Annotated in this window: 60 protein-coding genes, 2 tRNA genes and 1 riboswitch (1 of these 63 only partly in view); of the genes, 37 read left to right on the top strand and 25 right to left on the bottom strand. The window is 68.7% G+C overall.

Translation table 11 applies throughout. The annotated features are described in order from the left end of the window. From ABT294_RS39000 to ABT294_RS38990, 3 genes are all read left to right on the top strand, one after another. Positions 1-438, top strand: the 3' portion of a protein-coding gene (locus ABT294_RS39000; RefSeq protein ID WP_350811461.1) for an FHA domain-containing protein. The gene continues 255 nt to the left of window position 1, outside the view; only the last 438 of its 693 coding nucleotides appear in the window; its start codon lies off the left edge, out of view; its stop codon occupies positions 436-438. A 136-nt stretch (positions 439-574) separates the two neighbouring features. After that, on the top strand, positions 575-928 hold the full coding sequence (locus ABT294_RS38995) for a hypothetical protein (protein WP_350811460.1): 354 nt from the start codon (positions 575-577) through the stop codon (positions 926-928). 828 nt (positions 929-1,756) lie between these two features. Further along, on the top strand, positions 1,757-2,152 hold the full coding sequence (locus ABT294_RS38990; protein ID WP_350811459.1) for a VOC family protein: 396 nt from the start codon (positions 1,757-1,759) through the stop codon (positions 2,150-2,152). A 263-nt stretch (positions 2,153-2,415) separates the two neighbouring features. Here the strand turns inward: ABT294_RS38990 and ABT294_RS38985 are convergent, their stop codons facing one another. Continuing rightward, positions 2,416-4,164, bottom strand: a complete 1,749-nt coding sequence (locus tag ABT294_RS38985) for a serine/threonine-protein kinase (RefSeq protein WP_502912203.1) — start codon at positions 4,162-4,164, stop codon at positions 2,416-2,418. A 91-nt stretch (positions 4,165-4,255) separates the two neighbouring features. On the opposite strand from ABT294_RS38985, the gene ABT294_RS38980 reads away from it, so the two are divergent. Together ABT294_RS38980 and ABT294_RS38975 are read left to right on the top strand one after the other, a co-directional pair. Next, a complete protein-coding gene (locus tag ABT294_RS38980; RefSeq protein ID WP_350811457.1) occupies positions 4,256-4,546 on the top strand; it encodes a hypothetical protein in 291 nt (96 codons plus the stop codon). Between the two features lie 6 nt (positions 4,547-4,552). Beyond that, positions 4,553-4,915, top strand: a complete 363-nt coding sequence (locus tag ABT294_RS38975) for a DUF5130 family protein (RefSeq protein ID WP_350811456.1) — start codon at positions 4,553-4,555, stop codon at positions 4,913-4,915. A 129-nt stretch (positions 4,916-5,044) separates the two neighbouring features. Here the strand turns inward: ABT294_RS38975 and ABT294_RS38970 are convergent, their stop codons facing one another. Continuing rightward, positions 5,045-6,037: a hypothetical protein gene (locus ABT294_RS38970; protein ID WP_350811455.1), complete on the bottom strand. Its 993-nt coding sequence runs from the start codon at positions 6,035-6,037 to the stop codon at positions 5,045-5,047. A gap of 91 nt (positions 6,038-6,128) precedes the next feature. Here ABT294_RS38970 and ABT294_RS38965 point away from each other — a divergent pair, with 91 nt between their 5' ends. Further along, positions 6,129-6,260 (top strand): hypothetical protein, encoded by a 132-nt coding sequence (locus ABT294_RS38965; protein WP_350811454.1) that lies wholly within the window; start codon positions 6,129-6,131, stop codon positions 6,258-6,260. Positions 6,261-6,398: 138 nt separating this feature from the next. On the opposite strand, the gene ABT294_RS38960 is transcribed toward ABT294_RS38965, so the two are convergent. Continuing rightward, complete coding sequence (locus ABT294_RS38960; RefSeq protein ID WP_350811453.1) at positions 6,399-7,673, bottom strand: serine/threonine-protein kinase; 1,275 nt, start codon at positions 7,671-7,673, stop codon at positions 6,399-6,401. A 278-nt stretch (positions 7,674-7,951) separates the two neighbouring features. Next, positions 7,952-10,513 (bottom strand): aminopeptidase N, encoded by a 2,562-nt coding sequence (gene pepN / locus ABT294_RS38955; protein ID WP_350811452.1) that lies wholly within the window; start codon positions 10,511-10,513, stop codon positions 7,952-7,954. Positions 10,514-10,604: 91 nt separating this feature from the next. Between pepN and ABT294_RS38950 the strand changes: the two genes are divergently transcribed. Both ABT294_RS38950 and ABT294_RS38945 read left to right on the top strand, forming a co-directional pair. Beyond that, on the top strand, positions 10,605-11,225 hold the full coding sequence (locus ABT294_RS38950; protein WP_350811451.1) for a mycothiol-dependent nitroreductase Rv2466c family protein: 621 nt from the start codon (positions 10,605-10,607) through the stop codon (positions 11,223-11,225). Positions 11,226-11,365: 140 nt separating this feature from the next. Further along, entirely contained in the window at positions 11,366-12,769 is a 1,404-nt protein-coding gene (locus ABT294_RS38945) for an aldehyde dehydrogenase family protein (protein WP_350811450.1), read from the top strand. Positions 12,770-12,784: 15 nt separating this feature from the next. Here ABT294_RS38945 and ABT294_RS38940 read toward each other — a convergent pair whose 3' ends face one another. Then, a complete protein-coding gene (locus ABT294_RS38940; protein ID WP_350811449.1) occupies positions 12,785-13,513 on the bottom strand; it encodes an SDR family oxidoreductase in 729 nt (242 codons plus the stop codon). A 9-nt stretch (positions 13,514-13,522) separates the two neighbouring features. Further along, entirely contained in the window at positions 13,523-14,008 is a 486-nt protein-coding gene (def, locus tag ABT294_RS38935; protein ID WP_350811448.1) for a peptide deformylase, read from the bottom strand. 104 nt (positions 14,009-14,112) lie between these two features. On the opposite strand from def, the gene ABT294_RS38930 reads away from it, so the two are divergent. After that, a complete protein-coding gene (locus tag ABT294_RS38930; protein WP_350811447.1) occupies positions 14,113-14,580 on the top strand; it encodes a ribose-5-phosphate isomerase in 468 nt (155 codons plus the stop codon). Here the strand turns inward: ABT294_RS38930 and ABT294_RS38925 are convergent. Both ABT294_RS38925 and ABT294_RS38920 read right to left on the bottom strand, forming a co-directional pair. Then, positions 14,577-14,723, bottom strand: a complete 147-nt coding sequence (locus ABT294_RS38925) for a hypothetical protein (protein WP_350811446.1) — start codon at positions 14,721-14,723, stop codon at positions 14,577-14,579. The two genes, ABT294_RS38930 and ABT294_RS38925, sit on opposite strands and share 4 nt — an antisense overlap. 15 nt (positions 14,724-14,738) lie before the next feature. Further along, entirely contained in the window at positions 14,739-15,968 is a 1,230-nt protein-coding gene (locus ABT294_RS38920; RefSeq protein WP_350811445.1) for a GNAT family N-acetyltransferase, read from the bottom strand. A gap of 118 nt (positions 15,969-16,086) precedes the next feature. On the opposite strand from ABT294_RS38920, the gene ABT294_RS38915 reads away from it, so the two are divergent. Further along, on the top strand, positions 16,087-17,202 hold the full coding sequence (locus ABT294_RS38915) for a PP2C family protein-serine/threonine phosphatase (RefSeq protein WP_350811444.1): 1,116 nt from the start codon (positions 16,087-16,089) through the stop codon (positions 17,200-17,202). Positions 17,203-17,433: 231 nt separating this feature from the next. Here the strand turns inward: ABT294_RS38915 and ABT294_RS38910 are convergent, their stop codons facing one another. After that, positions 17,434-18,090: a LuxR C-terminal-related transcriptional regulator gene (locus ABT294_RS38910; RefSeq protein WP_350811443.1), complete on the bottom strand. Its 657-nt coding sequence runs from the start codon at positions 18,088-18,090 to the stop codon at positions 17,434-17,436. Between the two features lie 103 nt (positions 18,091-18,193). On the opposite strand from ABT294_RS38910, the gene ABT294_RS38905 reads away from it, so the two are divergent. From ABT294_RS38905 to ABT294_RS38895, 3 genes are all read left to right on the top strand, one after another. Beyond that, complete coding sequence (locus ABT294_RS38905; protein WP_350811442.1) at positions 18,194-19,498, top strand: M50 family metallopeptidase; 1,305 nt, start codon at positions 18,194-18,196, stop codon at positions 19,496-19,498. 58 nt (positions 19,499-19,556) lie between these two features. Continuing rightward, the gene (locus ABT294_RS38900) at positions 19,557-20,276 is read left to right on the top strand and encodes a phosphotransferase (protein WP_350811441.1); all 720 of its coding nucleotides are present in this window, start codon (positions 19,557-19,559) and stop codon (positions 20,274-20,276) included. A gap of 267 nt (positions 20,277-20,543) precedes the next feature. Next, on the top strand, positions 20,544-21,308 hold the full coding sequence (locus tag ABT294_RS38895) for a sulfite exporter TauE/SafE family protein (protein ID WP_350811440.1): 765 nt from the start codon (positions 20,544-20,546) through the stop codon (positions 21,306-21,308). Positions 21,309-21,329: 21 nt separating this feature from the next. Here ABT294_RS38895 and ABT294_RS38890 read toward each other — a convergent pair whose 3' ends face one another. Beyond that, positions 21,330-22,043, bottom strand: coding sequence for a TetR family transcriptional regulator (locus ABT294_RS38890; RefSeq protein ID WP_350811439.1), 714 nt, complete (start codon positions 22,041-22,043; stop codon positions 21,330-21,332). 77 nt (positions 22,044-22,120) lie between these two features. Here ABT294_RS38890 and ABT294_RS38885 point away from each other — a divergent pair, with 77 nt between their 5' ends. Beyond that, on the top strand, positions 22,121-23,050 hold the full coding sequence (locus tag ABT294_RS38885; RefSeq protein WP_350811438.1) for a zinc-binding dehydrogenase: 930 nt from the start codon (positions 22,121-22,123) through the stop codon (positions 23,048-23,050). A 13-nt stretch (positions 23,051-23,063) separates the two neighbouring features. On the opposite strand, the gene ABT294_RS38880 is transcribed toward ABT294_RS38885, so the two are convergent. Then, entirely contained in the window at positions 23,064-23,474 is a 411-nt protein-coding gene (locus ABT294_RS38880; RefSeq protein ID WP_350811437.1) for a DoxX family protein, read from the bottom strand. Positions 23,475-23,548: 74 nt separating this feature from the next. Between ABT294_RS38880 and ABT294_RS38875 the strand changes: the two genes are divergently transcribed. Further along, positions 23,549-24,430, top strand: coding sequence for a sigma-70 family RNA polymerase sigma factor (locus tag ABT294_RS38875; RefSeq protein WP_350811436.1), 882 nt, complete (start codon positions 23,549-23,551; stop codon positions 24,428-24,430). Between the two features lie 250 nt (positions 24,431-24,680). On the opposite strand, the gene ABT294_RS38870 is transcribed toward ABT294_RS38875, so the two are convergent. The 4 genes from ABT294_RS38870 to ABT294_RS38855 all read right to left on the bottom strand — a co-directional run bounded on the left by ABT294_RS38870 (position 24,681) and on the right by ABT294_RS38855 (position 28,536). Continuing rightward, positions 24,681-25,226: a hypothetical protein gene (locus ABT294_RS38870; protein ID WP_350811435.1), complete on the bottom strand. Its 546-nt coding sequence runs from the start codon at positions 25,224-25,226 to the stop codon at positions 24,681-24,683. 308 nt (positions 25,227-25,534) lie between these two features. Then, the gene (locus tag ABT294_RS38865; RefSeq protein ID WP_350811434.1) at positions 25,535-26,479 is read right to left on the bottom strand and encodes a coiled-coil domain-containing protein; all 945 of its coding nucleotides are present in this window, start codon (positions 26,477-26,479) and stop codon (positions 25,535-25,537) included. Between the two features lie 5 nt (positions 26,480-26,484). Continuing rightward, positions 26,485-26,623, bottom strand: a riboswitch (cyclic di-AMP (ydaO/yuaA leader). 66 nt (positions 26,624-26,689) lie between these two features. Beyond that, complete coding sequence (gene galT, locus ABT294_RS38860) at positions 26,690-27,760, bottom strand: galactose-1-phosphate uridylyltransferase (protein ID WP_350811433.1); 1,071 nt, start codon at positions 27,758-27,760, stop codon at positions 26,690-26,692. Further along, positions 27,757-28,536 (bottom strand): DeoR/GlpR family DNA-binding transcription regulator, encoded by a 780-nt coding sequence (locus ABT294_RS38855; protein WP_350811432.1) that lies wholly within the window; start codon positions 28,534-28,536, stop codon positions 27,757-27,759. Before ABT294_RS38855 ends, galT begins: the two co-directional genes overlap by 4 nt. A 101-nt stretch (positions 28,537-28,637) precedes the next feature. On the opposite strand from ABT294_RS38855, the gene ABT294_RS50920 reads away from it, so the two are divergent. Beyond that, positions 28,638-28,754: a 50S ribosomal protein bL37 gene (locus ABT294_RS50920; protein ID WP_502912202.1), complete on the top strand. Its 117-nt coding sequence runs from the start codon at positions 28,638-28,640 to the stop codon at positions 28,752-28,754. A gap of 8 nt (positions 28,755-28,762) precedes the next feature. Here the strand turns inward: ABT294_RS50920 and ABT294_RS38850 are convergent, their stop codons facing one another. After that, entirely contained in the window at positions 28,763-30,073 is a 1,311-nt protein-coding gene (locus ABT294_RS38850; RefSeq protein ID WP_350811431.1) for a TrpB-like pyridoxal phosphate-dependent enzyme, read from the bottom strand. Positions 30,074-30,173: 100 nt separating this feature from the next. Here ABT294_RS38850 and ABT294_RS38845 point away from each other — a divergent pair, with 100 nt between their 5' ends. Next, on the top strand, positions 30,174-30,791 hold the full coding sequence (locus ABT294_RS38845; protein ID WP_350811430.1) for an HAD family hydrolase: 618 nt from the start codon (positions 30,174-30,176) through the stop codon (positions 30,789-30,791). On the opposite strand, the gene ABT294_RS38840 is transcribed toward ABT294_RS38845, so the two are convergent. From ABT294_RS38840 to ABT294_RS38830, 3 genes are all read right to left on the bottom strand, one after another. Next, positions 30,781-31,407, bottom strand: a complete 627-nt coding sequence (locus ABT294_RS38840) for a nucleoside/nucleotide kinase family protein (RefSeq protein ID WP_350811429.1) — start codon at positions 31,405-31,407, stop codon at positions 30,781-30,783. The two genes, ABT294_RS38845 and ABT294_RS38840, sit on opposite strands and share 11 nt — an antisense overlap. Before the next feature lie 73 nt (positions 31,408-31,480). After that, a complete protein-coding gene (locus ABT294_RS38835) occupies positions 31,481-31,717 on the bottom strand; it encodes a hypothetical protein (RefSeq protein ID WP_350811428.1) in 237 nt (78 codons plus the stop codon). Between the two features lie 71 nt (positions 31,718-31,788). Then, complete coding sequence (locus ABT294_RS38830) at positions 31,789-32,025, bottom strand: hypothetical protein (RefSeq protein WP_350811427.1); 237 nt, start codon at positions 32,023-32,025, stop codon at positions 31,789-31,791. Between the two features lie 454 nt (positions 32,026-32,479). Here ABT294_RS38830 and ABT294_RS38825 point away from each other — a divergent pair, with 454 nt between their 5' ends. Beyond that, complete coding sequence (locus ABT294_RS38825) at positions 32,480-32,707, top strand: bacteriocin immunity protein (RefSeq protein WP_350811426.1); 228 nt, start codon at positions 32,480-32,482, stop codon at positions 32,705-32,707. 258 nt (positions 32,708-32,965) lie between these two features. Here ABT294_RS38825 and ABT294_RS38820 read toward each other — a convergent pair whose 3' ends face one another. Then, positions 32,966-33,193, bottom strand: a complete 228-nt coding sequence (locus ABT294_RS38820) for a hypothetical protein (protein WP_350811425.1) — start codon at positions 33,191-33,193, stop codon at positions 32,966-32,968. A gap of 323 nt (positions 33,194-33,516) precedes the next feature. On the opposite strand from ABT294_RS38820, the gene ABT294_RS38815 reads away from it, so the two are divergent. Next, on the top strand, positions 33,517-34,245 hold the full coding sequence (locus ABT294_RS38815) for an alpha/beta hydrolase (protein WP_350811424.1): 729 nt from the start codon (positions 33,517-33,519) through the stop codon (positions 34,243-34,245). Between the two features lie 164 nt (positions 34,246-34,409). Here ABT294_RS38815 and ABT294_RS38810 read toward each other — a convergent pair whose 3' ends face one another. Together ABT294_RS38810 and ABT294_RS38805 are read right to left on the bottom strand one after the other, a co-directional pair. Beyond that, complete coding sequence (locus ABT294_RS38810; RefSeq protein WP_350811423.1) at positions 34,410-34,889, bottom strand: NUDIX domain-containing protein; 480 nt, start codon at positions 34,887-34,889, stop codon at positions 34,410-34,412. Positions 34,890-34,921: 32 nt separating this feature from the next. Further along, positions 34,922-36,145: a helix-turn-helix domain-containing protein gene (locus ABT294_RS38805; protein ID WP_350811422.1), complete on the bottom strand. Its 1,224-nt coding sequence runs from the start codon at positions 36,143-36,145 to the stop codon at positions 34,922-34,924. Between the two features lie 284 nt (positions 36,146-36,429). Between ABT294_RS38805 and ABT294_RS38800 the strand changes: the two genes are divergently transcribed. The 10 genes from ABT294_RS38800 to ABT294_RS38755 all read left to right on the top strand — a co-directional run bounded on the left by ABT294_RS38800 (position 36,430) and on the right by ABT294_RS38755 (position 43,568). Beyond that, on the top strand, positions 36,430-36,735 hold the full coding sequence (locus tag ABT294_RS38800) for a hypothetical protein (protein ID WP_350811421.1): 306 nt from the start codon (positions 36,430-36,432) through the stop codon (positions 36,733-36,735). A 253-nt stretch (positions 36,736-36,988) separates the two neighbouring features. Continuing rightward, positions 36,989-37,723 (top strand): GntR family transcriptional regulator, encoded by a 735-nt coding sequence (locus ABT294_RS38795; protein ID WP_350811420.1) that lies wholly within the window; start codon positions 36,989-36,991, stop codon positions 37,721-37,723. A 125-nt stretch (positions 37,724-37,848) separates the two neighbouring features. Further along, positions 37,849-38,262, top strand: a complete 414-nt coding sequence (locus tag ABT294_RS38790; protein ID WP_350811419.1) for a plasmid replication, integration and excision activator — start codon at positions 37,849-37,851, stop codon at positions 38,260-38,262. After that, complete coding sequence (locus ABT294_RS38785) at positions 38,262-38,537, top strand: hypothetical protein (RefSeq protein ID WP_350811418.1); 276 nt, start codon at positions 38,262-38,264, stop codon at positions 38,535-38,537. Before ABT294_RS38790 ends, ABT294_RS38785 begins: the two co-directional genes overlap by 1 nt. Next, a complete protein-coding gene (locus ABT294_RS38780; protein ID WP_350811417.1) occupies positions 38,534-38,848 on the top strand; it encodes a hypothetical protein in 315 nt (104 codons plus the stop codon). The genes ABT294_RS38785 and ABT294_RS38780 overlap by 4 nt, the downstream gene beginning before the upstream one ends. Positions 38,849-38,934: 86 nt before the next feature. Next, entirely contained in the window at positions 38,935-40,359 is a 1,425-nt protein-coding gene (locus ABT294_RS38775) for an FtsK/SpoIIIE domain-containing protein (protein ID WP_350811416.1), read from the top strand. Beyond that, positions 40,356-40,511: a hypothetical protein gene (locus ABT294_RS38770; protein WP_350811415.1), complete on the top strand. Its 156-nt coding sequence runs from the start codon at positions 40,356-40,358 to the stop codon at positions 40,509-40,511. Before ABT294_RS38775 ends, ABT294_RS38770 begins: the two co-directional genes overlap by 4 nt. Further along, positions 40,508-42,121 carry a replication initiator gene (locus ABT294_RS38765; protein WP_350811414.1) on the top strand — a complete coding sequence of 538 codons (1,614 nt, stop codon included), beginning with the start codon at positions 40,508-40,510 and terminating at the stop codon, positions 42,119-42,121. Before ABT294_RS38770 ends, ABT294_RS38765 begins: the two co-directional genes overlap by 4 nt. Beyond that, positions 42,118-42,372: an excisionase family DNA-binding protein gene (locus ABT294_RS38760; RefSeq protein WP_350811413.1), complete on the top strand. Its 255-nt coding sequence runs from the start codon at positions 42,118-42,120 to the stop codon at positions 42,370-42,372. The genes ABT294_RS38765 and ABT294_RS38760 overlap by 4 nt, the downstream gene beginning before the upstream one ends. Further along, the gene (locus ABT294_RS38755) at positions 42,372-43,568 is read left to right on the top strand and encodes a tyrosine-type recombinase/integrase (RefSeq protein WP_350811412.1); all 1,197 of its coding nucleotides are present in this window, start codon (positions 42,372-42,374) and stop codon (positions 43,566-43,568) included. Before ABT294_RS38760 ends, ABT294_RS38755 begins: the two co-directional genes overlap by 1 nt. A 53-nt stretch (positions 43,569-43,621) precedes the next feature. On the opposite strand, the gene ABT294_RS38750 is transcribed toward ABT294_RS38755, so the two are convergent. Further along, positions 43,622-43,692, bottom strand: a tRNA-Gly gene (locus ABT294_RS38750). Between the two features lie 89 nt (positions 43,693-43,781). Here ABT294_RS38750 and ABT294_RS38745 point away from each other — a divergent pair. After that, positions 43,782-43,855 (top strand) — tRNA-Pro (locus ABT294_RS38745). 71 nt (positions 43,856-43,926) lie between these two features. On the opposite strand, the gene ABT294_RS38740 is transcribed toward ABT294_RS38745, so the two are convergent. Together ABT294_RS38740 and ABT294_RS38735 are read right to left on the bottom strand one after the other, a co-directional pair. Beyond that, positions 43,927-44,760, bottom strand: coding sequence for a M48 family metalloprotease (locus tag ABT294_RS38740; RefSeq protein WP_350811551.1), 834 nt, complete (start codon positions 44,758-44,760; stop codon positions 43,927-43,929). A gap of 147 nt (positions 44,761-44,907) precedes the next feature. Continuing rightward, entirely contained in the window at positions 44,908-45,333 is a 426-nt protein-coding gene (locus ABT294_RS38735; protein ID WP_350811411.1) for an ATP-binding protein, read from the bottom strand. 283 nt (positions 45,334-45,616) lie between these two features. On the opposite strand from ABT294_RS38735, the gene ABT294_RS38730 reads away from it, so the two are divergent. The 7 genes from ABT294_RS38730 to ABT294_RS38700 all read left to right on the top strand — a co-directional run bounded on the left by ABT294_RS38730 (position 45,617) and on the right by ABT294_RS38700 (position 55,117). Beyond that, complete coding sequence (locus tag ABT294_RS38730; RefSeq protein WP_350811410.1) at positions 45,617-46,483, top strand: Sco1979 family transcriptional regulator; 867 nt, start codon at positions 45,617-45,619, stop codon at positions 46,481-46,483. A gap of 149 nt (positions 46,484-46,632) precedes the next feature. Continuing rightward, complete coding sequence (tig, locus tag ABT294_RS38725) at positions 46,633-48,003, top strand: trigger factor (protein WP_350811408.1); 1,371 nt, start codon at positions 46,633-46,635, stop codon at positions 48,001-48,003. Positions 48,004-48,072: 69 nt separating this feature from the next. After that, positions 48,073-49,629, top strand: a complete 1,557-nt coding sequence (locus tag ABT294_RS38720; RefSeq protein ID WP_350811407.1) for a Na+/H+ antiporter — start codon at positions 48,073-48,075, stop codon at positions 49,627-49,629. A 112-nt stretch (positions 49,630-49,741) separates the two neighbouring features. Further along, complete coding sequence (locus ABT294_RS38715) at positions 49,742-50,374, top strand: ClpP family protease (protein WP_350811406.1); 633 nt, start codon at positions 49,742-49,744, stop codon at positions 50,372-50,374. A gap of 11 nt (positions 50,375-50,385) precedes the next feature. Further along, complete coding sequence (locus tag ABT294_RS38710; RefSeq protein ID WP_350811405.1) at positions 50,386-51,009, top strand: ATP-dependent Clp protease proteolytic subunit; 624 nt, start codon at positions 50,386-50,388, stop codon at positions 51,007-51,009. Positions 51,010-51,183: 174 nt separating this feature from the next. Continuing rightward, positions 51,184-52,467, top strand: a complete 1,284-nt coding sequence (gene clpX / locus ABT294_RS38705) for an ATP-dependent Clp protease ATP-binding subunit ClpX (protein ID WP_350811404.1) — start codon at positions 51,184-51,186, stop codon at positions 52,465-52,467. 73 nt (positions 52,468-52,540) lie between these two features. Next, entirely contained in the window at positions 52,541-55,117 is a 2,577-nt protein-coding gene (locus ABT294_RS38700; RefSeq protein WP_350811403.1) for a valine--tRNA ligase, read from the top strand. Positions 55,118-55,500: the final 383 nt, after the last annotated feature.

The raw sequence follows: 55,500 nt of genomic DNA, 5'->3' as shown, positions 1-55,500 counted from the left end.
ATCGGCATGCCGGTGCCGTTCGAGTTCTCGCGGGTGATCCTGCCGGCCGAGCACGGGACGACCGGGTTCCTGGTGTTCGCGCCCGAGCACGTGTACGGCACCGCCACCAGCCTCGGGTCGGGGGCGACCACGATGAACGTCTTCCCGCTCGACCGGACCGCCAAGTACTTCCTCATCCTGGTCGCGCTCTGCGAGGCCAGGCTGCGTGACCCGTCGAGCACGGTCGTCCCGACGGTGCCGCAGCTCATCGAGCGGCTGGCCGGGCACCACCTGACGAGGAGCGGCGTCAACTTCCACATCGACTACCTGGCCAGGAACAAGCTCAAGGTCAAACAGGCCGACGAGGTCGGGAAGGCCGACTGGCAGCGGGCCGCCCTGATCAACCTGGCCCTCCGCTTCGACCTGGTCACCGACGCCGACCTCCGCCTCTTACCCTGACCCGCTGCTCCGGCGTGATCGGATCTCCGCCTCCTGCCCTGACCTGCCACTCCGCCAGTCGATCCGGGTGGGGTCCGTCTCCGGGTCGGCTAATGGCTGTCCGCAGGTTCTTCAACCCCGGGTTACCGTCGGGCGCGTGGACTCCTCCGAGACCTCTGCTCTTGAGGACGAGCCCAAGGGCGAGAGGGCCGACGCCGAGCTGTTGTACCAGTTCGCCTTGCAGACCTTCGACAATATCGGCTACGAGAAGGCCACAGCGGCTGAACGGGCTGCGCAGGCACCCTCCGAGCGGTTGGCCATTGCGCAGCTGCTGGTGCTACAGGCGATCTACCACGAGCTGCGCCACGGCAGCCACCATCCAGTACACGGTGCGGATCGGTTCCGCCAAGCCTCGACTGCTTGGCGGGAATTCTCGGCCGGATATGACCAAGCCCCAGATGCGGAGAAGCCCGCCCCAGGCAAGAGCCTGAGGTATGGAGGTTTGATCTAGATGCACCAATAGTGGCTGGTGCCACTCACGGCGTCATTGGAGACCGTCTGCCCTCTCGCCACCACCGTCAAGGTGGTGACGGTGAAGTAAGAGAACTCACTTGATGGGTGGTAGGTGCACTTGTAGTGGGCTTCCGACCGAGACGCTCGTCCTGTACTGCAGGAGTGCTTGGTCGGTCCCGTCCCGACCCGTGTCTCGGACCCGTCAGCGTTGATCCGGTACAGGAAACTCGTGGTGGCACAGGCTGACGGCTTCTCACTGGTGCAGCGTGTGATTTCCCCGGATCCGATGATGTCCTTGCTGGTGGGGGTCAGGGTCACCGGGTGTTCTGCGACGATCCAGCACCCTATGTCACTGGCAGCTATGCCGTCGGTTGGGTCTGCTGTGTCGATCCCGACGAACGCTGTTCCGTCCGGTCCCGGTGGGGTCGTCGACTGAATGGTCGGTGAGGACGTCTCCGGGTTGGGCGGTTCGGTCGAGGCGGAAGCGGGGCCGCCCAGTGAGATGGCCGCCACGATCGCGGCGATAGCCACCACTAATCGTCGTGTGAACGCCATGTTGTATCACTCTCCTTCTAGTATGGGTTTGCGATCAAAGCTCCACGAGCTTCGTAATCCTGGACTATTGTTGCAATAGCGGTTTACGTGGAACTACGGGAAATTTACGGCGTGGGTTTCGCTGGCCTCGTTTCCCGCGCATGCCGCTTCGTCGCAGGTCAGCCGCTATAGTCGCCCCATCGATGCAGCTCGGTGATGGTGACGTGCGAAAAACGGGAGCCAGAGTTTCCGCTCTCGACGGAGAAGGACTCTGCTTGAAAAGATCGGACTTATGACACTCCGGATCCGTTACCTGATGTTGCGGTGCAACCACCCTATGGAGCTCGCCCGCTTTTGGAGCATGGTCCTGGACCGTCCTATCGACTCTGGCCCGAACGGCTGCTGGATCGTCTTGGCCCCCCAAGGTGACCCAGCTGCGTGGTTGTTCGTTCACCATGACCACGCTCATGCCCCAGGAAATACTCATCTCTCTCTACGCCTCAATGCTCCGGACGGGACTCTGGCCGAGGAGGTTGACAGGCTGGTGCACCTCGGAGCGCGGTTGGTGAGTTCGCATGAGCGGGGCCGGGGTCTTGGCTGGGTCACTCTGGCAGATCCCGAGGGCAACGAATTCATCGTCGATTCCAGCGACGCGGAAGTCGCCCAGGCCCAGGCTGGAGAGGGCTGACTCAGGGCGGGCCGCCAACTGGCTACTCCTGTTGCTCCGCATGACCCACACCGAGATCGAGATCACCGCAGAGCCGGTTCGGGATCTGCTGCGCAAGGAGCAACCTGGCTGCCCGCCCTCGCCCCGCGTCTTCCTCTGCCGGTTCCGTCCCGCAGCGCCTCGGCGAGCCCTCCGAGCCCCGTCTCCTGCTCTGACCTGCCACTCCGGCCTGGTCGCCTGCGCCGGCCTTCACCGAACTTCACGGCCTGCGCGGGACCGGCCCGTCAGTCCTGGTACTGATCGCGATATCGCAGGACCTGCGCGACGTGCGCCTTCCACTTCGGCGGCACGCCCTGCTCCCGCCGCACCGGGTCCACGCCGCTCACGAACAGGGCGGCGAGCTTGGCCGCCGGGTCGGCGGGCACGTCGGCGACCTTCGGGCCGAGCGTGCAGAAGAAGCGGCCCATCGCCGGGAACGACAGCTCGGGCGGGAACGGCGGCTTAGGTACCGGATCGTTCGCCCCGTTGGGCTGCCAGAACTGCAGCACCCTGGGAGTCCACCGGGCGATGCCGAACTCGTCGTTGGCGCGGTCGCTCAGGTCGGGGTCGAAGTCGCTGGCCATCTTGACGACCCCGGCGACCAGCGCGGGCGACAGCCCTTCCAGCTCGCACCAGGTGCCCGCCTGCACGATCAGCTTCCGGTACTGCTTGGGGATGTCCGCGTCGGTCCGCAACCCCATGTGCGCTCGCGGGGAGCTGCCCTGGGAGGGCGTGCGGGACACCTGTGTCACGGCCCCCGACGGCTTCTGCTCGACGGACGGCCCGCCGGTGCGCGACGCCAGCACCCCCACGACCACGGCGACGGCCACGGCCACGGCTCCGGCCCCCAGCAGCACCCCCTTGACACGCCCTCCGCCCGCAGGCTCGCCGTCCACGACCGCGTCGCCTACCACCGCGCCGTCCGCGCCGCCTCTGCGGGCGTCGCCACCCGCTCCAGGGCCCGCGCCGCCCACCGCTGCGGCGTCTTCGTGTGCGTCGCCATCCGCACCAGGGCCTGTGCCGACGCCCGGGACGTCCGCACGGGGGTGTTCGCCCTCGCCTGGGCGCGCGGGCGCGTCACCACCCGCATCGGGCCCCCAGCGGGGGGCCAGGTGAGCGGCGGTGTCCGGCTCCGCCGGCGAACCCGCGCCGACCTCCGCTCGGGGATGCTCGCCCGTACTGGCACCCGCTCCGGGAGCCGGGTAGGGGCCGTCCTCGCCCCGCAGGGCCGAGGCGAACTGGGTGACGGTCGGCCAGCGGTGGTCGGGGTCGGGGTCGATGGCCTTCATGATGGCCGCCCCCACCCGCTCCGGGATCTCCTGCCGCAGCCGCTGCGGCGCGAGCCGAACCGCCCCCGAGCCGGGGACCTGCCCGGTGAGCAGGTGGTAGGCCATCGCCCCCAGCCCGTGGACGTCCGCGCGCTCGTCCGGCCCTCCGTCGAGGCGCATCTGTTCCGGCGCCATGTACCCGGGAGAGCCCGCCGCGATGGTGTGGCTGGTGGCGTCGGCCAGCGACCGCGCCACGCCCAGGTCGGCCACCATCAGCCGCTCGCCTCCACCGGCCACCGAGCGGAACAGCACGTTCGACGGCTTGAGGTCGCGGTGGACGATGCCCATGCGGTGCAGCACCTCCACCCCCTCGGCGATCTCGCCGACGATGCGGATCGCCTCGCCCACCGGCAGCGACCCCTCCAGGAGGCGCCCGGCCAGCGACCCCATGTCGGCATACGTCATGACGAAGTACGGCCTGCCGTCCGGCAACTCGCCGATGTCGTGCACCTGGACGATCCTCGGGGAGTCGGCCTGGCGCAGCAGCCTGGCCTCCTTGAGGAAGCGCTCGTTCACCGCCGGTTCGGCCGACCAGTTCTCGGCGAGCACCTTGATGGCGACGTACGAGTCGAGCTGGTCGTCGCGGCCGAGCCACACCGTCGCGAACGCGCCCGTGCCCAAGACGCGTTCGATCGGGTATCTACCGATCGAAGCTGGAGCATCCACAGTTCTGTTGACCTCAGGTGGGGGACCTCGCGTCAAGACTCTCTCACGAGCGGGGCTGGCCGGGCATGCGAACCGGGTCTACGTTCTTGTTGTGAACAGTCCGCTGGAGATTCTGGGCGTCCTCCTCGGGGCGTCTGTTGCCCTGTTCATCCTGATAAGTCTGCTGGTCCTGGTTCCGGGACTGGGCTCGGCACGCAGGTCCGCGTCGGGGCCGGTGTGGCTGGGCGGGCCGTCGCGCAGCGAGCACGGCGTCAGCACCTCGAGCCTGGTGCTGGCCGACCGGGTGGCGCACTGGGCGCAGGTGCCCGAGGCCGACTGGGTGGCGGCGGCGCAGACGTCCGAGCCGGGTCGCCATGTCGGCGGCGCGTCGGCGGGGTGGTGATGAGCGATGCGGGCACTCACCGCGGCACAGGCCGACGACGTCAGACGGGCGCTGCACGCCGCTGAGCGGCGCAGCGGCCTTCGCTTCGGCGCGTTCCTCGGCGAGCCGGTCGGCGGCAGGCGCCACTTCGCCGAACGGCTGCACGCCGCGCTCGGCGACGAGGCGGACGACGCCGTGGTCATCTTCGTGGACGTGACGGGCCGCGCCCTGGAGATCGTGACGGGCGAGAACGCCCGGCGCCGCCTCTCGGACGGCGCGTGCCGGCTCACCGCGATGTCCATGGCGACCGCCTTCAGCGTCGGCGACCTCGTGGGCGGCCTCCTGTACGGCATCAGCGCCCTCGCCGAACAGGCCACCGCGAAACGCTGACCATCCCGAGGAAGCAAGGGGCCGGCCTGCTCTCGGGTTGTGACGCCGGGGAGATGGCCGGCCAAGGGACGTGAGGGCGAACCGGGCGTCGCCTGCGCCCCCGCGGTAGGCGACGCCCTCCTTCTCCTTCTAAGGGAGGGAGGGGGAGCCGTCAGCCTGGAGGGTTCCAGGGTCGAGGCGTTCCAGCAGGCCGACGACGTGCCGGCTGACGCCGCTGAGGAGCGTCGAGGGGGCGATGGGCGCGCCGGCGACGGCCGAGAAGAGCGACGGCAGCCCCGGCAGCGGGAACCCGTCGTCCTCGAGCGCCGCCGCGCCGACGGGGTTCTTGTCGAGCACGGCCCGGCTGCGCTCCCAGGCGTCCAGCACCTCTTCCGGCGACGGCACGCCGAAGCCGTGGCCGACGGGCGCCGCGTGGCGCAGCCGTACCAGCGGGGTCTCGGCGAGCGCCAGCGCGGTACGGGCGCGCTGGTGCAGGTCGGCGCGCGGCTCCGGGGCGATCCAGTCCATGGCCGTGCACGGGTTGCGGCAGGCGGCGACGCAGACGGCCAGCGCTCCGGCCACCTGGCTGTGCTGCCGGTCGAAGTACGCCCGCCACCCCTGGGCGGGTTCGGACGCGACCCGCAACGTCCGGTTGGTGGCCGACTGCTCGGACTTGGTGTGGTCGCACTCGCGGTCGCCGATCACGCCGAACCGGCTCCCGGTGGCGCTCAGCCCGGCGGGCCAGCGCGCGGGGTCGCCCGCGTGGCCGAGGTGCGGTTCGAACGCGAGCAGCGGCAGGTACTCGCTGGCGATGTGCACCGCGGCGATCATCGAGCTCAGCTCGCGCCGATGCCAGCGGATGCCGATCACCTCCAGCAGCAGCCCGTACGCGGGCCGCAGCGACTCCAGCGCGCCGCGGGGCTGCTCGCGCGGGGTCTGGGGCATGTGGCACTCCCGCGCCTGGCGCTTCAGCTCGGCCGGGACGGCCCTGGCCTCCACCGCGAAGTCCTCGGCGTCGAGCGAGAGCAGCCGGTGCCCGAACTCGCACACGTCGGCCACCTCGGCGTTCGGGACGAGCGCCCCGAGGTCGGCGAAGGCGTAGCGACGGGCCAGGGCGACGAGCAGATCCCGAGTCGTGTCCACCTGGTCAGCCTCTCACGGTGCCAGGACGGGCCGGTCCGCCCTGAAAGCTTAGAGATGGCCGAGAAGGTCCTGCCGCGCTGGACTGTCCGTCATGGACATGCACTGGTGGAAAGCCGTCGTCTCCGGAGCCGTGCTCGTGGCGGCCGTGGGCCTGCCCGCCACGGCGGCGCAGGCGAGCGACAGGACCGGCGCGTGGGGCTGGGTGGCCGCCGGGTACGTCTAACACCTCCGACGGGTTCGACGCCGATCCCAGCAGGTACGGCCTGCGCAAGTGCCAGCACGACTTCGGGTGATCCAGCGTGGGGCGGCCTGGGGGGCGTCGGCCACCTTGAGGACCTGTCACCCGACAACCGATCGCCTGTCAGGGGCAAGGGGCCTTGATGCACTGGATGTCGCCCGGTGGCCTGCTGGCCGTGGGTTCCGCGGTCGGCTCAGCGGGGCCCGGGGTGGTGGGCTGGTGCGTGGGCTCGGGGGCGCTCGTCGGCGTCACGGTGGGGACGCTGACCGTGGGGGAGACGGTGACCGTCGCGGTGGGCTTCGGCTTGCGCGTGGCGCTGGGACGGGCGCTGGGCAGGCCCTTGGCGGGTGGGGCCTGGTGCCGCCTGCGCGCCGGGCCGGTCGCCGTCGTCGCGACCCTGGCGGGCTCACTGGCGAGCGGGGCGACGCCGGACTGCTGGGCGCCGTCGTCGGGACGGACCCACACCGACCCGGCGACGGCCGCGGTGACCGTGACGGCGGCGGCCATGGCCAGCACCGCCGACAGCGCCCGGCGGCGACGGCGAGGCACGGGCGGGGAGCCGGGGGAGGCGTCGGGGACGGCGACGGCCTGCCGGGCGGCCCGCGCCATCTCGGCGGCCGACGCCCAGCGCCTGTCGGGCGACTTCTCCAGCGCCCGTGTGACGACCTGGCGCGGCCCGGGAGGCACGTCGCCGGGCAGGTCGGGGGTGGGCGCGTGGAGGTGCTTGTAGATGATCTGGACGGGGGTGTCGCCCGCGAACGGCAGCCGGGCGGTCAGGCACTCGTAGGCGACCACGCCGAGCGCGTACACGTCGACGGAGGGGGTCACCTGGCTCGCCGTGGCCAGTTCGGGGGCGCAGTAGCCGGCGCTGCACAGCATGGCGCCGGTCGCCGTCAGATGGCCGGCGGAGGCCGAGCGCGCGATGCCGAAGTCGGTGAGCGCGACGCCGCCGCCCGGCCTGATCATCAGGTTGGCCGGTTTCACGTCGCGGTGCACGATGCCCTGCTCGTGCGCGGCCGCGAGCGCGTCGGCCACCTCGGCGACCAGTCGCATGGTGGTCACGGGGTCGAGCGGGCCGCGACGCAGGACGCGGTCGAGCGACTCGCCCTCGACCAGCTCCATCACCAGGAAGCTCACCCGGCGCCCGTCGACCTGGCAGGTGCCGTAGTCGTAGACGTCGACCACGCCGGGGTGCCTGAGCGTGGCCATGGCCCTGGCCTCGTTCTGGAACCGCCGGACGAACGTGGCGTTGTCCGTCAGAGCGGGCATCAGCACCTTGACCGCCACGGCCCGGCCGAGGACGGTGTCGTCGGCATGCCAGACCTCGCCCATACCGCCGCCACCGAGGCGGCGGGCCAGCACGTAGCGGTCGCTGAGCGTGGTCCCCGGTCCGAGCACGTATTCGAGGCTAACACCGGGAGGCCGATGGCACCGACGGAATCGGCACCACAGGAAGCGGCGTATTTCCCAAGATCAGCGGGTGTTCCCGTGCTGGAAGCCGCCTGTCGTGGTGCGCACCGCGCCGCGCCCGGCCGTAACCGAGGGCACGGGTGCTCCTCTCAGGGTTCGAACACGGGGAGAGGCCCGGCCGGCGTTCGGCCCGTGCAGAGCACGGGGCCGGACGCCGGCGTGCGGGGCGGGGCTCTTCGCTGGGTGGAAGAGCCCCGCCCTCCGGGTTAGGAGGCGTCCTTGGCGCGGTTGCGCAGGGCGCGGCTCACGCCGTCGGCGCCTTCGAGGATCATGCGGCGCAGGGCCTGCGGCGGCTGGGTGGTCTCCAGGAAGTCCTGGGCGGCCTCGACCGTCGCCTCCTCGATGAGCAGCGTCGGGAAGCAGCCGACCGCGAACGTCTGCGCCTGGTCGAACGTCCACTCCTGGTAGATGCGGCCGATCTCGGCGAAGTACTTCTCCCGGTACGGAACCAGCAGCTCGACATGGCGCGGGTCGGCGAACCCGGTGATCGTGGCGCGGGCGATGTGGTTCGCCAGCTGGCCGCCGACGATCGCCTCCCAGGCCGCCGCCTTGCTCTCGGCCGTCGGCAGGGCGGCCCGGCACAGCGCCGCCGACCGCTCGCCGGTGGCCGTCGGGTCGCGCTGCAACTCGGCCTCGATGTCGGCCTCGCCGTACCGGCCGCTCGACACCATCGCGTGGACGAGAACCCAGCGCAGGTCCGCGTCGACGGCCAGCCCCTCGGGCACGGCCGAGCCGTCCAGGATGCCCTGGATCAGGTCCAGGTCCGCGCCGGACGTGGCCACCGGCGCGAACGCCTGCAGGTAGGCGAGCTGCTGGTCGGAGCCGGGCTCGGCCCCTGCGAGCAGCGACCTGAGCTCGGTGGCGAGCAGCGCGAGGCCCTCGGCCTGCCACGCCGGGTCGGCGTACTGCTGCACGGCCTGCCTGGCCTGCCGCAGCACGGTCTGCAGGACCGTGATGTCGCGCAGCGTGCCGACGCCGGAGACGACGAGCTTGACGTAGTCGCGGGTGGCCATCTCGCCGTCACGCGTCATGTCCCAGGCGGCCGACCAGCACAGGGCGCGTGGCAGGGACTCGGCGAACGCGGCGATGCCGCCGCCGATGAGCGTGCGCAGCGAGCGGTCGTCCAGCCGGATCTTGGCGTAGGTCAGGTCGTCGTCGTTGACCAGCACCAGGTCGGGCTGCTCTTCGCCGACGAGCTCGGCGACCGGCGTGCGGGCGCCGACGACGTCGAGCTCGACGCGTCTGGTCTGCCTCAGCTCGCCGTCGGCCAGCGAGTACAGGCCGATCGCCACGCGGTGCGAGCGCAGCGTCGGGTACTCGGCCGGAGCCTCCTGCAGGACGTCGAAGCTCTCGAACCGCCCGTCGGCCGACACGGTGAAGGACGGGCGCAGCGTGTTGACCCAGGAGGTCTCCAGCCACTCCTTCGACCACGCGGACAGGTCGCGGCCCGACTTCCGCTCCAGCGCGGTGAGCAGGTCCTTCAGCTCGGTGTTGCCCCAGGCGTGCTCGGCGAAGTAGTCGCGCACCCCCGCGAGGAAGTTGTCGAGCCCGACGTAGGCGACGAGCTGCTTGAGCACCGAGGCGCCCTTGGCGTAGGTGATGCCGTCGAAGTTGACCTCGACCGCTTGCATGTCGGGGATGTCGGCGGAGATCGGGTGCGTGGACGGCAGCTGGTCCTGGCGGTAGGCCCAGGACTTCTCCACGTTCGCGAAGGTCGTCCAGGCGCCCTTGCCCCAGCGGGTGGCCTCGGCCTGGGCGAGCACCGACATGTAGGTGGCGAACGACTCGTTCAGCCACAGGTCGTCCCACCAGCGCATGGTGACGAGGTCGCCGAACCACATGTGCGCCATCTCGTGCAGGATCGTCTCCGCGCGCCGCTCGACGACCGCGTCGGTGACGCGGGAGCGGAAGACGTAGTCCTCCAGGAACGTCACGCAGCCCGCGTTCTCCATCGCGCCCGCGTTGAACTCGGGCACGAACAGCTGGTCGTACTTGCCGAACGGGTAGCGGACGCCGAAGACCTGGTGGAAGAAGTCGAAGCCCTGCCGGGTGACCTCGAAGATGTTGTCGGCGTCGAGGTGCTCGGCGAGCGAGGCGCGGCAGTAGACCCCCAGCGGGATCCCGTCGTGCTCGGAGGTCACCTTGTGGAACGGCCCGGCCACCAGGGCGGTGATGTAGGTGGACATGACCGGTGTGGCGGGGAACGTCCAGCGCTTGGAGGCCTGGACGGCGCCGTGCCTGCCGCCCTGCGCGGGCAGCTCCGCCACCTCGGACGCGGCGGCGTTGGAGACGATCTCCCAGTCGGCCGGGGCGAGCACGGTCAGCTGGAACGTGGCCTTGAGGTCGGGCTGGTCGAAGCAGGCGTACATGCGGTGCGCGTCGGCCGTCTCGAACTGGCTGTGCAGGTAGACCTTCTGGTCCACCGGGTCGACGAAACGGTGCAGCCCCTCACCGGTGCGCATGAAGCGGCAGTCGGCGTCGATGCGCAGCTCGTTGCTCTCGGCGAGCTCGGGGAGCGGGAAGCGCCCCTTGTCGGCGTCGTAGGCGGCGACGTCGAGGTCGCGGCCGTTGAGCGTGACCTGGCGCACGTGGGCGCCGTGCAGGTCGATGAAGGTGGACGCGCCGGGCTGGGCGCTGGTGAAGCGGACGGTCGTGATGCTCTCGAAGCGCTCGTCTCCCTCCGTCAGGTCGAGTGCTACGGCGTATGACTCGACCTTCAAGAGCCGGGCACGCTCGCGCGCCTCGTCCCGGGTCAGGTTGCCTGCCAAAGTTGGGCTCCTTTACACCACTTCTTCGGGGTTTGTCGGTATCCTGCCACGCTGGGAATAGGGTGCGGACACCCCCAGGTTATGGCCCCACGTGACTGAGAAGACTCCCGTAGATCTGTGGTTCGATCCTTTCTGCCCCTTCGCCTGGGTGACGTCACGATGGCTGCTCGAGGTCGAGAAGGTCCGCCCCATCGAGCCGCGCTGGCACATCATGAGCCTCAACGTGCTCAACGAGGGCAAGGACGTCTCGGATGAGTACCGTGAGCAGATCGCCAGAGCCATCGAGCCCGTCAGGGTCGTCGCCGCAGCCGAGGCCAAGTACGGCGCCCACGTCGTCGGTCCGCTCTACACCGAGTTGGGCACCCGCCTGCACAACGAGGGCCGGAACAAGGACCTCGACCGGCTCCGCGAGACGGTGGAGGACGCTCTCGAGGCCGCCGGCCTCGACAAGGAGCTGGCCGACACGATGACCTCCGACGAGTACGACGAGGCCGTCCGCGCCTCGCACAACGAGGGCATCGACCTGGTCGGCCAGGAGGTCGGCACGCCGGTCATCCGCGTCGGCTCCAACGCCTTCTTCGGCCCGGTCATCACCACGATCCCGCGCGGCGAGGACGCCGGAAGGCTCTGGGACGGCGTGCTGCTCGTCACCGGCTTCGAGGACTTCTTCGAGCTGAAGCGCTCCCGCACCCGCCGGCCTCAGTTCGACTGAAGCCGACCTGGTGTGACCAAAGCCCCCCATACCCGTCAGACCCGGTTCGACCGAAGCCCCCCCGCCTCGGGTACTCCTGGTCCTACCCTGATGACGAAGCGCACTCGCATTGCGGCAGCAGGCACGCGAGGATGGGGGCCATGCGTCAGCTGTATATCGGAGGTTCCTGGGTCGCGTCGGTGTCGGGCGAGGCCATCGAGGTCGTGAACCCGGCCACGGAAGAGATCATCGATCGGGTGCCCGCAGGCGTTCCCGACGACGTCGAAGCGGCCGTCGCCGCTGCGCGAAGATCCTTCCCCGACTGGTCCGGCACGGCCCCGGAGGAACGGGCCAAGCTGCTGACCGCCGCGGCCGAGCTGCTGACACAGCGCGCGGGCGACGTCGCGCGGGCGATCGCGACCGACATGGGCTCGCCGCTCGGCTTCGCGCTCAAGGTGCAGACGCTCATGCCGGCCGGGGTGCTGGCCTCGTACGCCCGCCTGGCCGAGAGCCACCCGCGCGAGTCGCAGGTGGGCAACTCGCTCGTGGTCAAGGAGCCGGTCGGGGTGGTCGCGGCGATCACGCCGTGGAACTACCCGCTCCACCAGATCGTCTGCAAGGTCGCCCCGGCGCTGGCCGCGGGCTGCACGGTGGTGCTCAAGCCCAGCGAGGTCGCGCCGCTGGCCGCGTACGCGCTGGCCGACATCTTCCATGAGGTGGGCCTGCCCGCGGGCGTGTTCAACCTGCTCAGCGGGCGCGGCCCGGTGGTGGGCGAGGCCATGGCCGCCCATCCCGAGGTGGACATGGTCTCCTTCACCGGCTCCACCACGGCCGGGCGCAGGGTGGCGTCGCTGGCGGCCGAGTCGGTCAAGCGGGTGGCGCTCGAGCTCGGCGGCAAGTCCGCGAACCTGATCCTGCCCGACGCCGACCTGCGGGCGGCGGTCAAGGCCGGGGTCGCCAACTGCTTCGTCAACGCGGGCCAGACGTGCTCCGCGTGGACCCGCATGATCGTCCACGTCGACCAGTACGACGAGGCCGTCCGGATGGCTGTCGAGGCGGCGCGTAAGTACACCGTGGGTGACCCGTTCGACGAGGCCACCCGCATCGGCCCGCTCGTCTCCGCCGCCCAGCGCGACCGGGTGGTCCGCTACATCAACAGGGGTGAGGAAGAGGGCGCCAGGCTGGTCGCGGGCGGCACCGAGCGGCCGCTGCCGCGCGGCTTCTACGTCGAGCCCACGGTCTTCGCCGGGGTCGACCCCGGGATGACGATCGCGCAGGAGGAGATCTTCGGCCCGGTCCTGTCGATCATCCCGTACACGTCCGAGGAGCAGGCGGTGCGGATCGCCGACGGCACCCGGTACGGCCTGTCGGGCGCGGTCTGGGCGGGAACTCGGGAACGCGCGATCGAGGTGGCCCGCAGGCTGCGCACCGGGCAGGTGGCGATCAACGGCGGTGCGTTCAACCCGCATGCGCCGTTCGGCGGTTTCAAGCAGTCGGGCGTCGGGCGCGAGCTGGGCGAGCACGGGATCGAGGAGTACTTCGAGGTCAAGTCGCTGCAGCTGTAGCCGTCGCGCCCGGGGTTAAAGGATCAGCCCTCCCGTCGCCAGGAGATTCTGCCCGGTGATCCACCGGCTGTCGGGGCCCGCCAGGAACGCGACCACGGCCGCGATGTCGTCGGGCCTGCCGAGCCGCTGGAGCGCCGCGAGCGCGGTCGACGTCTCCAGCGCCTCCGGCGGGTTGCTGGCCCGCAGCGTGTCGGTGTCGGTCGCGCCCGGCGAGACCGTGTTCGCGGTGATGCCGCGCCCGCCCAGCTCCCGCGCCGCCACCTTGGCGAACTGCTCCACCGCGGCCTTGGTGGCGGTGTGCAGCGCGAGCCCCGGCGCCGGGATCGCGGTGTTGAGCGTGGAGATGTTGATGATCCGGCCGCCGTCGCGCATCACCCGGCAGGCCCACTGGATGGCCAGGAAGGTCGCACGGGCGTTGGCCGCGAACACCCGTTCGTAGGTCTCCTCGGTGATCTCGGCGATGGGCCCGTGCCGGTGCTCCGCCGCGTTGTTGACCAGGATGTCGATCCCCGGCAACGCCTTCTCGGCCTCGGCGAACAGCCGGTCCAGGTCGTCCCTGCTGGCCTGGTCGGCCTGGACGGCCAGCGCTCCGGTCCGCTCGGCCACCTGGCCGGCCGCCTCGGCGTCGCTCCGGTAGCTGAACACCACGCTGGCTCCGTCGCCGGTGAGCCGCTCGACGATGGCCCTGCCGATGCCACGCGAGCCGCCGGTCACCAGCGCGCCCTTTCCAGAAAGTGTCCCCATGCGGACAACTTACGCCTTGAGGATGATCTTTCGGGCCTCGTTCTTCGGCAGCCGGTCCACGTACAGCTGGCCGTCCAGGTGATCGGTCTCGTGCTGGAAGCAGCGCGCCAGCGACCCGCGCGCCTTGACGCGCACCGGGCGGCCGAGCCGGTCCAGGCCCTCGACGGTCACGCCCGCCGCCCGCCCGACCGGCGCGTAGATCGGCGTGCCCGTCCGCCGGTCCGGCACCGACAGGCAGCCCTCCTCGTCCAGGACCTCCTCGGGGTCGTCGACGGTGAGCACCGGGTTGACGACGTGGCCCTTGCGCCCGCTGATGTCGTAGACGAACAGCCGCCGCGACACGCCGATCTGGGGCCCCGCCAGGCCCACGCCGTTCACCGAGTACATCGCCTCGAACATCTCGTCGATCAGGCGGCGCAGCTCGCGGTCGAACCCCTCGACGGGCTCGGCGGGCGTGCGCAGGACCGGGTCGCCGATCACGCGGATCTCACGCATGGATGGTCTGCTCCCGTAAGGATTGGGCTCCAGTAGAGGTCCTTACTCTAGCCAGCCAGCGCGTGGTCGGGGACCCGGGCGCGGCACTGTGGAAGACTGGACGCGTGCGTGTCTACATCGCTGCCGACCATGCCGGCTATGAGCTCAAGAACCATCTCGTGTCCTGGCTGAAGGACCACGGCCAGGAGGTGATCGACTGCGGTCCCTTCGTCTACGACGCCGAGGACGACTACCCGGCGTTCGTCCTGCGTGCCGCCGAGGGCGTCGCGGGCGACCCGGCCAGCCTCGGGATCGTCATCGGCGGGTCGGGCAACGGGGAACAGATCGCCGCCAACAAGGTGCGCGGCGTCCGTGCCGCCCTCGCCTGGAGCGAGGAGACGGCCAAGCTCGCGCGCGAGCACAACAACGCCAACGTCGTCAGCATCGGCGCGCGCATGCACTCCATCGAGGACGCCACCAGGTTCGTCGAGGTCTTCCTCGCCACCGCGTTCTCCGGCGCCGAGCGGCACAGCAGGCGCATCGCGCAGCTCGCCACCTACGAGACCATCGGGCAGCTGCCCTCGCTGCCCTAGCTTCTGCGTTTCGGCTCGCGCCTGGGCATCTCGTCGCGGAGAGGCCGCCTGTCGGCGGCCTCCTGCTGCTCCTTCGACGGTCTCGACACGTCGCGGGCCCGCATGGCGGTGATGGCGGTGATCTGCAAACTCTGCAAGGCCATACCGGGGAGCCTACGTCAGAACGTCAGCCCCGCCCACGGCTTCGGGCTCCAGCTCATCGCCGTCGACAGCGTCCGCACCGCGCCCGGTGTGTGCTCGCGCAGCAGCCCGGCGTCGAGCTGCGTGGTCAGCAGGCCGTCGCCCAGGTAGGCCGAGCCGAGCGCCGACACGGGCAGCGTCACGTCGGGCTCGTCCTCGACCGGCTTGCACTCCGCTCCCGACGTGTCCGCGCTGAGCCGCCAGCGGCGGGCGTTCCACGGGCACAGCTCGTCCTCGACCTCGAGCACCACGTCCACGGGCGCCGAGTAGGCGCGGGACGTGAGCGCCCTGTCCACCTCCACCAGCCGCGCCCACAGCTCGTCCGACCAGCTCGGGCGGAGCTGCCGCTGGTCGGCGAGCAGCGCGACGATCGGGTCGTCCACCGGCCTGCTCTGCGCCACCACCGTGGAGACCAGGTCGCGGTCGAGCAGGCTGCGCCACAGCAGCGCGTAGGCCGCCGGGTCGGACGCCTCCAGCTCCCGCAGCCTCAGCTCGCCGTCGGGCACGCCGTTGGCGTCCCAGCTCGCCTTGATCCGGAACAGCGCGTAGCCGCGCACACCGTTGTCGTCCTCGGCGATCACCGAGCGCAACGTGCCCGCGCCCTGCTGGTCGGCCTCGTCGTCGGCCAGCACGTTGTTCCAGAAGTCCGCGTGGCGCGCGTAGCGCCCGGGACGCATGGGGACGATCCGCTCGAACAGCGACTCGAACTCGGCTCTCGCCTCGGCCGGCCTGGCCACCCTGATCCTGAGCGACGGGTCGCTCGGCACGTTCCTGACGAAGGCCGAGCCGGGCTTGGAGATGCGGAACGACAGCTCGCCGGCGGCTCTGCCGTACCCGAACCTGCCGTAGATCAGCGCCTCGGAGGCGTACAGGGTCGCGACGGACTCGCCGCGCTCCCGCACGTCGGACAGCTGCCTGCGCATCAGCTCGGTCAGGACGCCGCGGCGGCGGTGCGAGGCCAGCACGCTGACGGCCGTGACGCCCGCGACCGGGATCCGGCCGCCTGGGACCGTCATGGTGAGGCTGAAGCTCGACGTGACACCCGCGATGACGTCGCCGTCGAAAGCGGCGAGCGTCCGGTCGAACTCGGTCTCAGCCTTGAACCGCGCGCTCTGGGCGGGATGCGGAGTCCAGCCGAACGCCTCGTCGAGCACGTAGGAGAACGCCGGCCACTCGGCCTCGGCAACAGGACGGATCGGATAGCTCATCCGTCCACGGTAGGAGCGGGCAAAGGGGGAAGGCCACCTAATATCCCTGCTTAATGATCAAGGCGTTGGTCAAGTGGGCTGCCCAAACGCGGGTCAGACCGATACAGTCAGGCGCATCATGAGTTCCCGTCCGGCGCCGCTGATACCGCCACGGCTCCGCGCGTTCCTCGTGCGGGTGCCGCTGCTGGTGCCGATCGTGCGATTCTTCCGGCGGGGTCCCCTGGGCCGCGACCGCAACCTGCTCGTCACGCTGATCATGCTCTCGCTCCTGATCGGCCTGCTGGCCGCGCGCGTGTCGACAGAATGGTTCTCACCCTCGCTGCTCATCCTGGTCACGCTCGTCGGCGGGCTGCAGCTCCGGCTGCGCAGCCTCAGCAAGCTGCTCGCGGTGGAGGCCGTCGCGCTCGGCTACATCGCCGCCACGCTCGGCGTGAGCCGCATCGGGCTGGGGCTCATGGTCACGATCGCCTTCACCTCGATCCTGGCCCTGCTCATGGCCCGCACCCGGGGCAAGCTCGGCGTGCAGGGGCTGCGCGGCGACGCGATGCTGCTGGAACTGCGCGACCGGCTCAAGAGCCAGGGCGAGCTGCCCCCGATGCCCAAGGACTGGGGCGCCAAGGTGGTGCTCAAGCAGGCGGGCGGCTCGTCCTTCGGCGGCGACTTCCTGGTGTCCATGCGCGACGGCGACCAGGTGGACATCGCCCTGGTCGACGTCTCGGGCAAGGGCGTCGACGCCGGAACCAGAGCGCTGCTGCTGTCGGGCACGTTCGGCGGGCTGCTCGGCTCCGTCGACGACTTCCTGCCCGCCTGCAACGCCTACCTGCACAGGCAGCGCGGCGACGAGGGGTTCGTGACCGCCGTGCACGCCCGGCTGAACCTCGCCACGGGCGAGTACACGATCACCTCCGCCGGGCACCCGCCGGTCGTCAAGTTCGACGCGGGCACCGGCAACTGGCAGGTGGCCTCCGCCAAGGGCGTGGTCCTCGGCGTCGTCCCCGACCTGCACTGCGAGCCCGAGAGCGGGGTGCTGCGCAAGGGCGACGCGCTGCTGCTCTACACCGACGGCCTGATCGAGCAGCCCGGACGCGACATCGACGCCGGCCTCGACAAGCTGCTCGGCGAGGCGGAGCGGCTGCTGCCGTCCGGGTTCCGCGACGGTGCCCGGGCCCTGGTCAACGCGATGGCCTCGGGGCACAACGACGACTGCGCGCTGGTACTCATCTGGCGTCCGTAGGGCCGCCGTGACGAATCACACGGGTCACTTCGTGTGCACAGGCATGGGCGAATGGTGAATCGCGTCACTGGTCCCGGCAGTCCGCGGCTGGGATTCTCGTAGAGGTCATCTTCTGAGCCCCGGACCCCGGGGGAGCGGCGCGGCTTCTTCCGGGGCCCGGTTCAGAGCCGGCCTGCACGTCGGCGGTGGGTCCCGTTCGGAGCCGGCCCGGACTTCGGCGGTCGCTCGCGTTCAGAGCCAGCCGGAGTCGGTGGCGATGCGTACCGCGTCGAGACGGTTGCGGGCGCCCGTCTTGCACATGATCCGTGACAGGTGGTTGCGCACGGTGCCGACCGACAGGAACAGCTCGGCGGCGATCTCCGTAGAGCGGGCGCCGCCCGCGGCGATCCGCAGCACCTCCAGCTCCCGCCTGGTCAGCGGGTTCGCGGCGGACTGCAGCACGGCGACCGCCAGCTCCGAGTCGATGGCGCGGCGTCCGGCCGCGATCTCCCGCAGCCCCTCGGCGAGCCGCTCGGGCGCCACGTCCAGGCTCAGGAAGCCGAGCGCCCGGTTGGCGAAAGCCCGGCGCACCTGGCCCGGATTCGGCTGGGCCGACAGGATCAGCACGCGGCACCCCGGCGCCTTCTCGCCCAGGCGGGCGGCGACGGGCAGGCCGCCCTCGCCCGGCAGGTCCAGATCGATGATCGCGGTGTCGGGCTCGCGGGCCACGGCCGCCGGTACGACGTCCTCGGCGCTTCCCACCTCGGCGACGACCCGCAGGTCGGGCTCCGCGTCGAGCGACACGACCAGGCCCCGTCGTACCAGCGGCAGATGCTCGGCGACCAGAATCCGGATCAAGGCGCCCCCTTCGTCGTACCCCAGGGTGATCGTCTGATCGCGTACTGTCAACGCAGTCTCGTCGTTCGCCAAAGCGGCCGCAAGCCCTTCAGGGGCGGAGAGTTCGACTAGTCTGGGTGCGTCAAGACCTTCCGTCTGCCTGGAGCGCGCCCAGATGAACTGGCTCTATGTCGCGGGGATCGTCGTCTTCCTGGTCGGGCTGATGGCGTCCATCGCGTTGCACGAGATCGGCCACCTCGTGCCAGCCAAGCTCTTCGGCGTCAGGGTGACGCAGTACATGGTCGGCTTCGGCGCGACCGCCTGGTCGCGGCGGAAGGGCGAGACCGAGTACGGCATCAAGTGGCTGCCGCTCGGCGGCTACATCCGCATGATCGGCATGCTGCCGCCCAGGCCGGGCGACGACCCGGGCACGGTGCGGAGCTCCTCGACCGGGCCCTGGCAGGGCCTCATCGAGACCGCCCGCGAGGCCGCCCAGGAAGAGGTGCGTCCCGGCGACGAGGACCGCGTCTTCTACCGGAAGAAGTGGTGGCAGAAGGTCATCATCATGTCCGGCGGCCCGGCGATGAACTTCGTGCTCGCGTTCCTGCTCTACGCGCTCCTGCTCGTCGGCATCGGGCTGCCCGGCCTCAAGCCGATCGTGTCGCCCGACACGAACACCTGCGTGATCCCGATCAGCGAGAAGCGCACCGAGTGCCGTCCCGGTGACCAGCAGACCCCCGCCGCCAAGGCGGGCCTGAAGCCCGGCGACCAGATCGTCAGCTTCGCCGGCGCCAAGGTCACCACCTGGGATGACGCCACCCGCCTGATCCGCTCGCACGGCGCGGGCCCCGTCGAGCTCGGCATCGTCCGCGACGGCAAGCCGGTGACGCTCAACGTCACGCTCATCGCCCAGGACCGTCCCGCGATCGACGACCCCAAGAAGATCGAGAAGAACGTCGGGTTCCTCGGCGTCCTGCCCACGCAGGTGATGGAGAAGCAGAGCCTGGGCGTCGTCATCGGATACATGGGCGAGCTGACCGGGAGGGTGGCCGGTTCCCTGCTGAACCTGCCGGAGAAGATGGTCGGCGTGTGGAACGCCGCGTTCTCCGGCCACGAGCGCGACCCCGCGGGCCCCGTGGGCGTGGTGGGCGCGGGGCGGATGGGCGGCGAGATCCTCGCCTCCGACCTGTCGACGGAGATGAAGATCTTCAACGTGGTGAACCTGCTCGCCGGGTTCAACCTGGCCATCGGCATGTTCAACCTGATCCCGCTGCTGCCGCTCGACGGCGGTCACATCGCGGGCGGCCTGTGGGAGGGCGTCAAGCGGGCCTACGCCCGGATCAGGCGCCGTCCCGAGCCCGCGTACGTCGACATCGCCAAGGTCCTGCCGGTCACCTACGCGCTGGCCTTCGTCATGATCATCATGGCCGGCCTGCTGGTCTACGCCGACCTGTTCAACCCGCTCAAACTCACCGGCTGAGCCGTTGGTCGAGGAGCAGCCCCTACGTGGCGGAAACGTCAGCGCCGGGGTCGTCCGCGTGGGCGACACGGTGCGCCGCCCCGCGGGCCCGTGGACTCCCGCCGTCCACGCGTTGCTCGCCCACCTGCACGACGTGGGATTCCCCGGCGCCCCTCGCCCCCTCGGCATCGACGACCGAGGGCGAGAGGTGCTGACCTTCGCACCAGGCGACGTCGTCTGGCCCGACCGTTTCGCCCTCGTCGAGCCCGCCCACCGGCTGGCCCGGGTGGCCCGCATGATCCGCGACTTCCACGACGCCGTGCAGAGCTTCGTCCCGCCGGCGGACGCGCGCTGGCAGGAGCTCATCCCCGCCGACGGGGCCGACCTCATCGCCCACCACGACCTGGCCCCGTGGAACCTGGTGGCCGGCGACCATGACAGCTGGGTCTTCATCGACTGGGACACCGCCGCGCCGGGCACCCGGCTGTGGGACGTCGCCTACGCCATGCACGGCTTCGTCCCGCTGTCCGCCCATCCGCGCTGGCGCCGCCCCGACGCTGAGACGCGACTGCGGGTCTTCGCCGACGCGTACGGGCTTGACGAGGCCCAACGCCGCCGGCTCGTGCCGCTGCTGAGCCGCCGCACCCGCTCGATGCACGACTTCCTGAGGCGACAGGCGGCCGACGGCGCCCAGCCGTGGACCACCCTGTGGCGCGAAGGCCACGGCGACGCCTGGCAGGCGGACGCCGACTACATCGAACGCCACGAACCCCGGTGGGCTGCCGCCCTGCTGTCCTGACGCCCAGCACTCACCGTGAAGCCGCAAGCAGCGGTTCGCCGGGGTGCTCCCCAGGGCCCACATACCGGTTGCACCGCCCCCGCACGTTCTAAGATCGTGTCAGCTGTGCGGTGGGAGCATCCTTCGCTGAGCGTCGAAGTATTCGACCTCTAGCGTCACCCACATGGGACTTCCGCCAGCTGCCAGATGCGCTCACCCCGGTGTGCACCGACCGGCCAGGCGCAGGCGCCGGTCGCCTGAGCGCCGATTCCACCAGAAAGGGCGAGCATGACACCCTGGGAGATGCTGGCCGTCTTCGCGGCCGGCATCGGCGCGGGCGCGGTCAACACCGTCGTCGGCTCCGGAACCCTCATCACCTTCCCCGTCCTGCTCGCCGTCGGCGTTCCGCCCGTCACCGCCGTGGTCTCCAACGCCCTCGGCGTCATCCCCGGCTCCATCAGCGGAGCCATCGGCTACCGCCGGGAGCTTCGCGGCCAGCGCCGACGTCTCCTGAAACTGGGCGTCGCCTGTCTGTTCGGCGGCCTCGCGGGCGCCACACTCCTGCTGACTCTGCCCGTCACGGCGTTCGACAAGATCGTGCCTGTCCTCGTGGGCCTGGCTCTCGTCCTGGTCGCCCTGCAACCGCGCATCAACAAGCGCCTGCGCCGCCGCCAAAGCACCGGCGACCCCGCCCACCGCGACACCGGCCCCACGCTCTTCATCGGTCTGATGCTCGCCAGCGTCTACGGCGGCTACTTCGCCGCCGCCCAGGGGATCATCTACGTGTCCCTGATGGGCATACTCATGGACGAAAGCCTGCAACGCCTCACCGCGCTGAAGAACGTCCTTGTCGCCGTGGTCAACACCGTCGCCGCGCTCTTCTTCCTGTTCGCCGCGGAGTTCGACTGGACGGCCGTCGCGCTCATCGCGGCAGGCTCCGCCCTCGGCGGCCACGTCGGAGCCTCGGTAGGCCGCCACTTCAGCCCAGCGACTCTGCGCGTCCTCATTGTGACGCTCGGCGGCATCGCCATCGCGCATCTGATCGTCCGGTAAGGGGGGAGCCCACTGCGGCCATCACCGCCCGGCTCGACCGCGCGCCTCACGCTCGGACGGCCCGCCCGCGCCTGCGTCCGGGGACCCCCCGCTGAAGGTGACCGCGCCGGGGATGGCCGTGAAGGCCGACCGCAGCTCGGCGGCGAGATCGGAGTGGGTAAGGGCGCCGGGCTTGGAAGTCCAGGCCCGCAGGGCGGCGTGGAACGCCGCGACCACCAGATCCAGTGCCAGCCTCGGCCGCGGGTCACCGTGGTCCAGGCCGAGCCTTCGCTGCAGAGTCGCCTCGACAACCGCGCTGGTGCGGTCGCAGTACTGAAACCCGTACGCGGCGATCGACGGTGTGCGCTCGGCCAGTTCCTGGGTCAGCCGTACGCGGGTCACCCAGGCCCCGCCGCCGTCGTCCATGCGCGCGAGCGCGGCGAGCAGCGCCTCCTCCAGCACCTCCAGTACGGGCGCGCGGCCGAACGACAGGTGCTCGACGTCGTCCCGCAGGCCGTTCCACAGCGTCTCCAGCGGAGTGAAGGCGACCTGCTCCTTGCTGGCGAAATTCCGAAAGAAGGTGCGCTTGGAGACCTCGACGGCCTCGCACAACTCGTCGAGGGTCACTCCGTCGAAGCCGCGCTGCGTGAAGAGTTCGAGCGCGGTATCGACCAGCGCGGCTCTGGTCTTGAGCTTCTTACGCTCCCGCAGCGAGGGCTTCTCCGGCGCGGAGGCGGAGGAAGGATCGGCAGTCATCGCCCTTAGTGTACCTGGAACGCAGATGCCTCCCATATGCTTATGCCACTGAGTGGCATATTTCAGAGAGGATCGCCATGCGCGCCCTGATCGTTGATCGTTCCGTCCCCGGTGGCCTGCGGGTGGGGGAAGTGCCCGAGCCGGTGCCCGCCCCGAACCAGGCGCTGGTCCGGGTCACGGCCACCTCACTCAACTACGGCGAGGTCAAGCACGGCATCGAGACGGCTGAGGAGGGGACGGTGCTCGGCTGGGACGCCGCCGGTGTCGTCGTGCAGTCGGCGGCGGACGGGTCAGGGCCGGCCGTGGGCACGTCCGTCGTGACCCTCGACGAGCGCGGGGGCTGGGCCGAGATCCGAGCCGTGCGCACCGACTGGATCGGCGTCGCGCCCGAGCGCGCGGAGCCGGGCGCGATCAGCACCATCCCGGTAGCGGCCGGCACCGCGCTGCGCACGCTCCACCGGATCGGGCCCATCCTGGGGCGGAGGATCCTGGTATCCGGCGCCACCGGAGGCGTCGGCCGCTACGCCGTCCAACTCGCCAGACTCGGCGGCGCACACGTGATCGCCTCCACCGGCGACCCCGGCAAGCACGGCGAGGCGTTGCGCGCTCTGGGCGCCCACGAGGTGGTGTCCGGTCCTGCGCAGGCCGGCGGCGGGCTGGACGGTGTGCTCGACATGGTGGGCGGCCCGCAACTCGTGGAGGCGTTCGACCAGCTCGGCGAGGGCGGCACGCTGGTGGCCGTCGGCCACTCCACGGGCGAGGGCGAGAGCTTCCCGTTCGGTGCCATGTTCAGCGGGCCAGGCCGTGATGATCGTTCGATCGTCACGTTCATGCTGCTGTTCTGCGACGGGCTGGACCGGGACCTTACCTGGCTGGCCCAGCAGGTCGCAGACGGCGTGCTGAGCCCCGAGATCACCTGGCGCGGCGGCTGGGACGACGCGTCCGAGGCGGTGAGCGCCCTCGTCGAGCGCCGTCTGCACGGAAAGGCGGTGCTCGACCTGGCCTGACGGCCCCGTCGTCTCAGAGCCTGCCGAGGTGGTGCATGCGGCGGCTGGGGGGCCTCAGCGCCCAGGACAGGACGGTCAGAACGGCCAGGATGGCCAGCAGCCACACCTCGCCGCGGTCGTACCCGGTGGTCAGGTGGGAGACGATGGCCCCGGTATAGGTGTAGAAGGCGCCTGCATAGGCCCATTCCTTGACCAACGCGCGACGCGGGGCGAGCAGGGCGATCGCACCCAGCACCTTCCAGCTTCCCAGCAGCACCAGGAAGTAAGGCGGATAGCCCAGGTGCGTCACCAGATCGCGGACGTATGGGAGCCGCGCGATATCCCAGATGCCGCCGACTGCCAGTTCGGCCGCCACCGCTGCGGTGGCCAGCCAGTATCCCGCCGATCGCAAACGCACGGGTCCGTAGCGCTGGGCGATGCCCATGAGATGCTCCTTGTCACATCCGAGCGGAGTGCTGGTTCATCGCTATGAACCCCCGGGGCGGAAGGATGTGACCGATGGACGAGGCCGGGCTGGCAGCGCGCTTCGAGGAGCAGCGGCCCCATCTGCGGGCGATCGCCTACCGGATGCTGGGCTCGCACGCGGAAGCAGACGACGCGGTGCAGAACTCATGGCTGCGTCTCAGCGGCGCCGACACCGCCGATGTGGACAACCTCGCCGGATGGCTGACCACCGTCGTCGCCCGGGAGTGCCTGAAGATGCTGCGCACCCGCCGGAGCCGCCGCGAGGAGCCCCTCGGCGACACCACGGCCGAGCCCTCTGCCGGAGGCTACGACGTCAACGATCCCGAAGCCGAAGCCCTGCTGGCCGACTCGGTCGGTGCCGCGCTGATGGTCGTGGTCGACAACCTCGCCCCCGCCGAGCGGCTGGCCTTCGTCCTGCACGACATCTTCGCCGTGCCCTTCGACGAGATCGCCGCCATCCTCGAACGGTCCCCGGCCGCTACCCGTCAGCTCACCAGCCGCGCCCGCAGACGGGTCCGAGTCGCGACCCCACCCCGGCAGGTTGACATCGTCCGCCAACGACAGGTCGTCCAGGCGTTCCTCGCCGCGCTGCGAGAAGGTGACTTCGACGGGCTCCTCGCCGTACTCGATCCCGATGTGCTCCTCCGAGACGGCAGCGCCGAACTCCCCCCTGGCGGTGCAGGGCTGATGCGAGGCGCGCGGGCTGTAGGCGCCCACGCGCTCACCTTCTCGCGGGGTGCCCGGTTCGTACAGCCCGCGCTGGTGAACGGAGCCGTGGGTCTCGCGATCGTCCCGCAAGGACGCCTCATCGGGGCACTCGGCCTCACTTTCAACCACGACAAGATCGCCATCATCGAGATGATCGCCGATCCCGAGCGCCTTCGCCACGTCGACCTGGCAGCTCTCGGCCCTTGACCGCCGACGGCCTGCGACCCAGGCCGGAAGCCGCCGCGCCCTGGATGTGGTCCTCTCCCAGAGAGGCGTCGTCCCGAGCACGAACCAGTGCGGTGCTGCGCGCATCTGATCGGGCATGAGCGACACCGTCGTCCGGGTCTGCTTGTGGCCCGCGACGATCAGCGCACAGGAGAGAGGAGTGGCGCTCTGCCGTGGGCACGCTCGGCCGGCACCTCCGTACCGGTGTCCGAGCGGGCCGGTGGGCTGGGGCTCATGAGGTGCGGGTCAGTTTCTCAGACGTCCTGAGGAACTTCGTGCCGTTCCACTTGTAGGTCTGGCGGACGATCAGATCGGGGCAGCAGTTGGGAGCCTTGTCGCTGACCACCTTGCCGCTTAGGTCTACCTGTCCGTTCTGGATGGTGACGTTCTGGGTCTTGAAGTAGCGGTTCTTGCCCAACGCGCCGATCAGGCGGGGGGCTGAGCGCTTGGAGGCGCCGTCGTAAACGAAGGAAATTGTGGGATTGCCCGACGTAGGGCTCGGGCAAGACGAAACGACCACGGTCTCGGGCTTTCCGTCACGCGTGAGGTCGCCTACAGCGGCGACGCGGGCGCGCACGACATACCAGGTGTCGCTCGGCCGTGGCTTGGGGCAGTGCAGCGCCGGCTCCACCACCTTCGCCCAGTCGGTCCCTTCGAAGGCGGCGGCCGTGGCTGGAGCCGCCGCACTGTCGGCCGTGGCGGTGCCCATGGCGAGGAGCGGCGCCAGTGATGTCGAGATGGCGACGGCCCCCGCCCAGGTACGGAGTCGGCGGGCCATCGGGCTGCTCTTGTGCTCGGCGCATGAGTTCATAACCATTCTGATGCAAGGAACGCCGAACAAGTTCGATCAGAATCGCCCTGGAACCCTACTTCGAGCCGGTTTCGTTCAGGTTCCGGCCTAACCGGCGGGCAGAGACGCGCTCGCACCATTCTGATCCGTAGCGAGAACGTCGTCCGTGATCGTCCAAGGCCGTCGCTGGTATCCGAGAGGGGCGGCAAGCTCCCCGACACCCCTTGCCGAAGCGCGTCGCCGTACAGCTCACCGGGCACATGGCCGCCCCCGAACTCTTCGCAGCGCCGAGTAGCTCAGTACATCGAGATGTGCACGTGGTCGTAGTGGTTCTCGGTGATGCTGCCGCGGTCCGACATGGCTTCCCAGCCCGAGCCCTGGTTGATGCGCTGCTTCCAGATGACGTACTTCACGCCGAGCTTGGCCTTGTTCTGCAGGGCCCAGGCGGCGATGTGGTCGCCCAGGGCGTTGTTGACGCTGCTCGGCATGGTGCCGCCGGTGCTCATCATGAAGTCGCAGGCCCGGCCGAGGGGGTGCTCGCCGCTCGATCCCGACCTGAAGCACCCCACCTCGAACGGCAGCGCGAAGTTCTTCTCGATCAGCCCTCGGATCACCCGCATGCGGGCGGTGATGTTGTCGGAGCCGGAGGGCAACTCGGGCGCCCAGCTGCCGTCGGAGCGCCGGCCCGGTCCTGTCGGGACGAGTTGCGTGAGCTTCTTCTGGATGTCCTTGATGACGTCCTGGGCGCCGTCGCGCTGCTTGGCGACGTCCGCCGTGTCCGTGCGGATCTTGGACTCGAGCGCGGCGGCCTCGTCGGAGGCGCGCTTCTTCTCGTCGCGGGCGCTGGCGACGCTCTGCACGATGGCCTGCTGCTCGCTGGTGAGCTGTTCGAGGACGGCGGCGGCGCCGCCGTCGGTGGGCAGCAGGAAGGACGGATCGCCGTTCTGGTAGCGCAGCTGGATGAGCTCGGAGACCCGCCTCTGGGCCGTGGCCAGCGTCTGGTCGGCGGTGGCGAGCCGTTTCCTGGCCCCCTCCGCGTCCTGTCGCGCCTTGGCCAGCTCGACGCGCTTGAGGTTGTAGCTCTCGATGAGCTTGTCGACTTTCGCGTTGAGCTTCTTGAGCTCGGCGCGCAGCTGCGCCTCCGTGGGTTTGGGCGCGGCCGAGGCGACGGCCGGGCTGAAGGCCGCGGAGGCGGCGGTGACGAGAGCGATGGCCAGACTCGCGGGGGACGCAGCCGCCACGTACGTGTTCCTCTCCCTCTGCCGGCCGGGTTAGCTGACGGGTTCGGGCAGGAGTGATGTCCCTACCACCGAAGTGGATTCACCCCGGTTGCGGTGGGTCCCCGGCTCCCGGGCAACGCGCCCGGGATTAGGCGGCAACGGCTGTTACGGCCGGTGCAAAAGGGATGTTAGTAGTAAAACCAAGGTCATGCGACCTCAATCGGAAATCAATTAGTGATCTACCTGTGATCGAAGCATGCGTGCCGCCTCCTCAGGCAGCACGTCGTTGACGAACGCCCCCATCGCCGACTCCGAGCCCGCCAGGTACTTCAGCTTGCCGGGCGCGCGCCTGATGCTGAACAACTCCAGGTGCAGGTAGGCCAGCTCGCGCTGCTGCCGCACCGGCGCCTGGTGCCAGGCCGAGATGTACGGCATCGCCACGCCGAACAGCCCGTCCAGTGCCCGCAGCACCGAGGTGTACAGGGGCGCGAACGCGGCCCGCTCCTCCTCCGACAGCGCCGCCAGGTCGGGCACCTGCCGGTGCGGATACACGTGCACCTCGAACGGCCAGCGGGCGGCGGCGGGCACGAACGCGGTCCACAGCTCGTTCGAGGCGACCACGCGGGTCCCCTCCGCCCGCTCGGCGGCCAGCACGTCGGCGAACAGGTTGCCGCCCGGGTGGCGTGAGGCGGCCGCGAGCTGGAGCTTGGTGCGTGGGGTCACGTACGGGTAGGCGTAGATCTGGCCGTGCGGGTGGGGGAGCGTGATGCCGATCTCCTCGCCGCGGTTCTCGAAGCAGAACACCTGCTCCACGCCGTCGATGGCCGACAGCTCGGCCGTCCGGTCGGCCCAGGCCTCCATGACCAGCTCGACCTGGGAGTCGGACAGGCGGGAGAACGACGAGGAGTGATCGGACGTGAAGCACACGACCTCGCACCGTCCCACTCCCGGCCGTACTTCGCTCAGTCCGCCCACCTCACCGTAAGTACCGAAATTTCCGGAAAAGGAGGGGAAGCGGTTCTCGAACACCACCACGTCGTAGTCGCGCGCCGGAATCTCCGAGGCCCGCGTGTCGGTCGACGGGCACAGCGGGCACTCGTCGGCGGGAGGCAGGAAGGTGCGCGTCTGCCGGTGCCCCGCGATCGCGATCCACTCCTCGGTCAGCGGGTCGTAACGGAGCTCGGACGCCACCGGCCTGGGGTCGAGCGGCCGCCGGTCGATCGCGCTCCTGTCGGCGTCGTCGCGCCGGTCGAAGTAGATCAGCTCTCGGCCGTCGGCCAGATGGGTGATGGTGCGCTTCACTGCGAGCCCTCCGCGATGATCAGTTCTCCGGCCCGTTCGGCCAGTTCCAAGCGTGCGTCCTCGGACAGCCCGGCGTCGCTGATGACCACGTCGGCCTCGGTCAGCTCGGCGATCGTGCTGATGCCGACGGTGTTCCACTTCGTGTGGTCGGCGGGGACGACCAGCCGGTGCGCCGCGGCCACCAGCTCTCTGTCGGTCTCGGACTCCAGCAGGTTCGGCGTGGTGAACCCGGCGCGGACGCTCATCCCGTGCACTCCGAGGAAGAGCGTGTCGACGTGCAGGCGGCGGATCGCGGCCACCGCGACCGGGCCGACGAGCGCGTCGGACGGAGTGCGGACGCCGCCCGTCAGCACGACCGTGCGGTCGGCGCGCGGGTTGCGGTGGAAGACCTCGGCCACCGGGATCGAGTTGGTGATGACCGTGAGGTCGGGCACGCCGATGAGGTGACGGGCCAGCGCCCAGGTGGTGGTGCCTGCCGACAGGGCCACCGCGGTGCCGGGCCTGACGAGCTGGGCGGCCTGGCGCGCGATGGCCTCCTTCTCCTGCTGCTGGCGGGCGGACTTGGCGGTGAAACCCGGCTCCTCGGTCGAGCCGGGGCCGAGCGCGGTGGCGCCGCCGTGCACCTTCTCCAGCAGCCCGCGCTCGGCGAGCACCTCCAGGTCGCGACGGATCGTCATGTCGGAGACGCCGAGCTCGCGCACGAGATCGGCCACCCGGACGCCGCCGCTGCTGCGCACGCGCTCCAGGATTGTCTGCTGCCGCTGCTGTGCGAGCACGCCGCCGCTCCTTCCAACAGATTCCACCAAATTATGACACGGATTTGTTGGGGAATGTTAGATAGCCGCATGGCTTGTGCGGCGGCCCGAGGCGCGAGACGTTGGAAGCGAAGCACACGCCGATCACCGGAGGTGAGCCCATGGCCAGACGATCTCGCAAGGGCAAGGCCCGCAAGAAGAAGAAGGCCAACCACGGAAAGCGCCCCACCGCCCGCTGACGGGTCGGCTAGCCCGGCAGGTCGCTGAGGGCCTCGTCCAGGCGTGACTGCGGCAGCGTGTGATCCTCCATCGACCCTGAGAGGTAGCGGTCGTATGCGGCGAGGTCGAAGTGGCCATGGCCGCAGAGCGCGGTGAGGATCACCTTCTCCTCGCCGGTCTCCTTGCAGCGCAGCGCCTCCGCGATGGTCTCCGCCAGCGCGTGCGTCGGCTCGGGAGCCGGGACGATGCCTTCGGCGCGGGCGAAGCGCACGCCCGCCTCGAAGCACTCGCTCTGCGACTTGGCGACCGCCTCGAACAGGCCCAGCTCGTACATGTGTGACAGCAGCGGCGACATCCCGTGGTAGCGCAGGCCGCCCGCGTGGATCGGATCCGGCACGAAGCGATGGCCCAGGGTGTGCATCTTCAGCAGCGGCGTGAAGCCCGCCGTGTCGCCGAAGTCGTAGGCGTAGACGCCGCGGGTGAACGACGGGCAGGCGGCCGGCTCGACGGCGCGGAACGTCGGGTTGATCTTCCCGGTCAGCTTCTCACGCAGGAACGGGAACACCAGCCCGGCGAAGTTGGAGCCTCCCCCGGTGCAGCCGATGATCACGTCCGGCGTCTCGTCCAGCTGCTCCAGCGCCTCCTCGCCGATCACGGTCTGGTGCAGGAGCACGTGGTTCAGCACCGAGCCGAGCGCGTACCGCGCGTCGGCCCCTGACGCGGCCACCTCCACCGCCTCGCTGATGGCGATGCCCAGGCTGCCGGGCGAGTCGGGGGCGTCCGCCAGCGCCTTGCTGCCCGCGCTGGTCAGCGGCGAGGGGCTGGCGTGCACCGTCGCGCCGTACACCTGCATGAGCGAGCGCCGGTAGGGCTTCTGGTCGTAGGAGGCGCGCACCATCCAGACCTCGCATTCCAGGTCGAACTGCGCGCACGCGAACGCCAGCGCGCTGCCCCACTGCCCGGCGCCGGTCTCGGTGGTGAGCCTGCGCACGCCCTCGCGGGCGTTGTAGTAGGCCTGCGGAACGGCCGTGTTCGGCTTGTGGGACCCGGCCGGGGAGACGCCCTCGTACTTGTAGTAGATCCGGGCGGGCGTGCCGAGCGACCGCTCCAGCCTGCGCGCCCGGATGAGCGGGGTCGGCCGCCACAGCCGGTAGACGTCCAGCACCTCCTGGGGGATCGGGACGAACCGCTCGCCGCTCAACTCCTGCCTGATCAGCTCCATCGGGAAGAGCGGGGCGAGGTCGTCCGGCCCCACGGGCTGCCGGGTGCCGGGGTGCAGCGGCGGTGGCGGCGGGGCGGGCAGGTCGGGAACGACGTTGTACCAGTTACTCGGGGTCACCGTCTCAGTCTGCGCCGGTAACGGGCGAGGTTCCAGTGCCATCCGTTCGCGCCGCCGATGCGGTCTAGACGCATGGCATGTCGGACGCTATGTTGGTGAAATGCATTCACAGTCAATTCGCGCGATAATCTTCGACATCGGCGGCGTCCTGGAGATCGCACCTCAGCGCATATCCATCTCCGAACGCTGGGAGACCCGCCTCGGCCTGCCGCCGGGCGAGATCGACACCCGCATGGAGGACGTCTGGAGGGGAGGAGCGATCGGCGCGATCACCGAGGCGGACGTCCACCGCTCCCTGGAGGACCGGCTGGGGCTCTCCGCGGCCCAGGTCGCGGAGTTCATGGCCGACCTGTGGACGGAGTACCTCGGCACCCTGAACACCGAACTGGCCGCGTACTTCGGCGCGCTGCGTCCCCGCTACACCACCGGCATTCTGAGCAACAGCTTCGTCGGCGCCCGGGAGCGCGAGCAGGAGCGTTACGGCTTCGGCGACCTGGCCGACCACATCGCGTACTCGCACGAGATCGGCGTGTCCAAACCCGACCCGCGCACCTACCGTCTCGTCTGCGAGCGCCTGGCCGTCCGCCCCGAGCAGGCGATCTTCGTGGACGACGCCGAACGCTGCGTCGAAGGGGCCCGCGCGATCGGGATGCACGGCGTCCACTTCAGGACCAACGCCCAGGCCATCGCCGAGATCGAGGCCCTGCTCAGCCGGTGACCAGCGCGGGCCGGTCGGGATGGTCGGCCCGCACGACGACGTCCGCCAGCCGCTGGGGCTCGACCTCACGCTCGTACCGCTGGTAGGCGGGCAACCGCCAGAGCTCGTCCTGCGCGGTGCCGCGCGTCAGGGCCCCGTGCGACAACCACAGATGGACGCTCAGCTCGAACGGCAGCCACCTGCCCAGCAGCAACGTCCCGTCGAGCAGCAGCACCCCGTCCTCCGGCAGCGTCTGGTACGACGACCGATAGGCCCGGTCTGCCCGGCTGTCCCACAGCTTGGGGAGCACCTTCCCCGACTGCCCCGGGTCGAGCGGTTCGAGCACCTCCCGGCGAAGCGCCCCCACGTCCAGCCACTCGTCGTAGAACACGTCAGGATCAGTGCGGCCGAACTCGAGTCTCAACGACGCGGGCCGCAGGAAATCGGCGGCCGACACCCGCACCACCGCTCGCCCCAGCACCCGCAACGGCTCGACCAGCGCGTCGGCCAGCAGCTCCGGACGGGCCGGGGGCGCCCCGTCGATGGCCACCCGCACCCGGGAACCGCCCGGCCGTGCGGCGATCAGCTCCGCCAGCTCCTCGACCAGCGCCTCGGGCGAGATCGGTCGTACGCGCACCGCCCGAGCCTACGCGATCTCCGCTCACCGATCGGGCGACGAGTCGCCCTTCTTGCTCCAGAAAGCCGACGGATCACCGGTCTCCCCGACCCGCCTCGCGCCGTCGACGCAGCGGGGGGCAGATGGGCTTCTCGACCGACCTGGCCACGGCCTCCGGCGACGGCTCGCGCGGCGTGCCCAGCACGGTCATGCCCGGGGGAAGGGTGGTTTCCGGGTCGATCAGGAACATCGTGACGGTTGCCGGATCGAAGCCGAAGGTGCGTCCGCAGCTGTAACATCGGCCGATCGTGGTGAGCCGCTTGTCCATCATGCGAAGTCCGTCCTCCTCCGCTGTTGCAGGCCCCAGACGGGCAAGGCTACGGCCCCGCTCGCACGCGGATGTCACTCAGCCGACCGGCCGCGCACTTTCCTGATCTTGTGCTGCAGCCACAGCCCGAAACCCAAGAGCCCCAGCAGGGCGAGGGCGCCGACGGCGACGGCGACGCGCCCGCTGCCCAACACGTCCACCAGCCATGGCAGGCCGAGCAGCGCGGACACTCCGAAGATCACGCCGAACCCGATCAACCCCAAGACCATCAGGAAGGCGAATTCTTCGGCTGCTTTCCGCAGGTGGCCCATCCGGCACCTTCCGTCGTTCACCCGAAAGACACTCAAGGAGCTATCGATCAAAGAATGAGATGAAGATCAGAAAGGCCAGGTCGTCTCAACGAGCTGACCTGGCCTTTCATCGCGCGAGCGGACGACGGGAATCGAACCCGCGTAGCTAGTTTGGAAGATATCAGCTCATGATCCCCTGACGAGCTCCGGCTCTGGTCAGATGCCGCGCGGCCCTGCCCGCGAGTCCCCGCGATTCCCCCTTGATCACCGCCCCATCGGGCACGCAACGGGCACGCGCGCCCACCGGCGACGGTTTTGCAGCGCGTGACCGTTGCAACCGAGAGATGGCCTTCCACCTGCGGCAGGACTCGGTCTTGCCGCCTCTGAAGCCATGATCTTTGCACGTATATTGCACAGTGCCGTCAGACGTACAGGCGGTAGTCGAGCTTGAACTAGGGGGACGGAAGGGTACCGGATGAGCGTGCATCTGAATCGCGCGGAAGCCATCTCCTTGGTACAGCGGATCATGGACGGGGAGTACGCAGACGAGCGGGAACTCGACGGCTGGCTGGAGGCAATGGACCGCTCGCTCGTGTGTCCTTCGGGATATGTCTCCGACCTGATCTTCTGGCCCGAAGAAGCTGAGCTCACAGCGGCACAGGTCGTTGATCAGGCGTTGGCCTATCGTCCCATCGCACTCTGACGTAGAGCTCACGAGGGGAATCGAACCTCTGACCTTCTGTTTGCAAGGTCCCCAAACGGTCACCGTGAGAGTTCGCAGGCGTCCGTCACCTCGCCAGTTGGCATCCTCGTCGTTCGTCTCCGTCCAACGACGTTCAAGATCGTCCGTTCGGGTGGCTCCCAAGGTGGCTCCCAGACCCATTAGCTTGGAGCTGCATCGATCACGACTTGACAGGACCCTGACCAGGGCAAAATGCCGGTCCTGAGTTCGCAGAGTGGTCTACGATCGGCGCCTGTTTCCCAGCCTCTCCATCTCGCGGCCGACTTGGTTGATCGTTGTGAGGGCGGCTTGTATCTCGTCTCTGCGGAAACCCATGCGAATCCGAAGATCGTCATCGTCGAGGTGTATGCCGTTACACACCTCATTGAGAGCGTTGTTGATGAGAGAGACATCGTCACGGCTCAAGATGACGACGACCTCATCCTCGGTAATGGCATCGATCTCCACACTTCAGTTTGGCAGAGGTGCGCGACTGCGCAGTTGCCTTGCGCGCCGGCGTGCACCTCCCCTGGCTGATCATCCCGTCTGCCGTCGTCCCGCCCGAAGGGGAAGCGGGCCAGGGCCACGGGTACCAGATGGAGCGCCCCACCGGACGAACGATCTGGTACCCGTGGCCCTGGTCTGCTCGGCTTGTCCCGGGTCGATGGTGGGCGGGATGATCAGGCTTCCACCCCAGCCCTCTACAAGCCTCAGGCGCTGCTCCGCGATCACCCCGGAGCCGAGGCCCCCGCCGGAGGCGGCAGGGGAGAGAAGGTCGAACTGGAGGCAATGTGACTGTCTACACCGATCGCGGTGTCGTTTACGACGCTACGGGCAAGTTGCTGGACATCTATCGCCGGGAGAGTGCGGAGTCGGATCCGGTGATGTTGCTCTGGCACGGTAGAGGCCCCGACGAGCGGACTGTTCTGGAGCCATTGGCGCGGGCCACTGCGGAGCTCGGCGTGGTGGTATTCGTGCCCGATTGGCGCCCTGATTCCCTGGACGGGGGACGAGCTCATCTGCTGGCGTCGATCGCCTTCGTGCTTGGGCAGGCTGAGGCGTTCGGTGGGGATCCACATCGCGTGCTTCTGGCGGGCTGGTCGCGGGGTGCTAAGGCTGCATCGGGAATCGCTGTTGATACCTCGGCCGCCAATGGTTGGCGGCCTTCGGCAGTGGCGTGCTTGGCAACACGCTATGGCCGGCCGACTCCCACGTCCGCAAGGGTGCCGCTTGAAGCAGTGGTGAGCGGGGACGTGGACCCCATTCCTTTCTGGCTCGTGCATGGACTTAATGACGAGCTGGTGGACGTGGAGCACTCACGCGAGTTCGCCAAGGTGCTGCGTGACCATGCCTGGCCAGTGCATTTTCACGAGCTGGAGACGAATCACGCCGGCATCGTTATGACGCAGTGCGATGCCGGCCTGAGGCGATGCGTTCCGGCTACGGGCGGGCACGCGTTGGAGGCCGGTCAACGCGTTGCTGCCATCCTCGCGAAAGCTGCCGGTGGGACCGTGGCATGACGTTGTTGTAGCAGGGCAGCCTCTCGCAGCGCGCGGCCCGAGCGCGGGCGCGCGCGAGAACGGCCCCCAGGCCGCACGCGCAGCGTGTGGCCGCGCTCGAGCCGCGTGGCGGCGCGCAGCGCCGCTCTTGATACCAATGAGAACAATTCGGCAAGATCCGCGAGTTAGTCCGGCAGTCTCTGACCGTGTTCGAGGTAGAGAGTGTGGCCGATGGTGTGGGCGGTGATCGCGGCAGATACGCGGCTGGCGAGGCGTTCGATCAGTAGGCCGTCGAGTTCCTCGGGCGCGTGGTAGTCGTAGCCGGACAGTTCCCCGTCGGAGAATGTGATCCTGCTCTGTAGCTCGGGGCTGAGGATTCCGCCGTCGAAGATGAACAGGACTTTGTCGCCTTCCTTGGGGTGTGGTGCCCAGTCGACGACGAGTAGGTCCCCGATGCGTGGCTGGATGCCGAGTTCCTCCTGAACTTCGCGCACACAGGCTTGGAAGGGCGTTTCACCCGGCTCGATGTACCCGCCGGGGATGTCGAGGTAGTTCTTGTAGGTCGGCTTCACCAGCAGCACGCGACCGTGTTCGTCGAAGAACAGGACGCCCGCGGCTGCTCGGGCGCTTGCCATGGGAGGTGCGGTAGTCCCTTGGTCGCTCATGATCTCGACCCTACGGGGTTCGGCCGGCGTCGTCATGCGACGTGAAGACGTCGGGCAAGATCGGCAAGCCTGCGGCTGGGTTTGCCCTTCTGGCGACGTATCCAGGTCAGGACGAGTTGACGACTCAGGAAGTGGGTCCTTACCTGCTCGGGCGCGATCCGCTCGGCGGCGAGCATCGCATCGAGGGCCTCGTCCGTACGGTTCCACATGCTGAATGCCTGAGCCACGGCCAGGCCGTGACGTGCCCGGCGCTCGATCGGCAGGGCACTGGTGTCAAGGTCGGGGCCGACGTCTACGGCGATCTGGAGGTCGCCGAGCTCGATGGCCGTGGCTACGCGGTGGATGGCGACATTGGTGGGGCCGAATGCGGTCCAGACGTGGTTGGCGTCGCTTCCGAGCCTGCGCGCGGACTCCTCGGCATCGGCGAGAAAGGTGCGGACACTCGTTCTGTCTTCGGCTCGGGCTGCCGCCATGGACCCTGCCAGCAACAGCGTCCCATGCACAGAGAGCAGTTCCGGTGTCGCGTTGCCGAGCTGGTCGTCCAGCAGTCCTGTGACGTCGCTGGTGAGCTGGATGGCGGCGTCGTAGCGACCGATGGAAAGCAGCGCGTGTGTGACTGAGCGGAAGAGGGAGGCGATCACGAGCTGGTCGCCGGAGTTTTGCGCGTGGGTCAGACCACGCTCGGAGGCGATCCACGCGAGGTCGTGCTCGCCGATCTTCACCAGGATGGTCGCGGCTGCGTGGTACGCCTGACCGAGTAGCGCCTGAGCGTGCAGCCGCTGGTCGCCGTCGTAGGTGACGGCGGCGTGCTGGGCCTGCGTGAGCAGCGTGGGCAGTCGCCGAACGACAAGTCCGTAACGAGACTCCTGGTAGGCGTTCCAGACATCGGCGATCTCGGCTCGCAGCTCGGTGAGGTCGGCCGGATCACCCGCTTGGACCAGCGAGGTGAGCGGCGAGAGCCGGCGGAAGTCGGTGATCGCTGCCCGCAGCGCAGGAATGGTCCGCTCTCCGCTTTCCGGCGTCCACTCCAGTAGGGACGGCTCGGCGAGCAGATCGCCAAGGGACACGTCAAGTGCGATGGCGAGCGACTTGATCACGGACAGTCGGTCAAGGTCGATGTGGTCGTTCTCGACCTTGCTGAGCCAGTCGGCGGTGCGGCCGATCAAGCCCGCGAGGACCTCTTGCGCCATCCCGCGCCGTTTCCGGTACCAGGCGACGCGTTCTCCGATGGTCAGGTGATCTGTCATGCCGCGCATGCCCGCTCCGACCTCGCCATATCGAATTTTGCGACCCGGAAAATCCTTCCGGGTCGGCATCCCCGTTGCGATCTAGTGTCACCGCTACCAGCAGTTCCGTCCATCGCACGGAGGGCAATCGTGGACGAGCAGCACGACATTCCGAACTGCTCCGCCTGCCGGGGTTCTGGATGGCGCTATGCGCAGGTGCGTCAGACATACGGCACGCGTTCCCTGGACGGTCGGACGGCTGTGGGAGCCATGGTTCAGTGTGCCGACTGTGCGGGTTCCGGGCGGTGCTCTTGATGAACATCCAGTTCGTTTACACCCGGCTGGCGGCGCTTCGGCAACCACTGTCTCCCGAGTTGATCGTGTTGGAGAGGCTCCAGTACCAGCTCATCCAGGCCGAGCATGTTGTGGCCAACCTGCGCCCCGAGCTGGAAGCTCTGCTGGTCTACGGCCCGCAACCGTGCCTGCCGGTGCACGTCTTCGTCGGGTATGGCGGTCGCTACTTCTCGTGGCAGAACGCCGAGAAGCGACACCCGGTCGATGACATCGGGGGAGCAGCCGAAGTCCTCGCCGCCTACGTAAGGCGCGACGAGGCTCCATAGAGCGGGCGCGGCGGTGAGGTTGACGCCCGGACGAAGTTCCGGGGACATCCGGGTTCTTCCCTCCCCGTCGCGCCTCATACGGCCCGGCAGAGCCGCGTGAGACCCCGTTCCCCCGTGCGGGTTCCACTTCTCCCACCCCCGGAAATGGCTCTGCCGGGCTCTACCGCCGACTATCGGGTGGGGGATGGCAGGAGCTTTGTGTAGTGCTACTGTCGGCCTGACAGGTCATATGCAAGACATTGGGGAAGCTGTCATGGCAAAGCGCGACGAAGACACCTTGAAGTACGAGCGGGTGCTGAACGCGCTGAGATCGCGCATCGAAGAAGGCACATACCCGCCCGGCACTCTCCTGCCCTCCCAGCATCAGCTTGTCGCTGAGTTCGACGTGTCACGACCGACCGTGATCGAGGCTCTTCGGCTGCTCCGCCAGGAAGGGTGGATCGAGACGCAGACCGGACGCGGCTCCTTCGTGCGCGGCAAGGTCCCCAACATCACCGATCAGCGCTCTTCCGCCGGCCAACGCCTCCTCGACGAGTCCGAGTCGGACACCTCGGCCGAGCTCCTGCAAGCCGGGATCGTAGTAGCTCCTCTCAAGGTCGCGACTCTGCTGGAGATCGCACCAGGCAGCAAGGCGTTCCTGCGGCAATACGTGATCAGCGATCAGGGCGGCCCCGTCGAGCTGATCTCGGCCTGGTTTCCGCTCGATCTGGTGGCAGGGACCAAACTCACCTCGCCTGAGCCGCTGGACGAAGGCATTCGCCGCCATCTGTACGGGCGCAAGAAGCTACGCCTGGACCATGCGATCGAACGGACGCGCTCACGATCGGCTACCCCCGATGAAGCGGCAGCGCTGGGCATCGAGAATGGCGCTCCAGTCCTCAATGTGGTCGTCACCGGGCACGATGCGGCTGGACATCCTCGACAGTTGGTGGACGCGGTCCTTCCCGGCGATCGCCACGAGCTCCGGGACGTCTACCCGTTGACCTAGCTCGCCTGACAGGCCCGCCCCTCGCATGCACTTGACATGACAGGTTGGCCGTCGTATCTTCAGGTCACAACCTGATAGGTCAGGTTGAAGCATCAAGAGATGCTGCCAGATCAGGAGGCTCTGCGATGGCACTTCAAGGACCCATCCCCATTCACTTCCACCAGGTCTTCCCTGCGGGCTGTTACGCCGTGGGTGAGGTCGAGCCGGTCAGGGACTTCGACGCCTCCACGAGCGGGCGTGAGGTTCAGGCCCGCGACAAGCAGACCGGAGAGCTGGTGTGGCAGATCGCGGTCATGGACGCGGATCCGGCCGTCAAGGCGTCGCAGAAGACGGTGGCCGTCAAGGTCATCTCCCCGGTGCAGCCGGTTCCCCCGGCTCCCATGTCGGGGCTGCCGTTCACGCCGGTCGAGTTCGACGGCATGACGGTCACCCCCTACGTCAACCAGCAGGGCCGGTTGGCGTACTCGATCAGGGCACGCGAGATGCGCGCGCCTCGCCAGTCCACCAAGAACGCCGTCAACAAGGAGGTAGCGGCCTGATGTCCCCTCGACGCAAGCGCCCCACCAGCGTGATCAACCTCAACACCTCGGCCGGCGCTCACGCCGAGAACCGCCCTTACCGGCTGCGCACCCCGGTCCTCGTGCTCGACTTCGGCGCGACCTCGGTCCTGGTCACCACCTCGACGGCCAACCGGGTGACGGCGGCCGACGTGGAGTTCGCCCGTCAACTCGCCGACCAGGCGGCCGGCTTCGCACGCTCGGTCGAGCGCATGTTCCGTGGCCTGCCCACCGGCCGGGAGGTCGCGGCGAGATGACCCTCGACCCGTACACCTACGTGACCCTGTCGGTGCATGGCGACGAGAAGCCACAGATGCACGTCTCGTTCCACACCCCCGAGATCTCCGTAAACCTGCTCACGGTCGAGGACGTTCGTCCGGTGCTGCACCTGTCCACGCGCGAGGCGGACGTGATGATCTCGACCACAGGCGCGGGACCGGTCACCGACCACGACGTCACCTTGGCGCGCGAGATCTTCAACGCCGCCGCTCAGTACCTGGCCGACTGCGAGCGGCTGTACTCCGGCCAGTCGGCCACTGGCAAGGCCACCGACCAGACGGCGGCCTGACAGGTAAGGCGGGGCCGCCAGAAGCGCCAACTTCCGGCGGCCCCTCGGTTCTCCCCTGACTCCACATCACGAGAGGTTCCAAGCTTATGTTCAGGCGACTGCCCGGTGACGAAGCGCGCAACCTCGTCACCACCACCCCCGACACGGCCGTGGTCTTCCGCCCGGCCGTCGTCACCACCCCCGCCATCCTCACCATCGTGATCTTCGCCTGGCGGCTCCTCGCCGGACTGGTCCGAACGATCTGGCGGCACCCTCTCGCCGTTCTCGTCATCCTCACCCCCGGCGCGCTGACGGTGCTGTACGGCTGGCGCGTCGCGCTGCTCTTGCTCATCCCGGTGCCGGTCGGGCTGATCGTCTGGGCGCTGACCGACCGTAGCTCCTTCGCCCACTGGATCGGCTGGCGGCTGCTGGCCTGGTGGCGGCTGGTCTTCATCTACCGGCGACACTGGCAACCCGTCATGATCGTCTCCGGACTCGGCAGACACCTCGGCGGCCGTGACTACCTGCCCCGCCTCGGCAAGGTCACCTGCAACACGTGGGCCGACAAGGTGACCGTACGCATGCTCGACGGACAAGCGGTCAAGGACTGGGCCGACCGTACCGACCATCTCGCGCACGGCTTCGGCTCGCGATCATGCCGGGTCGCCATCCTCAAGGCCGGACGGCTCATGCTGACCTTCCCCCGGCGCGACCCGCTCGCCGAGGTGATCGGCGCGCTCCCCGTCCCCGCCGCGCCAACCGTGGGACCGGTCGAGATCGGCAAGCAGGAAGACGGCGCCCCCTGGTATCTCAAGATCTTCGGTACCCATGTCCTCGTGGCCGGTGCCACCGGGGCGGGCAAGGGCTCGATCATCTGGTCCACCATCCGCGCCCTGCTCCCGGCGCTGCGTGGGGGCCTGGTTGAGATCTGGGCGCTGGACCCCAAGCTGATGGAACTGTCCTTCGGCCGTGCCCTGTTCGGCGATCACTACGCCGCCACCCCGGCTGGCTGCGCCGACCTGCTGGAACAGGCCGTCAAGGTCATGCAAGAGCGCGCGGCGCGCTTCGGCGGTGTCCAGCGTTCCCACACCCCGACCGTGGAAGACCCCTTCGTCCTGGTAGTGGTCGACGAGGTGGCGTTCCTGACCGCCTACCAGGCCGACAAGGACCTCAGACGGCGCATCTCGGCTGCCCTGGCCACCCTCACCACCCAAGGGCGCGCGGTCGGCGTCGGAGTCCTGGCCGCACTCCAAGACCCGCGCAAGGAGGTCATGAACATCCGCAACCTCTTCCCCGACAAGATCGCGCTCCGACTCGACGAGTCGGAACAGGTGGACATGGTCCTCGGCGACGGCGCACGGGACCGGGGAGCACTTGCCGACCAGATCTCCCCGAACCCCGCTCTGGGGGCGGGCGTCGGCTACGTCCGGCTGGAAACCTCACCCGAGCCGATCCGCGTCCGTGCCGCCTACGTCTCCGACGGCGACATCCGCGCCATGGTCGCCATCTTCGCAGGCGGTGAGGGCCGATGACGCTGGCTCACTTCCTCGATGGTCTTCGCTGCTCCTGCTGCCAGAGCCTGAACGCGCTGTGGCTCGATCCGGCTCGCGCGGTGGTCGAGTGCCGGGAGTGCGGACAGTCGGCACTCATCTTCCCCGAGATCGGCGAAGGGAAGGCGCGATGAGCGACCGTTCCACCCCTCGCGCCCTGCGGATGGCCCAACCTCTGGCCCGCCAGGTGGCCGAAGAGGTCGCCAAGCAGTACGGAGTGTGCATCCGGCCCGTCCCGCTCAAGCGCCTCGACACCCACACCGGCCAGTGGGAGATCATCGATGCCCCTTGCGGTGCCACGCTCGACAGCAAGTGCTCGCCGTGTGCCAAGCGCAACCGGCAGCTCCGCATGGCCCAATGTCGAGAAGGCTGGCACCTCGACCAGGAACCGGTCATCACGCCGGACGAGCCGAACGACGAACAACGCTGGCTGATCGAGTTCCGCGCCGACATCCATGCCCAACGCGACGCAGCCGACCAGGCGGGCCAGGACACCGCCGACCTTGACGCGGTCATCTCCGGCCTGGACGAGGAGATCAACGCGGCGGGCATGCGCGGCAACGTGCTCGGCCGGACCGTCCCCAAGCGCAACCGCTCGACCAGACGACGGCAGGACGCCCCAGACCTGCCCAAGCGCAAGATGATCAACTCCACGCTCGGACGGACCTTCACCGGCTCGGACGGGAAGATCTACCGGCCGTCACTGTTCGTCACCCTCACCCTGCCCTCCTACGGCAAGATCCGTAACGGGGTGCCGGTCAATCCCGACAGCTACGACTACGCGCGGGCCGCCCGTGACGCGCTGCACTTCTCCAAGCTCGTCGATCGCTTCGTGCAGAACCTGCGCCGCGTGGCGGGCTATGACGTGCAGTACTTCGCCGCCGTGGAGCCTCAGAAACGGCTCGCGCCGCACCTGCACATGGCCATCAGGGGCACCCTGCCCCGAGCGGAGATCAAGCAGATCGCCGCCGCCACCTATCACCAAGTGTGGTGGCCACCGACCGACCAGGTCGTCTTCGACGGTGAGCGCCTACCCGTGTGGGTGGATGACGCGGGCTACCTGGACCCTGCGACTGGTGAGGTGCTGCCCGCCTGGGACCAGGCGCTCGACCAGCTCGACGCCGACGAGGCGGGGGAACCCCTGCACGTGGTTCGCTTCGGCGTCCAAGTGGACGTACAAGGCGTGCTCGCCGGAACCGCGGACGCCGACCAGTGCATCCGCTACTTGTCCAAGTACCTCACCAAGTCGATCAGTGACAGCCTCGACCCGGACGACCAGGCCCGGCGCGAGCACGCGGGACGGATGGCTGAGGCGCTGCGCTTCGAGCCCTGCTCGCCGACCTGCCCGAATTGGCTGCGCTACGGCGTCCAGCCCAAGAACGCCAGGCCGGGCATGACTCCGGGCCAGTGCCGGGGCAAGGCCCACAAGCCCGAACACCTCGGCTACGCCGGACGCCGCGTCCTGGTCTCCCGCAAGTGGTCCAACAAGACCCTCGCCGAGCACAAGCAGGACCGCCGCATCTGGGTCCTGGAAGCCCTCGGCCAACCCGACGAGCCGACCGACCCGCACCGCTACGTCTGGAAGCCCGTACCGGCCGGAGACGCCAACGTGCCACCTCTGGCCATGCGGCTCCTGCGCTCGGTCGCCGAACGTCAGCGTTGGCGCGTCCACATGGCTCGACTACAGGCCGAAGCGGACGGCCAAGATCTCTCGGCAACTGAGCAGGCGGGGAGGGCGGCATGACTCAGAACCTCACGCGGGAGCCTGTGCCACTGCTCCCGGAGTGGGCTCGGGGCCGGCTGCTCACGGTCGAAGAGGCCGCCGAACGGCTGAACACCTCGGTCCGCTTCCCTCGCCGACTGATCGAGGAACGGCGAATCGCCTTTATCCATGTCGGACGCAACGTCCGTATCCCCGAAGCGGCGCTTGAGGCGTTCATCGCTGCGGGGCTGGTTGAACCGATCATCACCACGCGACGCAGGAGGGCCGCGTAATGGTCAAGACCGCACCTCCCACCCCCGAGGAGCCCAAGCGATCGTCCAAGGGCAGCTCGCCGAAGAGGCGCTTCGGCCGCGTCCGTCTGCTGCCCTCCGGTCGGTACCAGGCGCGTTACAACGGTCCTGACGGAGTTGATCGACCCGCGCCGTACACCTTCGCCACAAAGCGGGAGGCGGACCGCTGGCTGGTTCTCAAAGAGGCGGAGATCCAACGCGGCGACTGGCTGAACCCGGACGGCGGCATGATCTCGTTCGAGGTCTACGCGACTCAGTGGATCGATGATCGGGTGATCAAGAGGACAACGGAGGGCCTGTACCGGAGCCTGCTCAAGAACCACATCATGCCGACTTTCGGCAGTCGGCAGCTCGCCGACATCAAGGACGCCGACGTGCGACGGTGGCGCAAGGAACGTCTGAACGCGGTGGGGCAGTCGACGGTCGCCAAGGCGTACCAGCTCCTCAAGGCGATCATGAACACCGCTCTGGCAGACGAGCTGATCAGACGCAACCCATGCCAGATCAGGGGAGCTTCGGTAGCCGACACCCCGGAACGGCCGGTTGTGCCCCTGGCCAAGGTTCTGGAAGTCGCTGATGCCGTCCCTGAGAGATTCCGGGCTCTGGTGCTCCTGGGCACCTTCACCAGCCTGCGGTGGGGTGAACTGGCTGGCCTACGCCGTACCAATCTCGACCTGGGGGCGGGAGTGGTGCGGGTGGTGGGGACGCTCGTGGAGCTGAACGGTGGCAAGCTGTTCGACGACACGCCCAAGTCGCGGGCCGGTCGACGGGTGGTCGCGATCCCCTCTGAGATTATCCCCGACCTGAGGGCACACCTCGCGCGGTACGCCGAGCCGGGGGAGTGGGGTCATGTCTTCATCGGCCCCAAGGGCGGCCTGTTGCGTCGCTCGGCCTTCCGGCGCATCTGGAACAAGGTCCAGGCGGATGTGGGGCTCCCCGATCTCCACTTCCACGATCTTCGGCACGCGGGTAACACTCTCGCGGCAGCCACGGGCGCAAGCTTGCGAGAGCTGATGACTCGGATGGGGCACTCCTCCACGCGGGCGGCGCTGATCTACCAGCACGCGACGCAGGAGCGCGACCAGGCCATCGCGCAAGCGCTCGGCAAGGCGCTTAAGACCGAGCAGAAGAAGCGATCGGGCACGCAACGGGCACGCGAGATCAAAAAAACGAAGTGAAGATCACAAAGGCCAGGCTCCCTATGCGGGATGACCTGGCCTTTCGTCGTGAGAGCGGACGACGGGAATCGAACCCGCGTAGCTAGTTTGGAAGACTAGGGCTCTACCATTGAGCTACGTCCGCGCGAACCGGTCGAAGTCTGGTCTAGACTTCATCCGGTCGTCAGGGCGTAAGCGTACCGGAGTCCCGGAGCGCGTGCGTACCCGACGCCGCGGGGCGTGGCGCAGCTTGGCAGCGCGCTTGCTTTGGGAGCAAGAAGTCGCAGGTTCAAATCCTGTCGCCCCGACTGTTCGACCAGGAGCAAGGCCACTCGGTGTGTTCGCGAGTGGCCTTCCGCATGTCCGGGGTCCCCGCGATTCAGCCCACCAGTCGTCTGACGCGGACGTGGACGTGCGGGTGGGTCGCCATCAGGCGGCCCTTCCTGGTGCGCGACGCCACCAGCCCCAGCGCCGGAACCCCGCGACGGAGGTCCTGCAGCGGGATGCCCTCGTCCTCGTGCACCTTCAGCAGAGCCGAGGCGAGCAGCCCCGGCTGGCCGAGGAGGTCGGCGGCGGCGCGGTCGGCCGCGAGTTCCCTGGCCCGGCCGAGCCAGCGGAGCGGTAGGTGGGCGAGGAAGCTGACCAGGCCGGCGAGCCCGCCGCCCGCCAGCACCGCGAGCCCGATCAGCAGGCCGTACGGGAACTCCTCCAGCAGGAGGCCGGGCGCCTCGACCGCGACCCGTCCGGTGCCCTTGGCGAACGCGGCCAGGGCGATGGCGAACGAGCTGGCAACCGTCATGACCGCCACGTCGCTGTGCCTGATGTGGGCGATCTCGTGGGCGAGGACGGCGGTCAGCTCGTCCGGGTCGAGCCTGGCGCGCAGGCCCGTGGTGACGATGATCGTCGCGCTGCGCCGCGACCGTCCGACGGTGTACGCGTTCGGCGCCGGCGACGGGCTGATCGCCAGCCGCGGCTTGGGGACGTCGCTCAGCGCGCACAACCGGTCGAGGACGGCGTGCAGTTCCGGCTCCTCGTCCGCCGTGACGAATCGGGCCTTGGTCATCCGCCGCGCGAGCAGCTCGGTGGACAGCCACTGCACCAGCAGGATCGCGGCGGCTCCCAGGACGACCCAGAGAACGGGGACCCCCACCAGGACGAGTCCGGCGAGCACGGCGCCGTAGACGGCCGCCAGCAGGGACATGGGGACGAGCATCCGCACCTTGGAACCTCCAGCCTGACAACGATGGGCCGGAAGGTCTCCCTCGCCGCCGCGGGCCCGCCTGACCGGGCCCGCGAGGGCCGTCGTGACGATCAGACGTGTTCGGAGGTACTCCCCTTCACTCCAAGAAAGGGTAATAAATCAGGAGTCGGCGCGAAAGAGGGCCCACACGGCCTTGCCGCCGCGGGCCAGGGGGTCCCAGCCCCAGCACTGGCTGTAGGTCTCGACGATGTAGAGCCCGCGCCCGTTCTCGGAGATGAAGTCGGGCTCCTTGGGCCGCGGGATCTCGTCGCTCGGGTCGGCCACGGCCAGCAGGAAGTGCGGCGCCACCCGCATCAGGAGCAGCTGGATGTCCTGCTGCCCGCGCGCGTACATCGCGTACCTGACGGCGTTCGTCACAAGTTCGGAGACCACCAGCGCGGCGTCGTCGCTCAGCTCTGACAGCCCCCAGCGCCGCAAGGTCGACCGTGTCACATCCCTCGCCGTCTTGACCGAGTCGGCCTGGAAGGGGAGGGGGCACGAGGTCGTGTAGGGCTTGCCCGAGGCCAACAGGTGGTCAAAGCCCACCTCACGGGTGATCTGCAGACAATCGGCAGTGGCCAAGGGGTCCCCAACCATCCCGCCGATACCTCCCGGTTGCCCTCGGTTTCGTGCATGTTTTGCCCAATATGCACAAGACCATCATGGGTCAGGACCGCCGACGCTGCAAGACCCAAATGCACGTGCATGTGCAATGTGCAGCCGCATGGTCGGTTACCGGGTGGCTATCCGATTCGGACACCAGGTTGAGACCTTGTCATACGCGGCGTTGTGGTGTCACTGTGTGTGCGGACCTTGATAGGGAGGCACAGTGACGCAGAACCAGCCGGGTTCCGGGCCTACGGCGCTGCGTATCCTCCTGGGCTCCCAACTACGCAGGCTCAGGGAAGGCAAGGGCGTCTCGCGCGAGGAGGCGGGGCACCTCATCCGCGGCTCAGAATCCAAGATCAGCCGCATGGAGCTCGGACGGGTCGGGTTCAAGGAACGCGACGTGTCCGACCTGCTGACCCTGTACGGCGTCGTCGAGGACGAGGCCCGCCGGGCCGTGCTCGACCTGGTGGCGACCGCGAACGAGCCCGGCTGGTGGCACCGCTTCAACGACATCCTGCCCACCTGGTTCCAGGCGTACGTGGGGCTCGAGGAGGCCGCGGCCAGGATCAGGACCTACGAGGTCCAGTTCGTCCCCGGTCTGCTGCAGACCAAGGAGTACGCCAGGGCGGTGGTCACCGCCGGATCAGCCGGCGTCGGCGCCGAGGAGATCGCCCGCAGGGTGGACCTGCGGCTGGAGCGCCAGCGGGTGTTCGAACGGCCCGAGGGGCCGGTCTTCTGGGCGGTCATCGACGAGGCCGCGCTGCGCCGTCCCATCGGCGGAGCCGAGGTCATGCGCGCGCAGCTCGAGCACCTGATCGACCTGATGCGCCAGCCGAACATCACGATCCAGGTCATGCCGTTCAGCTTCGGCGGCCACAGCGCCGAAGGCGGCGCGTTCAGCATCCTGCGCTTCCCCGACCACGAGCTGCCGGACGTCGTCTACGTCGAGCAACTCGCCAGCGCCCTCTACCTGGACAAGCGCGAGGACGTCGACAGGTACACAGCGGTGATGGAACGGCTCTGCGCCGTCAGCACCACGCCCGACGAGACCGTCGAGCTGCTGAGGTCGATCGCCGAAGAGTTCTGAGAGTTGCTGGGTCTGCCCTAGACTGGCCAACGGCGTTTGGTTACCGCCGTGCGGAGCATGCCCAACGCCGATCATGTGGGCGCGGCGCGTGAGCCGTACCGAATGGACGCGCCCGCGATCACTGGAAGCTTGATCAAGGAGACCACCCCGTGAAGACCGCTGTCGAGGAGCTCAGCCCGACCCGGGTCAAGCTCACTGTCGAGGTGCCGTTCGACGAGCTGCGCTCGAGCCTGGATGCGGCGTACAAGAAGGTCGCGCAGCAGGTGCGCGTTCCCGGGTTCCGCCCTGGCAAGGTCCCGGCTCGCATCATCGAGCAGCGCTTCGGCCGGGCGGTGGTGCTGGAGGAGACCCTCAACGACGCGGTGCCCAAGCTGTACGGCCAGGCCGTCGACGAGGTCGACCTGTTCCCGGTCAGCCAGCCCGACATCGAGGTCACGAAGATCGACGACGGCGAGCAGATCGAGTTCACCGCTGAGGTCGACATCCGTCCCAACTTCGACGTCCCTGACTACGCGGGCGTCGAGGTCACCGTCGACTCCGCCGAGGTCTCCGACGCCGACATCGACGCCCAGCTCGACGCGCTGCGCCAGCGCTTCGCCACGCTGACCGGCGTCGAGCGTCCCGCCGCGTCCGGCGACTTCGTCGTCATGGACCTGCGCGCCGAGATCGACGGCGAGAACATCGAGGAGCAGCAGGCCAACGAGGTCTCCTACGAGGTCGGCGCGGGCTCGGTGCTCCAGGGTCTCGACGGCGCGCTCGAGGGCATGGCCGCGGGCGAGGAGAAGAGCTTCAAGACCGAGCTGGTCGGCGGCGCCAACGCCGGCGAGGAAGCCGACGTGATCATCAGCGTCAAGTCGGTCAAGGAGAAGGTCCTGCCCGAGCTCGACGACGAGTTCGCGCAGCTCGCGAGCGAGTTCGACACGCTCGACGAGCTCAAGGAGAGCATCCGCGAGCAGGCCCGCCGCAACAAGCTCATCGAGCAGGTCGTCCAGGCCCGTGAGAACGCCCTCGACACGCTGCTGGAGAAGATCGACATCCCGATCCCCGACAGCGCGCTCAAGGCCGAGGTCGACGCCCGCAAGCACAACCTCGACCACCAGGTCGCCGAGAGCGGTCTGAGCCGCGACGCGTTCTTCCGTCTCTACCAGACGACGGAGGAGGAGCGCCTCGCCGAGTTCGAGACCAGCTCGGCCAAGGCGATCAAGGTCGGCTTCGTCCTCGACAAGATCGTCAAGTCGGAGGAGCTCGGCGTCTCCGAGCAGGAGCTGACCAACTTCGTGGTCCGCCGCGCCATGGAGATGGGCGTCCAGCCCAACCAGCTCGCCCAGCACCTGGCCGACAACGACCAGCTCACGCTGGCCATGGTCGAGATCGTCCGCGACAAGGCGAAGTCCGTCATCGGCGACGCCGCCAAGGTCGTCGACTCCGAGGGCAACGAGGTCGACCTCAAGGCCATCTACACCGAGATCAACGGTGAAGAGGTCGTCGAGGAGCCCGCCGAGGAGAAGACCGAAGACTGACCTTCACGCACGAAGCCCCCACCGCCGCGCGGTTGGGGGCTTTGTCGTTTTTTGGGCAGGTGAGAGGCCATGGGGGACCAGCTCTTCATCCTCGCCCTGGGGGTCGGGCTCGCGATGGTGGTGTCCGGCGTGCTCGCCAGACGCCTGCGGGTGCCGGAGCCGTTCCTCCTGGTCCTGTTCGGCGCGGCGCTGAGCCTGCTGCTGTCCGCGGAGGTGGTGCACGTCGAGCCCGAGGTGGTGCTCACCGCGTTCCTGCCGCCGCTGCTCTACCGCGCCGCCTTCCTGACGGCTCCGCGTGAGACCAGGCACGACGCCGTCCCGATCAGCGTCCTGGCGGTGGGTCTCACCTGCGTGACCGGTCTGTGCGTGATGGTCGTCCTGGGCATCACCGTCCCCGGGTTGACGTGGGCGGCGGCGCTCGCGCTCGGCGCGGCCGTCGCCCCCACCGACGCCGTGGCCGCCACGTCCGTGCTGGAGCGGGTCGGCGCGCCCAGGCGGCTCGTGACGATCCTGGAAGGCGAGAGCCTGCTCAACGACGGCGTCGCGCTCACCATGTTCGGGCTCGCGGTCGACGGGCTGACCGGACAGGTCACGGCAGCCCACGGAGCGCTCACCCTGCTGCGGATCGTGTGCGGCGGCATCCTGTACGGCCTCGTGGTCGCCTGGGTGATCGGCAGGGTCCGGCCGCTGTTCCACGACCCCCGCAGCCAGATCGTGCTGTCGCTGCTGACGCCGTTCGTCGCCTACATACCGGCCGTCCACCTCGGCGTGTCGGGCGTGCTGGCGACCATCGTGACCGGCTTCTCGCTCGGCATCACCGGGCACGTCCTGCAGCCCGCCTCCCGGCTGACCGGCCAGGTCTTCTGGAACGTGCTGATCCACCTGCTCGGAGCCACCCTGTTCGTGCTGCTCGGCCTGCAGATCGTCACGGTGTTCCAGCACTTGGACGGCACGGCGTGGTCCCGCTACGCGCTCGCGGGACTGGTCGCCGTCGCGACCGTCATCCTGCTACGGCTGGCGTGGACGGTCCTGGTGCTGCCGCTGGTCCCGCTGCGAGAGCCGATCGAGCGCAAGCAGCGCCTGGTACTGGGCTGGGCGGGCATGCGCGGCGCGATCACGCTGGCTGTCGCCCTGTCGATCCCGCTCTCCGCCGGGAACCGGTCGTTGCTGATCTTCCTGGCGGCCTGCGTCGTCCTGGTGTCGCTCGGGTTGCAGGCCACCACTCTCGGCCCGCTGCTGCGGCGCGTGGGCCTGAGCGAGTCGCGCACCGAGATCCTGGAGGAGACCACCGCGCGGGAGGCCATGCTGGAGGTCGCGCTCGCCCGCCTGGACGAACTCGCCGCGGACGGCAGGGTGGACGAGCGCACGGCCGAGGTCTTCAGGCAGCTCTTCGAGCTGCGCCTGGACCGGGTCAGGGCGATACTCGAAGACGACCTCCTAGGCGAGACCGGCCCGGAGGTCGACCCCCAGGCGGGCCACGGCGGCCTGCGCCGCGAGCTGATCAGAGCCCAGCGCGAGAAGCTTCGCCAGCTCTACGAGAAGGGGGCGATCGGTGCTGACACGTTGCGTAAACTCAACCATGAGCTGGACGTCGAGGAGCGCCGCAGGGTCTCGGGCGACCGTTGACCTGAACCTGCGCCGTCAGCGAACAGTCGGTGGACCGGGCATGACCTGTGTGCGGCGCGCGTTAAGGTCACAAGCAAAGCCCATCGATTACGACGCATCGGAAGGTGACGCTGTGACCAGCCCGCCGACCTTCTATCAGCCTGAGTCGCGAGGCCGTGAGAACGGCTCGTCCTTCCGGCTCGAGGACCAGCTGTACCAGCGCCTGCTGCGTGAGCGCATCATCGTGCTCGGGCAGGAGGTGAACGACGAGATCGCCAACCGCATCTGCGCCGAACTGCTGCTGCTCGCGGCCGACGATCCCAATCGCGACATCACGCTCTACATCAACTCGCCTGGTGGCTCGGTGAGCGCCGGCATGGCGATTTACGACATGATGGAGTATGTACCGAACGACGTCTCCACGGTCGTGATGGGCATGGCGGCCTCGATGGGGCAGTTCCTGCTCTCCGCGGGCACCAAGGGCAAGCGCTACGGTCTGCCGCACGCGCGCATCATGATGCACCAGCCGTCCGGCGGCATCGGTGGCACCGCCGCCGACATCGCCATCCAGGCCGAGCAGATGCTCTATGTGAAGAAGACCCTGGCCGAGCGGATCGCCTTCCACACAGGGCAGCCGCTCGAGCAGATCGAGGCCGATTCCGACCGCGACCGCTGGTTCACAGCCGACGAGGCCAAGGACTATGGCTTCATCGACCACGTCGTGCGCAGCGCGCGGCAGGTGCCCTCGCAGGGCCCCGTCTCCTAGGGGAAGCTGAAGTGGATATCAACAGCCGCTACATCATTCCGGAGTTCTCGGAACGCACCTCGTACGGGGTGAAGACGATGAACCCGTATACCAAGCTCTTCGAGGACCGCATCATCTTCCTCGGGGTGCAGATCGACGACGCGTCGGCGAACGACGTCATGGCCCAGCTGCTGACGCTGGAGTCGCTCGACCCCGACCGTGACATCAGCATCTACATCAACTCGCCCGGCGGCTCGTTCACCGCCATGACGGCGATCTACGACACGATGCAGTTCGTCCGGCCGGAGATCCAGACCGTCTGCCTCGGCCAGGCCGCGTCCGCCGCGGCCGTGCTGCTGGCCGGCGGCACCCCGGGCAAGCGGTTCGCGCTGCCCAACGCCCGGGTGCTGATCCACCAGCCCTCCACCGAGGGCGGTGGCCAGGGAAGCGACATCGAGATCCAGGCCCGCGAGATCCTTCGCATGCGAGCCCTCCTGGAGGACATCGTGGCGAGGCACTCCGGTAAGAGCCCCGCCGAAGTCCGTAAGGACATCGAACGCGACAAAATTCTCAACGCGGACGAGGCGAAGGCGTATGGTCTGATCGACGACATCATCCCGTCCAGGAAGAAGCGAGCTCAGGCCGTTGCTTCCTAGATGAGATGTGCGCACCGGAGCGCTGCCCATTAAGGCACGTTCCGGTGCGACTCGCCGCTAGGGGGCTCACTGAGGGCCCAGAAGACGGTAACGTCGAAACCTGAGCGGTTCGGACCGGGTCCGGAGGATACGGATCGCGGGAGCAGGGCGGTCCCACGCAAAGGAGTATCTGGGGTGGCACGCATCGGCGACGGGGGAGACCTGCTGAAGTGCTCTTTCTGCGGGAAGAGCCAGAAGCAAGTCAAGAAGCTCATTGCCGGTCCAGGCGTCTACATCTGCGATGAGTGCATCGATCTCTGCAACGAGATCATCGAGGAGGAGCTCTCCGAGTCCTCCGAGCTCAAGTGGGACAACCTACCCAAGCCGAGGGAGATCTTCGAGTTCCTCGACGCCTACGTCATCGGTCAGGACAAGGCGAAGAAGGCCCTCTCGGTGGCGGTCTACAACCACTACAAGCGGGTGCAGTCCGGCGACCGGGGCAGAGACGACGGCCCTGAGCTGTCCAAGAGCAACATCCTGCTGCTCGGGCCCACGGGTTCCGGCAAGACGTTGCTGGCGCAGACCCTGGCGAAGATGCTGAACGTCCCCTTTGCCATCGCCGACGCCACCGCGCTCACCGAAGCCGGGTACGTCGGCGAGGACGTCGAGAACATCTTGCTCAAGCTCATCCAGGCCGCCGACTACGACGTCAAGAAGGCCGAGACCGGCATCATCTACATCGACGAGGTCGACAAGATCGCCCGCAAGAGCGAGAACCCGTCGATCACGCGCGACGTCTCGGGTGAGGGCGTGCAGCAGGCGCTGCTGAAGATACTCGAGGGCACCACGGCCTCGGTTCCGCCGCAGGGCGGTCGCAAGCACCCCCACCAGGAGTTCATCCAGATCGACACCACGAACGTGCTGTTCATCTGCGGCGGCGCCTTCGCCGGTCTGGAGAAGATCATCGAGTCGCGGATCGGCAAGAAGGGCATCGGCTTCAACGCCGTGATCCGGTCCAAGGAAGAGGTCGACAGCGCCGACATCTTCGCCGATGTGATGCCGGAAGACCTGCTGAAGTTCGGCATGATCCCCGAGTTCGTCGGCCGCCTGCCGATCATCACCTCGGTGCACAACCTCGACCGCGAAGCGCTCATCCAGATCCTCACCGAGCCGCGCAACGCGCTGGTCAAGCAGTACCGCAAGCTGTTCGAGATCGACGGCGTCGACCTGGAGTTCACCGACGACGCGCTCGAAGCCATCGCCGACCAGGCCATCCTGCGTGGCACCGGCGCCCGCGGGCTGCGCGCGATCCTGGAGGAGGTGCTCCTGTCCGTCATGTACGAGGTGCCCTCCCGCGAGGACGTAGCACGCGTCGTCATCACCCGCGAGTCGGTGCTGGAGCACGCGATCCCGACCCTCGTCCCGCGTGACCAGCTCGCCGCCAAGCAGCAGCGCACGCCGCGCGAGAAGTCGGCCTGACGGCCTCCCCAACACGGCAGGCGCCCTGTGGATGCAGATCCATGGGGCGTTTCGCTGTTCCGCCTCCCTAGAATTGGTCACTGTGACAACGCCAGAGCTGCCTACCCAGTACACCCCGGCCGACGTCGAGACCCGAAGCTACGAGCGCTGGGTGTCCGAAGGCTACTTCCGTGCCGACCCTGGCAGCTCACGCGTGCCGTTCAGCATCGTCCTCCCTCCGCCGAACGTGACCGGCGTCCTGCACATCGGGCACGCCCTCGACCACTCCATCCAGGACGCGCTGACCCGCCGCGCCCGCATGCAGGGGCGCGAGGCCCTCTGGCTGCCCGGCATGGACCACGCGGGCATCGCCACCCAGAACGTCGTCGAGCGCGAACTGGCCAAGCAGGGGCTGTCCCGCCACGACCTGGGCCGAGAGGCGTTCGTCGAGCGCGTCTGGGAGTGGAAGGAGGAGTCGGGCGGCCGGATCCTCGGCCAGATGCGCAAGCTCGGCGACGGCGTCGACTGGTCGCGCGAGCGGTTCACCATGGACGAGGGGCTCTCGCGAGCCGTCCACACGATCTTCAAGAAGCTCTTCGACGACGGTCTGATCTACCGCGCCGAGCGCATCATCAACTGGTGCCCACGCTGCCTGACCGCGCTCTCCGACATCGAGGTGGAGCACAGCGAGGACGAAGGCGAGCTCGTCTCGATCCGGTACTCCGATGAGATCGTGGTCGCCACCACGCGGGCCGAGACCATGCTCGGCGACACCGCGGTGGCCGTGCATCCCTCCGACGAGCGGTACGCGCACCTGATCGGCACCCTCGTGGAGGTGCCGCTCACCGGGCGCATGATCCCCATCGTCGCCGACGAGCACGTCGACCCCGCATTCGGCACCGGCGCGGTCAAGGTGACACCCGCGCACGACCCTAACGACTTCGAGATCGGCCGCCGCCACTCCCTGCCGTCGCTGACCGTCATGGACGAGCGCGGCGTGATCACCGCGCACGGGCCGTTCCAAGGCCTCGACCGGTTCGAGGCACGCCCGGCGGTGGTGGCGGCGCTGCGGGCCGAGGGGCGGATCGTCGCGGAGAAGCGTCCGTACCTGCACTCAGTCGGGCACTGCTCACGATGCAAGACCGTGGTGGAGCCCCGGCTGTCGCTCCAGTGGTTCGTCAACGTCTCGCCGCTGGCCAAAGCCGCCGGCGACGCCGTGCGCGACGGCCGCACCCGCATCCACCCGCCGGAACTGGCCAAGCGGTACTTCGACTGGGTCGACGACATGCACGACTGGTGCATCTCGCGGCAGCTGTGGTGGGGGCACCGGATTCCGGTCTGGTACGGCCCCGACGGCGAGGTCGTCTGCGTGGGCCCTGACGAGCGGGCCCCCGAGGGCTACGTCCAGGACCCTGACGTCCTCGACACCTGGTTCTCGTCCGGGCTCTGGCCGTTCTCGACGCTCGGCTGGCCCGACGCGACACCGGAACTGGCCCGGTTCTACCCGACATCCGTGCTGGTGACGGGGTACGACATCCTGTTCTTCTGGGTCGCCCGGATGATGATGTTCGGGTTGTACGCGATGGACGGCGAGCCGCCGTTCCGCGTGGTGTCGCTGCACGGCATGGTCCGCGACCAGTACGGCAAGAAGATGTCCAAGTCCTTCGGGAACGTGGTCGACCCGCTCGACTGGATCGAACGTTTCGGCGCCGACGCGACCCGCTTCACGCTGCTGCGCGGCGCCAATCCCGGCGCGGACGTCGCGGTGAGCGAGGAATGGGCGGCCGGCTCCCGCAACTTCTGCAACAAGATCTGGAACGCCACCCGGTTCGCGCTGATGAACGGGGCGGCCGTCGGGTCCCTGGAAGGGCTGGAGCTGACGGCGGCCGACCGGTGGATCCTGTCGCGGCTGCAGAGCGTGATCTCGTCCGCTGATGCGGCGTTCGAGGAGTTCGAGTTCGCCAAGGCGTCCGACCTGCTCTACCACTTCGCGTGGGACGAGGTCTGCGACTGGTACTTGGAGCTGGCCAAGATCCAGCTCGGCGAGGGGCTGGAGCACACCAGGCTGGTGCTCGGGCACGTCCTCGACGCGCTGCTGCGGCTGATGCATCCGCTGGTGCCGTTCGTCACGGAGGAACTGTGGCGGGCGGTCACGGGCGGCGAGTCGATCGTCATCGCGCCTTGGCCCGAGGTCGATGCGCGGTACACCGATCCGGTGGCCGAGGCGGAGATCGTGGCGCTGCAGGAGCTGGTGACCGAGGTCCGCAGGTTCCGCTCCGACCAGGGCTTGAAGCCGGGGCAGAAGGTGGCGGCGCGGCTGGCACTGTCCGGCACGACCCTGGCCGCGCAGGAGGGGGCCATTCGGTCTCTGCTGCGGCTGACCGCGCCGGGCGACACGTTCGCCGCCACGGCACGGTTCACCGTGGGCGGAGTGAGCGTCGAGATCGACACCGCCGGTGCCATCGACGTCGCGGCCGAGCGCAAGCGGCTGGAGAAGGATCTCGCCGTCGCCCGCAAGGAGGCCGCGCAGGTGGCTGCCAAGCTGGGCAACGAGCAGTTCATGGCCAAGGCGCCTGAAGACGTGGTGGCCAAGGTCAGAGGACGGGCCGAGCAGGCGGCTGCTGACATCGCGCGGCTGGAGGCTCAGCTCGCCATGCTGCCGCAAGGCTGAATGTTTGGGCCTCCCGCACGCGGGGAAGACCTATTCGTTACCGAAGATGGACCTTGGACCGCGCTGGGGCTGCTACAGTTTTCCGTGCGGGGCTGATGGCTCCGACTCCCTCAGGCAGATCCGATCTTTCGGGCTGCGTCCAGATCCGATTGGACAAAGCTCTGAAGTTGGAGTAAGTTAGAGGGGTTGCCCTGGAGACAGGGTGGTCCGGAAGATCCCGGATCGGGCGATTTGACAAAGATCGTCCGAGTCGGTAAACTGGATAAGCGAGAGGTGCGCCTCTGATCGCAGATCGACAGGATCTGGGTGACGAAGTTCGCGTCCGTTTCTTGAGAACTCAACAGTGTGTTAAAAGCCAGTGCATGATGCACAAACCCCGTCAT

This window comes from Nonomuraea sp. NPDC000554, assembly GCF_040300065.1.
Classification (GTDB): domain Bacteria; phylum Actinomycetota; class Actinomycetes; order Streptosporangiales; family Streptosporangiaceae; genus Nonomuraea.
This window is presented reverse-complemented; position numbering and strand designations above follow the sequence as displayed.

Coding starts and splice junctions, on each gene's coding strand:
- ABT294_RS38795 (WP_350811420.1), top strand. CDS start 36,989: ATGGCAAAGCGCGACGAAGACACCTTGAAGTACGAGCGGGTGCTGAAC.
- def (WP_350811448.1), bottom strand. CDS start 14,008: ATGCGTGAGATCCGCGTGATCGGCGACCCGGTCCTGCGCACGCCCGCC.
- ABT294_RS38790 (WP_350811419.1), top strand. CDS start 37,849: ATGGCACTTCAAGGACCCATCCCCATTCACTTCCACCAGGTCTTCCCT.
- ABT294_RS38875 (WP_350811436.1), top strand. CDS start 23,549: ATGGACGAGGCCGGGCTGGCAGCGCGCTTCGAGGAGCAGCGGCCCCAT.
- ABT294_RS38915 (WP_350811444.1), top strand. CDS start 16,087: ATGAGTTCCCGTCCGGCGCCGCTGATACCGCCACGGCTCCGCGCGTTC.
- ABT294_RS38845 (WP_350811430.1), top strand. CDS start 30,174: ATGCATTCACAGTCAATTCGCGCGATAATCTTCGACATCGGCGGCGTC.
- ABT294_RS38825 (WP_350811426.1), top strand. CDS start 32,480: ATGAGCGTGCATCTGAATCGCGCGGAAGCCATCTCCTTGGTACAGCGG.
- ABT294_RS38870 (WP_350811435.1), bottom strand. CDS start 25,226: ATGGCCCGCCGACTCCGTACCTGGGCGGGGGCCGTCGCCATCTCGACA.
- ABT294_RS38965 (WP_350811454.1), top strand. CDS start 6,129: ATGGACATGCACTGGTGGAAAGCCGTCGTCTCCGGAGCCGTGCTCGTG.
- ABT294_RS38720 (WP_350811407.1), top strand. CDS start 48,073: ATGGGGGACCAGCTCTTCATCCTCGCCCTGGGGGTCGGGCTCGCGATG.
- ABT294_RS38990 (WP_350811459.1), top strand. CDS start 1,757: ATGACACTCCGGATCCGTTACCTGATGTTGCGGTGCAACCACCCTATG.
- ABT294_RS38775 (WP_350811416.1), top strand. CDS start 38,935: ATGTTCAGGCGACTGCCCGGTGACGAAGCGCGCAACCTCGTCACCACC.
- ABT294_RS38805 (WP_350811422.1), bottom strand. CDS start 36,145: ATGCGCGGCATGACAGATCACCTGACCATCGGAGAACGCGTCGCCTGG.
- ABT294_RS38740 (WP_350811551.1), bottom strand. CDS start 44,760: ATGCTCGTCCCCATGTCCCTGCTGGCGGCCGTCTACGGCGCCGTGCTC.
- ABT294_RS38945 (WP_350811450.1), top strand. CDS start 11,366: ATGCGTCAGCTGTATATCGGAGGTTCCTGGGTCGCGTCGGTGTCGGGC.
- ABT294_RS38905 (WP_350811442.1), top strand. CDS start 18,194: ATGAACTGGCTCTATGTCGCGGGGATCGTCGTCTTCCTGGTCGGGCTG.
- ABT294_RS38890 (WP_350811439.1), bottom strand. CDS start 22,043: ATGACTGCCGATCCTTCCTCCGCCTCCGCGCCGGAGAAGCCCTCGCTG.
- ABT294_RS38755 (WP_350811412.1), top strand. CDS start 42,372: ATGGTCAAGACCGCACCTCCCACCCCCGAGGAGCCCAAGCGATCGTCC.
- ABT294_RS38800 (WP_350811421.1), top strand. CDS start 36,430: ATGAACATCCAGTTCGTTTACACCCGGCTGGCGGCGCTTCGGCAACCA.
- ABT294_RS38920 (WP_350811445.1), bottom strand. CDS start 15,968: ATGAGCTATCCGATCCGTCCTGTTGCCGAGGCCGAGTGGCCGGCGTTC.
- ABT294_RS38975 (WP_350811456.1), top strand. CDS start 4,553: ATGCGGGCACTCACCGCGGCACAGGCCGACGACGTCAGACGGGCGCTG.
- ABT294_RS38770 (WP_350811415.1), top strand. CDS start 40,356: ATGACGCTGGCTCACTTCCTCGATGGTCTTCGCTGCTCCTGCTGCCAG.
- ABT294_RS38880 (WP_350811437.1), bottom strand. CDS start 23,474: ATGGGCATCGCCCAGCGCTACGGACCCGTGCGTTTGCGATCGGCGGGA.
- ABT294_RS38830 (WP_350811427.1), bottom strand. CDS start 32,025: ATGGGCCACCTGCGGAAAGCAGCCGAAGAATTCGCCTTCCTGATGGTC.
- ABT294_RS38810 (WP_350811423.1), bottom strand. CDS start 34,889: ATGAGCGACCAAGGGACTACCGCACCTCCCATGGCAAGCGCCCGAGCA.
- ABT294_RS38780 (WP_350811417.1), top strand. CDS start 38,534: ATGACCCTCGACCCGTACACCTACGTGACCCTGTCGGTGCATGGCGAC.
- ABT294_RS38940 (WP_350811449.1), bottom strand. CDS start 13,513: ATGGGGACACTTTCTGGAAAGGGCGCGCTGGTGACCGGCGGCTCGCGT.
- ABT294_RS38885 (WP_350811438.1), top strand. CDS start 22,121: ATGCGCGCCCTGATCGTTGATCGTTCCGTCCCCGGTGGCCTGCGGGTG.
- ABT294_RS38895 (WP_350811440.1), top strand. CDS start 20,544: ATGACACCCTGGGAGATGCTGGCCGTCTTCGCGGCCGGCATCGGCGCG.
- ABT294_RS38835 (WP_350811428.1), bottom strand. CDS start 31,717: ATGATGGACAAGCGGCTCACCACGATCGGCCGATGTTACAGCTGCGGA.
- ABT294_RS38765 (WP_350811414.1), top strand. CDS start 40,508: ATGAGCGACCGTTCCACCCCTCGCGCCCTGCGGATGGCCCAACCTCTG.
- ABT294_RS38760 (WP_350811413.1), top strand. CDS start 42,118: ATGACTCAGAACCTCACGCGGGAGCCTGTGCCACTGCTCCCGGAGTGG.
- ABT294_RS38925 (WP_350811446.1), bottom strand. CDS start 14,723: ATGGCCTTGCAGAGTTTGCAGATCACCGCCATCACCGCCATGCGGGCC.
- ABT294_RS38785 (WP_350811418.1), top strand. CDS start 38,262: ATGTCCCCTCGACGCAAGCGCCCCACCAGCGTGATCAACCTCAACACC.